The following is a 55491-nucleotide window of genomic DNA, read 5'->3' as shown; positions in this document are numbered from 1 at the left end:
GCGTCCGGCTGATGGCCATTTGCACCAGCGCCGCCGCCATGGGGGCGAGAAACATCATCAGGAGTGTGCCGATGAGCCCCATCCGCTCCCGCGATCCGCCGAAAAAGAGCGCGAAATTGGCCAGCATCGAAATCGCCCCGGCGAAGGTCGCAGTGACGGTCATGATCGCGGTGTCGTGGTTGCGGATATGTGCCAACTCGTGGGCGACTACTCCGGCCAGTTCCTCCCGCGACAGGCTGCGCACGAGGCCAGAGGTCACCGCGACAGCGGCATTTGCGGGATTGCGGCCGGTGGCAAAGGCATTGGGCTGCGGCGTGTCGATCAGATAGACCTTGGGCACGGGAAGGTTCGCATTCCGCGCAAGCTTGGCGGTCAAGGCGTGAAGGCCCATCCGGTCGCCGGGGGGCACCGGCTGGGCATTGTGCATGCGCAGGACCAGGCGGTCCGAGTTCCACCAGGTGAAGGCGTTCATTGCCGCCGCGACGGCAAGCGCAATCACCGCGCCGCCGGAGCCGCCGATCAGATAGCCCACGCCCGTGAAGAGCGCAGTCATCGCTGCCATCAGCATCGCTGTCTTCACATAGCCCATCCTAGCCTCCCAAACTGCACATCAGGGTACTGAGGGAAATATGGGGAGGCCGCGGAGCTGTGCAAGAATGCGGCGGCACGCGCACCGGTAAACCGGACATTCTGGAAGCCGTGACTGAACAGCGCTCAGGGCCGTTCATGCCGAATGGCCTAGACTGGCAAAATCACGTTCGAACGGCAGCAGAGAGCGAAGCGCGAAGGCTTCTAAGAAAAGCGGGGCCCTCCAGATGCTTGGTCCCAGCTGGTGGTTTCCAGAAGCTGCAACCGGAGCATGGCCTTGCACTGTGCCTGCCATGCTCAAAGCACGCTGGCCCACAATTCAGGCGTCCCGCTCCAGGATCCATTCGACCTCCGGTGCGGCGACGAAGCGCCATTTCCTCAGCGGCCCGGCCATCACGTTGAGGTAGTACATCTCAAATCCGTAAGGCGCGCCGCAAGGGTGGTGGCCGCGCGGCACCAGCACCACGTCGCCATCGGCCACTGCCATCGTCTCATCGAGCTGGCCGTCGTCGGTGTAGACCCGCTGGATGCCAAAGCCGTTCGCCGGGTTCAGGCGGTGGTAATAGGTCTCCTCCAAATAGGTGATCCGGGGGAAGTCGTCCTCGTCGTGGCGGTGGCTTGGGTAAGACGACCAGTGGCCCGCGGGGGTGAAGACCTCGGTCACCAGCAGGCTGTCGCAGTAGTCCTCCGCTTCCATCGCGATGTTGTTGATGTAGCGGGTGTTGCTGCCCTTGCCGCGCTCGGTGAGGGTGATGCCCTCCGGCCCGATCCGGCGCGCCGCGTGGCCGCCCTTGCCCGGGGCGGAGCAGACGGCGATGGTGCAATCGGTGGTGGCCTCTGCCTTCCACTCCGTGCCGTTCGGCAGATAGAGGCAATGCGGCGGGGTCTTCTCGAAGACGTTCATCCGCTCGCCCAGCTCGCCCCAGTCCCGGCCGGCGCCAGTAAACTTGGCCTTGCCTTCGACCATCACCAGGATCACCTCGCGGTCCCCGGTTGCCTCCGCCACCGTGTCGCCCGGCCGCAGGCGGTGCAGGGCAAAGCCCACGTAACGCCAGCCTGCGCTTTCAGGGGTGATGCGATGCACCTCGCCGTGGGTGCCGAAGGGTTTTCTCAGCAAGTCGCTCATGCCCTGCCTCCTGGTTCTCGCAACAGTTTCAAGCCTCTACCGCCAGCCCGTAGCGGCTGCACAGATCCCGGATGGTTTGGTAGCCCAGCTTCGAGGCTTCATAGGGCGAAACCTTGGCCGGGTCCTGTTCGGCCTCAACCACGATCCAGCCGGTGTAGTCCATCCCTTTCAGCTTTTCAGTCACCGCAGCAAAGTCGATCGAGCCCTCGGCATCGCCCGGAACCGTGAAGGCGCCCGCGATCACTGCATCGAGAAAGGACCAGTTCTCCGCCCGTGCCTGCGCCGCAATCTCCGCCCGCAAATCCTTGTAATGCACGTGGCGGATGCGGTCCCCCCATTTGTCGAGCGTCCCGAGGAGATCACCACCGCCAAACACCAGGTGTCCGGTGTCATAGAGCAGCGTCACCTCCGGGCTGCTGGCCTCCATCAGCCAGTCGATATCCTCCTGATCCTCGATGAAGGCGCCCATGTGGTGGTGGTAGGCCAAGGGCAGCCCCTTATCCGTCATCCACTTCGCCAGCTCCGAGAGTTTCAAGGCATAGCCATGGACCTCTTCGCGGCTCAGCTTGGGGCGGTTGTTCACGGGCGTCGCACGATCGCCCTGCACGGTGTTCGAACATTCCGCATAGACCAGGCAGGGTGCGCCGAGGGCGGCGAATTGTTCCACCTGTTCGCGGATCGCGGCCTTCTCGGCCTCCACGTCGTTCACCAGCAGGCTGCCGGAGCACCAGCCGCCGCAGAGAGAAATGCCGTATTCATTCAGATATTTCCGAAGGCCCTCGGTGTCCTGCGGCATGCGGCGGCCGCGTTCGACGCCAGTATAGCCGATCCCGCGCGCCTCGCTCAGTGCCTGCTCCATGGTGAAGGCTGCGGTCAGATCCGGCAGGTCGTCGTTCTGCCAGGCGATGGGGGAAATGCCGATCTTGACGCTCATTGGGGGTGTCTTTCTGCTGCGGCGCGTCTTGCGCCTGGTGTCACATACAAATGGGGCCCCGGGGCGCGGGAGAAGACACCCCGGGGGCGGGAACCGGGCTTTAATTCAGCGCCCGGGCCCTGATCTGCTTCTCGTACTCGGCGCGTTTGGCACGCACCTCCTCACGGGTGGAGACCTCGGGCACCGCCACGTCCCACCAATGGCCGCCATCGGGGGTGGAGGGGTACGGGTCGGTGCCGATCACCACCACAAAAGGCCCAGTGGCGGTCTTGGCCCGGCTCAGCGCCTCTTCCAGCTCCGCGATCGAGGAGACATGCACCGCCGCCGCGCCCATCGCAGCCGCATGGGCGGCAAAGTCGATGTTCGACGGATTCACGTGGAGCGCATGGTCGAGGAGATTGTTGAACTCCGCCCCGCCGGTGCCCATCTGCAGCCGGTTGATGCAGCCGTACCCGCGGTTGTCGGTGAGCACCACGGTGACGTCGACACCGAGCATCGCCGCCGTTGCCAGTTCGGAATTGGCCATCATGTAGCTGCCATCGCCGATCATGCAGACCACGTCGCGGCTGGGGTCGGCCATCTTGATGCCGATGGCGCCCGCGATTTCATAGCCCATGCAGGAATAGCCGTACTCCATGTGGTAAGCACCGGGGCGCGGGGCTTTCCACAGCTTGTGCAGCTCGCCAGGCATGGTGCCCGCGGCGCACATCACCACGGTACCGGGGCCGGACGCACGCTGCACCGCGCCGATCACCTGCTGGTCGGTGGGCAGCCGGTTGTCGTCCCGCGGGGCGTCGGTGAGCGGGTCGACAGCGGCAAACCAGACCTCTTTCAGGCTCGGCAGGGGCGGCTCGAAGACGTGACCGCCCAGCGCCTCGCCCAGCCTCTCCAGCCCGACCAGCGCGTCGCAGCACAAGGGCTCCGCCCCGTGTTTCATCGCGTCATAGGCCGCAACGTTGAGCGAGACCAGCTTGCGCGCGGGGTTCTGGAACAGCGCCCAAGAGCCGGTGGTAAAGTCCTGGAACCGTGTCCCTACGCCCAGCACCAGATCCGCATCGCGGCAAACCGTGTTGGCAGAGCCGGCGCCGGTCACTCCCACGGGGCCGAGGTTCAGCGGGTGGTCCCAAGCCAGAGCGGACTTCCCCGCCTGGCTTTCGACCACGGGGATCTGATGCGTCTCGGCAAAGCCCTGCAATGCGCCGCAAGCTCCGGCATAATGCACCCCGCCGCCGGCGACGATCACCGGGCGTTTGGCATCACGCAGCATGGCCGCGACCCGCTCCAGCTCCACCGGATCGGGATGCGGCCGGCGGATGCGCCAGGTCCTGGGCTCGAAGAAGGCTTCCGGCCAGTCGTACGCCTCTGCCTGCACGTCCTGGCAGAAGGCCAGCGTCACCGGGCCGCAATCCACGGGGTCGGTCATGGTTCGGAAGGCGCGCGGCAGCGCGGTCAAGAGTTGCTCGGGCCGGGTGATGCGGTCGAAATAGCGGCTGACCGGTTTGAAGCAGTCATTGACGCTGACGGTGCCGTCGCCGAAGTCCTCTATTTGCTGCAGCACGGGGTCTGGGCCGCGGCCTGCAAAGACATCGCCGGGGATTAGCAGCAGCGGCAGCCGGTTCACATGCGCGAGCGCTGCGGCCGTCACCATGTTGGTGGCACCCGGCCCGATGGAGGAGGTGACCGCCATCGCCCGCCTGCGCGCCGACTGCTTGGCATAAGCGATGGCGGCATGGGCCATGGTCTGCTCGTTGTGGCCCCGGTAGGTTTGGAAGCTCTCGCGCTCCGCATGAAGCGCCTCGCCAAGGCCCGCCACGTTGCCGTGGCCGAAGATCGCCCAGATGCCGGCGAGGAAAGGCTCGCCGTCCTCGTTCAGTTGCGCGGCGAGGTATTTCACCATCGCCTGCGCGGCGGTCAGACGGAGTGTCGTCATTCTGCAGCCTTTCCCACGCTTGCCCGCGCCTCGTCCCAGATGTGGCAAAGACGGGCGTAGTTGTCCTTCATCCGCGCCACGGCGCCCGCATCATCCAGGCGCCCGGCAAACCAGTCTCGCGCCGCCTGGCCGAAGATCGTGCGGCCCACCGCAAAGCCCTTCACCAGCGGGAAGCGGACGGCGAGCGCAAAGCTCTCGCGCAGCTCTGCCTCCGGCGCGTCGAGGCCAAGCACGACAATGCCACGGGTGCGCTTGTCATTGCGTTCGATCGCCTCGCAGCTTGCGGCCCAGGCGGCCTCGGTGCGGAAGGGTTCCAGCTTCCACCAGTCGGGGTAGATACCCGCATCGTAGATCCGCTGGATCACCGCCGGGGTGGTGGTCTCATCCACCGGACCCACCTTCGAGGGGATGACCTCCAGCAGGAACTCGAGCCCGTTGCGGCGGCAGGACTGGAACAGGCGGCGCAGGGTTGCGATCTGCTCTTCCCACATCGCCGCGTCATCCTGCGGGTGCGGGAAGCAGAGGCATTTGACCACGTGATCCGCCGGCCATTCCTTCAGCCCGCCGCAATCCTCGCCCACTTGCGGCTCCAGCCGCAGGGGGCGCGAGCCAGGCCATTCCACCGGGCGGCCGATCCACAGCCCCTGCCCCGCCGCCGCATAGAGCGCGCGTTTGCCGAGGCGGCCGTCGCAGAGAATGCCGTGACCGCCCTGCCCCGTGGCCTTTGCCGCCGCCGCTTGCAGGCAGAGGTCCTTGAATGCGCCGATCCGCTCCGGTGTTGCGCCCTCCATCTCCTCCATCTGGCTGCGGTGATCGAAAGCAAAGACGCGGATGTCGTTCCAATCGCCCTTGCGGGTGGTTGACCAGTGCAGCTGCTCCAGCTCCGGGTCCTTGCGCAGCGCCTTCTCACGCACCCCGCGGGAGAGAAAAAACTGCAGTTCCTCCCAGGTTGGATAGGCCGGCGTGCAGCCATGGCGGCTGACCGCGAAAGCACCGCAGGCATTGGCGTATTTCAGCGCTGTGGGCCAGTCTTCGCCATCAAGCCAGCCTTTCAGGAGGCCCGACATGAAGCCATCGCCCGCGCCCAGCACGTTGAAGACCTCGATGGGAAAGCCCTCGCCGGTTTCTCCGGTATCAAGACCGTCGGGAATTTCACCGGTGAAGGCCACCGCGCCAGCCGCGCCGCGTTTGCAGACCAGTGTGGCGCCGGAGACTTGACGCACCGCGCGCAACGCGGCCACCGTATCGGTGGTGCCGCCGGCGATGTGGAACTCCTCCTCGGTGCCGACGATCAGGTCGAAGAGGTGCAGCGTGGATTGCAGCTTGGCGGTCACCGCCTCGGAGGCGATGAAGCGGTTCTCGCCATCGCCATGCCCCGACAGCCCCCAGAGGTTCGGCCGGTAGTCGATGTCGAGCGCCGTCTGCGCGCCGTGTTTGCGGGCGAGCTCCAGCGCCTTCAGTACCGCGGCCTCGGTGCGGGGGTTGCTGAGGTGGGTGCCGGTGGCCACCACTGCCCGGGCACGGGCGATGAAACCCTCGTCCACGTCATCCGCGCTCAGGGCCATGTCGGCGCAGTTCTCGCGGTAGAAGATCAGCGGGAACTGCTCTTCGTCCCGGATGCCGAGCAGCACCAAAGCCGTCAGCCGCTCCGGGTCGGTGAGGACACCGGTGACATCAACCCCTTCCTTCACCAGCTCCTCGCGCAGGAAGCGGCCCATGTGCTCGTCGCCGACTTTGGTGAGCAGCGCCGAGCGCAGCCCCAGCCGGGCGGTGCCGGTGGCCATGTTGGTGGGTGAGCCGCCCACGTATTTCTCGAAACTGCGCATGTCTTCCAGGCGGCCGCCCACCTGCGCGCCGTAGAGGTCCACCGACGAACGCCCGATGGTGATGAGATCCAGATCCTTCGCCATCAGACAGTGCCCTCCAGCGAGCCTTCGAGCTGGGCCAATTCCTGCCCGCCCGCCATCAGGTCCTGCAGTTCCTCGGGGGTGATCTCGCCGCGCTTGGCAGTGCCCAGCGTCTTGCCGCGGTTAAGCACCGTGAAGCGGTCGCCCACGGCCAGGGCGTGGCGCACGTTGTGGCTGATGAAGACCACGCCGACGCCCTGCTTGCGCACCCGGTCGATGGTGGCAAGCACGTTGGAGGTCTGCCGCACCCCCAGCGCCGAGGTCGGCTCGTCCAGGATCAGCACCCGCGCACCGAAGTAGACCGCACGGGCAATCGCCACAGTCTGGCGCTCGCCCCCCGAAAGCGTGCCGACCGCCTGATCGGGGCCGCGCAGGTTGATGCCCATCTTGCGCATCTCTTCCACGGTGGTCGTGTTCATCATCTCGATGTCCATCCGGCGGAAGGGCTTGCGGCCCTTGACCGGCTCGCGCCCCATGAAGAAGTTGCGCGTCACGCTCATCAGAGGGATCATCGCAAGATCCTGGAACACGGTGGCAATCCCCGCTTCCATCGCGTCGCGGGGGCTGTCGAAGTTCATCGGCTGCCCGTCGATTGTGATGCTGCCCTTGGTGGGCTTGTGGACGCCCGACATGGTCTTGATGAAGGTCGACTTCCCCGCGCCATTGTCGCCCAGCAGGCAGTGGCATTCACCCGGTTTCACCTCGAAGCTGACACCGGCCAGCGCGATGATGTTGCCGAAGTGCTTTTCGATGTCTTTCATTTCGATGATCGGCTTGGTTTCGCCTTGCGGATCACCATGGTGGAACTTCGTGTCCTGGGTCATCTCAACGCTCCCCCGTCACGCGCTTGCGGATGTAGTTATTGAAGAGCACCGCGATCAGCAGCATGCCGCCCAGGAAGATCTGGAACCAGTCCTGGTCGAAATCGGTGTAGGTGAGGCCGATGGTCACCATGCCGAAGATGATGGCGCCGAAGAAGGCCCCGATGGCCGATCCGTAGCCGCCGGTCAGCAGGCAGCCGCCGATCACCGCGGCGATGATGGCCTCGAATTCCTTCATGAAGCCGCGGCGGGCATCGGTGGAGCCTGCGTCCATCACCGTGATGATTGCCACCAGCGCACCGCACATCGCCGTTACCATGAACAGCGAGACCTTGACCTTGCGCACCGGCACACCGGAGTTGGAGGCCGCGTCGCGGTCACCGCCGGAGGCAAAAATCCAGTTGCCCTGCGGGGTGCGCAGCAGCACGTAGGTTGCCACCAGCGCGAGCGCCACGAACCACAGGATCTCGACGGGGATGCCGCGCACCTTGGGGGCACCGCTCTTGAAGGTTTCGATCAGGCCGGCCTCGGCCAGCCAGGTAAAGACCACGCCGAAGGCATCGCCGGAGAACAAGGGCGCCAGCCAGTCGCCCTCGACCGCGTCGCGCACGCCGCGCAGCTGGGTGGAGCCGCCAGAGGCAAGCTTCAGCCCGACCAGCGAGGCACCGCGCAGGATGAACAGGAAGGCCAGCGTCACGATAAAGGACGGCAGCCCGGTCTTCAGCACGATCGTCCCGTTCAGCGCGCCCAGCCCGGCCGCCACCGCCATGGTCAGCGGAATGGCGAGGATCAAGGGCAGTCCGAGCGTCACCACGCAAGCGCCGAAGATGAGGCCCGCAAAGGCCACCATCGAGCCGATCGACAGGTCGAACTCGCCGCCGATCATCAGGAGCGCCGCGCCGATGGCGAGAATGCCGAGCTGCGCCGCGGGGGTCATGAAGTTCATGATGCCCGACAACGTGAACATGGCGCTGTCGGCGGTGGCGAGAAAGAAGGCCGTCACGAGGATCACACCGGCGATCGCGCCAAGCTCCGGGCGTTTCATCAGCCGGGCGCCGAGCCCTTCCTTCTTCAGACGTTCGTCCTGAACGATTTGGGCCGTGTCGGCCATGACGTGCTCCTCCTTGAGATACAGCGGGGCCGCGGCGCAGCGGTGCACGCCACGGCCCCCAATCGTGTTCAGCTTTTCGCTTCAGTGGCTTAGCGGATGCCCTGCGCGCTCAGCTCGACCACCTGGGACGCCTTGTCCTTGGTGATGAGGTTCGGGCCCGACGGCACGTTGCCGCCCGGGATCAGACCGAACTTGGCGTTGAGCGCGAGGAAGGCCACCGGCAGGTAGCCCTGCAAGAACTGCTGCTGGTCGATCGCGAAGGCCGCGTTGCCCGCCGCAACGCTTTCCAGGAAGCTTGCGGAGAGATCGAAGGTCGCCACGTTGACTTCGCCGGTGCGCCCAACAGCTTCCACCGCGCGCACGGACGGTTCGCCCACCAGCGACGCGCCGAGCCCCATGATTGTGTCGATGTCCGGGTTGGCTTCCAGAGCGGCCTTCACCTTGGCTTCCACCTCGGCCGGGTCGTTCTGGGTCGGGATAACCTCGACGGAGCCGCCGAACCCGTCGGCAAAGCCTTCGCAGCGCAGGTCGAGCGCCACATTGCCGACCTCCTGGTTGACGCAGATGCCGATCTCGCCGCCCATCTCCGCCAGCTTCTCGCCTGCGGCCTGGCCAGCGGTATATTCATCCTGGCCGACATGCAGCAGTGCGCCGAGGTCCTTGGAGACGTCGGAGCCGGAGTTCATCGAGATCACCGGGATGCCCGCATCCACCGCACGCTTGATCGAGGGCGCCAGCGCATCGGCGTCAGGAATGGAAACCACCAGCCCGTCGGGCTCCTGGTTCACGGCGGCATCGATCAGCTGGCTCATCTGCACCATGTCGAAGGTCTCCGGCGATCGGAAGTCGACGCTGGCACCGGTGTCCTCGGCCGCCTTTTCGACGCCGTTCTTCACCACCGACCAAAACGGGTCGTTCGCCTGGCCATGCGCCACCACGATGATCTCCTGCGCGAGCGCCGGGGCCGCGATGGCCATGCCTGCGGCGACTGCCGCCGTTTTAAAGAATGTGTTCAATGTTTCCTCCCTTGTGCAATGACCGGAAGCCCGGCCCCGGGCACCGCAGCCCTGTTTCAGCCAGCTGGCGGCACCCTATCCCTGTCCGGCCTCCCGCCGGTGGACGCGGCTCGGGGTCGAATCGCCCCCATGGAACATTTATTCCATTTCCCATTCAATCCGTCAAGGTTCGCAGCGCTGCGCGCCAGCCAGAACCGCCAGTGCGGTGGTGAGCGTAATGGAAGCGTTGAGCGACCGGAAACCGGCCACCTCATCCTCCCGCACGACCAGCACCTCAGCGGCAAATTCGAACAGCGGGCATTTTTCCGAATCCGTCAGGCCGAAGACCTTCACACCGCGCTCATGCGCCGCTTTGGCGAGCGCGATGGTCTCCTCCGAGAAAGGCGCGAAGGTCACTGCGAAGAGGGCGTCCTGCGGCGCCAGCAGCGGGGCGCTGTCCAGATGGCCCGCATCCGAATGCAGCACCGCGGGCACGTCCAGTTTGCCCAGCAAATAAGCCAGATTGCTGACCACCGCAAAGGCCCGCCGCATGCCCGCCAGGTGCACTATCCGGGCCCCAGCCAACCCATCAGCAACTCTCATAAGCCCTTCATTTGCAACGGAGTTCCCAATTCCTATCAGGGACTTATGGCCCGCTTCGGCAAACTCCGCCAGCAGCTGCCCGCTGTTGCGCGCGGCCTCCGGGCTGAGGCTTGCCAGGCGCTGCTCGTAGTCCGGGCGGAAGCTGGTGTACCGCTCCCTGAACAAGGCCTGCATTTCCGAATAGCCGGAAAAACCGATGGCCTGGCAGAACCGCATATAGACCGATGGCGCCACGCCGGAGGCCTTCGCCATGTCCGACACGGTCGAGACCGCGATCAGATGCAGGTGCCGCCGGGTGAACTCGGCGCATTGGTTCAGCCGCTTCGGCAGTGACCCGATCATCTCATCCAGCCGCTCGATCGCCGCAGTAACCGTCGCCGGCGCGGCTGGCTCTCCGCTGTTTCCGCTCATTCGAAACCCTCTTGCTTGACAGGTCCATCTTAATCCCTCATCACCAAATATGGAATGAAAATTCCACCAGGGAGGAAATCGTGATTCTACGTCTAGGTCTGATCGGCACAGGGTTCATGGGCAAGGCCCATGCGCTTGCTTACCGTTCCGCGGGCGCCGTCTTTGGCGGCCTGCCGGAGGTCCGGCTGTCGATGCTGTGCGACACCCCGGAGCCGGAGGCGCGGAAATACGCCGCCCAGTTCGGTTTCGAGACCGCTACCGCCGACTGGCGGGCGCTGGTGGCCTCGCGGGAAGTCGATATCGTCTCGGTCACCACGCCAAACGGGCTGCACAAGGAAATGGCGCTGGCCGCGATTGCGGCGGGCAAGCATGTGCATTGCGAAAAGCCCCTGGCGCTCACGCTGGAGGACGCGCAGGAGATGGAAGCCGCCGCGCGCGCCGCCGGGGTGCGGACGATGGCGGGCTACAATTACATCCACAACCCGGCAATCAGCCATGCCCGCGCGCTGATCGCTGAAGGCGTGATCGGCCGCGTGGTGCATTTCCGCGGCAAAGTGGACGAGGATTACCAGGCCGACCCGAACCTGCCCTGGACCTGGCGCGCCAAGCGCGCGGACGCAGGCCTCGGCGCGCTGGGGGATCTCGGCTGCCACCTGGTGTCCATGTCGCAGGTGCTGATGGGCGGCATCGAAAGCCTCATCGCGGACACCCAGATCATCCACGAAACCCGCCCCCTGCCGGACGGCGCCGGACGCGGCACGGTGGAGAACGAGGACACCGCTTCCGCCCTTGTCCGCTACAAGACCGGCGCGCAGGGCACGCTTTGCACCTCGCGTTCAGCCTGGGGGCGCAAGAACACGCTCGACTGGGAGGTGCATGGCACCAAGGGCATGATCACCTTCGCCCAGGAGCGGCTGAACGAGCTCAAGCTCTTCACAAACGACGGCCCTCGGGCGCAGCAGGGCTTCCGAACCATCCTGACCGGGCCGGAGCACGCGCCCTATAGCGCCTTCTGCCCCGCGCCCGGCCACCAGCTTGGCTTTGGCGACCTGAAGACGATCGAGGCCGCCGCCTTCCTGCGCGCGATTGCCGCCGGGCAGGACACGTTCCCCAATTTCACCGATGCGCTTGAGATCGAGCGCGTCATCCACGCTATCGACACTTCGGCCCGCGAAGGCCGCCGCGTCACTCTCTGATCATTCCGGGAAAGGAAAACGCTCATGAAAGTCGCACTTTTCGGCGCAGGCCGCATTGGCAAGGTCCATGCCGCCTCGATCAAGACGGACCCGCGCTCCCAGCTGGTGGCCGTCACCGACGTGATGCAGGACGCCGCCGAGGCGCTGGCCCGCGAACACGGCATCGCGGTCCGCTCGCCCGAGGAAATTCTCGCGGATGCCAGCATCGACGCCATCCTCATCGCCTCCTCCACCAACACCCACGCTGAGCTGATCGAGGCGGGTGTGAAGGCAGGCAAGGCGATCTTCTGCGAGAAACCCATCGACCTGTCGCTGGAGCGCGCGCTGCAGATCCGCAGAACCGCCGCCGGGCACGACAAGCCGATGATGATGGGTTTCAACCGCCGGTTCGACCCGAATTTCGCTGCGCTCAAGGCCGCGCTTGATGCCGGTGAAGTGGGCAAGGGCGAATTGCTTGCCATCACCTCTTATGACCCGGCGCCGCCTCCGGTAAGCTACATCAAGGTCTCCGGCGGGCTTTACCGGGACATGATGATCCATGATTTTGACATGTGCGCCTTCCTCTTTGGCATGCCGCAGTCAGTTATGGCGCATGGTTCCTGCCTGGTCGATCCCGAGATCGGCGCTGCGGGCGACATCGACACTGCCGTGGTGGTGCTGACCTACGCCGATGGGCGCATCGCCACCATCCGCAACTCCCGCCGCGCGCCCTATGGTTATGACCAGCGGGTGGAGGTTCTTGGATCGGAAGGGACCTTGGCGGCGGAGAACGAACTGGAAAACACCGTGGTGAAGTCCACCACCGCCGGTACGGTCTCGGCCAAGCCGGTCTATTTCTTCCTCGAACGCTACATGCGTGCATATGCGGTTGAATGGTCCGCCTTCGTCGATGCGGTTGCTGAAGGCAAGCCGGTTCCCGCCTCGATCCAGGACGGGGTAAATGCGCTGGCATTGGCCGAGGCCGCGAACCGCTCTTTGTCGGAGGGACGGCCAGTAGAGATCACCTCTGACCTCACGGGGGCGTGACAATGGGTTTCACCCTTGCCGCCTGCGCGGAGATGCTGTGGCGTGACAAGCCGATCGAGTGGCGCTGTGCACGGCTGAAGGAGATGGGGTTTCACGTCGGCCTGTGGAACTGGCCGGATCATGACTTGGCCAAGCTGGAGGCCTCCGGTGCCACCTTCTCAATCATGAACGGGTACCTTGAAGGGCGTCTGGCCGACGATGAGGGCGCGGCGATGCTGCTATCCTCGGCCCGGGAGACCGCGCTGGTGGGCAAGCGCCTCGGCGTCGCGCGGCTGAACCTGCACGGCACCGGCCTTGGCGATGGCGGCAGGCCAAAGAAGGCGGAAGCCACCACTCCGCTCAAATGGGTAAAGGCGCTGGACACGCTGAACCGGATCTGTGACCTGGCCGCGGAGCTGGATGTGGTCTTCACGCTGGAAAACCTCAACCTGCCGGTGGATCACGCGGGCGTGCCCTTTGCCCGCGCGGAAGAAACCCTCGCGCTGGTCTCCGCCATCGACCGGCCCGAGCTGAGGTTAAACTTGGATCTCTACCACGCGCAGATCGGCGAAGGGAATCTGATCGAACTATGCCGGGCCTGCTTGCCCTGGACCGGGGAAATCCAAGTCGCCGATGTGCCCGGCCGCTGTGAACCGGGCACGGGGGAGATCAACTATGCCGGTATCGCCCGCGCGCTTGCTGCTATGGGATACTCTGGCCCGGTTGGGATGGAGGCATTTGCTTCTGGCGATGAGGAAGCAGCGCTTCTTGCCTTCAAGACTGCATTCTCCGTTTGAATCCACCTTCGAACACCCAATTCGCTTCAGGCCGCAACAGATCGTGCTCTGGCCTGCAATGCTTGCAGCCAGGCCCGTTATTGAGACGGATGGGAGAAGGCTCCGTGGAAACAGAACGACCTGCAGTTATCGGAATTGCCCTGATGCGCCCTAAGCTGAGGAACCAAGAGCTGCTCTATATCCGACGGAAAACGGCCGGGCGCGCCGAATGGCAAGACCCCGGCGCCGCGCTTCCGGCGCGCCAGGTGCAATGACACTTCAGCAGTTTCCCGATGGACCAACCAGGATCTGCGCAAATACCCCCTTGTCGCTCCACCGCTTCCAACTGTTGTGCAGGGTCTTGTGCGGGCCGCATACCTTGGGGGAATCCTGCCACCGTAATCCACTGCGATTGATAAAAGTAGTTCCACTCAGGACACGCCGGTCACCGGCGCGGGGCTTGCCGTGGGAGTTCGGAAAATAGGGTTCAAGGCGCGCCATCTGCGCGTCGCACAGCCGGTAGAGGCCAGACGTGCCACCGCTCGATTTTGGAACGATGGTTCATGCCGGTCAGCGGAAATCAATGGGGCCCGACCCTAAGGCCTGACGGTTCATGAGAAGCGCCTTTGCAAGATCGCGTTCAGCCCTTCGGACAATAGTACCAGTCCGATGATTGCAAGCGTGACGGTTGCTGCCTTGTCGTACTGGAACGAGCGCACGTAGGTCTGAACGTACAGCCCGACGCCGCCGGCGCCAACGATGCCTAGGATCAGGCTTTCGCGGAGGTTCAGTTCAAACCGGAAGACGGTGTCGCGCAGCACTACCGGCGCCATCTGAGGCCAGATTCCCCACCGCAGCAGTTGCGCCCGGCTGGCGCCTGCGCTCTCCAGTGCAGCTAGCGGAGCGGCACCGACATTGTCGATTGCTTCGGCATAGAATTTCGCCAGCATGCCCGTGGCATGAAAAGTGATTGCAAGAATACCGGGCAGCGGGCCGAGCCCCACAGCCCCCACCATCAGCATCCCCACCAGGATTATAGGAATCGACCGGATCACCGCCAGCAGCGCCCGCACCGGACGCCAGATGGCTGCGGGCACCAGTGTCTCAGACGCAAGCACGGCAAGCCCCGCGGACAGCACGACCGCAAACAGCGTTCCCAGAATGGCGATCCTCAGTGTCTCTGCGAGGCCTGTCAGGACTTCCGGCCAGACCGAAAGATCCGGCGGCATCATCCGGCCCAGGAATTCCGCCAGCCGCAGCCCCGCGCCGGGCAGTTTGTCCAAACCGATATCAGCGTTTCCCGCGGCCCACAGCACCGCCAGCCCAAGTGCGCCCCAAACTAAGGCGCGGCTCATCAGCCAACCACCCGCAATCCGGCACCTGGCGCGGTGCCGTGGTACAATTTGCTGATGTCATCGTTCCCGACCATCGCGGAGGGTTTGTCAAACAGCACCGCCCCTGCCCGCAGTCCAACGATGCGGCCGGCAAAGCGCCGTGACAGATCTGGCTGATGCGAACTGAAGACAACGGCGATGCCGCGCTTTCGCGCCGCATCGGTGATCAGTTCCAGGATGCGCTCGGCATGCGCCGGATCGAGGTTGCTGACCGGTTCATCCGCCAGGATCAGTTCAGGCTCCTGCGCCAGGCAGCGGGCGATGGCCACCCTCTGGCGCTGCCCGCCCGAAAGCTGATCTGCGCGGCGCTGCGCCAGCTCAGTCAGGCCTGTGTCTTTCAGTGCAGTGGCCGTCTTGAGGTGATCCTGCGCACCGTAGCGCCCCCATAGCGAAGGCCAGATACGCATGCGCCCCAGCCGCCCGTTCATCACATTCTGGTAAACGCTCTGCCGGTCGACCAGCGCGAACTCCTGAAAGATAAAGCCGGTCTTCAAGCGGGTTTCACGCGCTGGTGACCGGTTATTCGGAAGCCGGTTGCCCAGCACCTCAGCCCGGCCGCGCCACCCGCGGACCCGCCCGTCCAGCAAGGCCAGCAAGGTCGACTTTCCGGCACCCGAAGCCCCCAGCAAGGCTACGCATTCCCCCGGCGCCACCTGCAACGATACGTCTTGCAGGGCCTGGGAGCCGTCGAAACAATGCGACACTGCATGGAGGGAAAGCGCCTGGGTCATTTCAAATAGCCATAGCGGCGCGCCATCTGCCGGACTCCGTCATAGGCCGTGGGATCAGCTGCCACATAACCGTCAGGGCCGTAGAGATAGGCCAGCAAATACCGGTTCTCAGCCTGGTTCAGGCGCAGCATGGCGTCCACGAAGCGGCCCTGCAGACCTGCATCGAGACCAGGCCGGGCAATGACGGCATGGCTGGGAATCTGTTCGCTTTCGCCCAGCACCTTGACCTCTGCCTGCTGTTCGGGCGTCAGGTAGAGATCGGCGAACTGGCTTGCACCCGCGGCATCCACCAGCCCATTGGCCATAGCTTGCATTGCCTGCTGATAGCCGCCTGCAAAGAACTTCTGGCCAAAAAACCGGTCCGCATCACCAGCATCGGCCACCAGCCCTTCCCGCACAAACAGGTCCAGCGGATAGAGGTAACCGGATTCCGACACTGGATCGGCAAAGGCAATGTCGCGGCCCTGCAGGTCTGCCAATGTCTCGATACCGCTGTCCTTGCGCACAAACACCCGGCCCGCATAGCTGGGCTGGCCGCGGTAGACCTCTGACAGGAGCGGCACGGCCCCGATCTGGTCTTCCGCCAGCACAAAGGGCAAGGCGCCCATGAACGAGATATCGGCATCGCCATTTCGCAGTGCCTCGATCGCCGCAGCGTGGTCAAAGGTAACAAAGCCGGTAACCGGAACCTCCAGCTGTTGAGACAGCCACGTGGTGATCGTCTCGACATCCCCCAGCAGCTTCTCCGGGTTTTCCTGCGGAATGAAGGCGAGTTTCAGTCCTTCGTCCGCGGCGGCCATTGCAGGCGCTGCGAGGACGGCAGCAGCGGCAGTCATAAAGTTACGGCGGGAAAGCATCAGAACATCCTCTCGTCAATCTCGGCCTGCATGGCTTTGAAAGTCTCCCACTGGTGGCCGGCCTCAGCCCAGTCACCCGCGGCGCTGGCATCGCCAACCGCCCGTAAAACTGCGGCAAACCGGTAGATGTCAGGCTTGGCGCCCTGATTGGTCATCACGCTGGCATCCGCCGCCAGGTCCGGCGCAACGGTGTCAATCAGCACGGCGATGTTCTCAGCATCCCGCATTGGGATCAGCGTATCCAGCGTCGAGGCAAACGTGGTGAGTTCCTCCCACGACAGGCGGAACACGCTGTCGCGGCCTTCAAAGCGCTGGTAGGGCTCTTCGCCGTCCCCCACTGCCTGCAGATAGGCGGTCAGATCGGCGCGCTGTTCGGCATCCAGGCCCAGATCCTTGGTCTCGTTGAACCAGTCCACTACGCTCGCCAATGTCGGCAATGAGCCGTCATGCATGTACGGCGCGGTAAAGTTGACATTGCGCAGGGTCGGGGTTTCGAACGCGGTTGCGGTGCCGCCCGGGAACGGCGGCTCAGCCAAGCCGATGTCATAGGTCTGCCCGTCCCGGAAGAACCGGTCCGGTGTGTGGCAGGAGGCGCAAGACCTGTCCCCAAGCCCGGCAAATCCCGTGTTGAACAGGGCTTCGCCGCGCCTCGCAGCCTCGGATGCCATGTCCGTCAGCCGCCCGGCTTGGTCGATCAGCGGGTTGGGCAGAAAGTCAAAGGCGCGCAAGTAGGCCACCATTGCGTCCAGCTGAAACGGCGTCGGTTCCGCCCCGGCAAATTCGGTCACGATCACATTGCGCACAAACTGCCGCAGGCTCGGCTCGCGCCCGTCACGCCCATAAGGCGCGGTAAAACGAATGCCGCGCATCGACGGCGTGTCCAGATGATCGTCCTCCCGGTCATTGAACAGCGGGTTGAAGAAGGAACTGTCCACATCGATCCCTCCGGCATGGCGCGACAGGCCTGGAATGAAGAGATCCCGGTTCACATCCGACCGGTTGTGGCAGGTGGAGCAGGCAATCCCCAGATCGCGCGCGGGGTAGCCAAAGATCTCGGGGCTGTCGAACAGCATGTCGCCATAGGCCACCAGCGGCAGGTTGGCCTCATCCTCGCCAGCCTCTTCGAACTGCAGCACCAGCCGCGGCAGCTCGCGCTGATCGGCGATATTGGAACCCGGCGGCAGAGTGGCCGGCAGCACCACCGGCGTGCCTGCGCGCACCGCTGTTTCCGGCACTGGAGTCAGCTTGCCGCGCTCTGCAAAGGCAGCGGGCAGATAGTTGGCCCCGATGTAGCCCGCGATGACAGCTTGTGCCTTGGCAAACCGCGCCGTGTCCGCAGCCTGCGCGCCAGTGCCCAGAACACCGGCACTCCCCAGCGAGGAGTTCAGTACAAGCCAGGCCCGGCCCAGATCGCGCGCTGCCTGCTTGTCCGCCGCCTGAATGCCGTCCTCAAACGCCCGGAACAGCGCCGCAGCCTGCGCAACCTCAAATCCTGCTTCAGGCTGGCCCAGGACGGCCTCGGCCGCTTTCAAATGCTGCAGCATGCCATTGGCCAATGCCGTTGTTGCGGCAGCGAACAGCGCCTGCCGGTCTTCCGCCTCCAGCGCCGCGCGGATACTCCGCGCGTCCTCTTCCGAGACTCGCGACAGCGCATTCGCCGCCAGCGCACTGCCAGGCGCCTGAGCGGTCCAGTTCTGTTCGATCTTGTCCCAGGGAACCGGCGTCAGGTTCGCCATGAACAGGCTCAGCCTGTAGGCGGCGGCCCGCGGCGCCCAGGGGGCTTCTTCAATAGCCGTGGCCGCCGCACTCAGCGGAAGCAGGCCTATCAGGGCGGATGCGATCAGGTGTTTCATGGTCCAGCCTACAAATATTAGCCTTGGCTAAATTCTGTAGGAACCTCTATGTTGTTGTCAAGCCCCTCGCTGCTGGTGCATACACGTTAGGGCGCGGAGTAAAGGGTTCCGCGCCCGCAGCAGCTACCGTGAGCAGAATGACCGACCAGAAACCGCATCTCTTCGGACGCAGCGCAGACGACCATGCCAGCGGCTTCGAGGCTGCCCGCGCCGCCCGTCAAAGCGAAGTTGTGGAGGACTATGTTGAACTGATCGCCGAACTGATCCACCAGAACGGCTCGGCAAGGCCTGTGGAGATTGCCGAATGCCTCGGGGTAACCCAGCCCACTGTTTCCAAGAACCTGAACCGGCTGAAACGCGAGGGATTAATCGAACAGGAGCCCTACCGCTCAATCCGCCTGACGGATGCCGGGCGCCAGTTGGCCGAAGCTTGCCGTAAGCGCCACCGGATCGTGGTGGAGTTCCTGATCGCCCTGGGCATTTCCAAAGACGTGGCCGAGCACGATGCAGAGGGCATCGAGCATCATGTGAGCGAAGAAACCTTGCGAGTCTTCAAGGCTTTTACCCGGAAATAAGCGCGCCCCCCTGTCCCGGTTTGATGCCGCTCCGGTTTCTCACTTATGCAGGCTGAGCTTCGACGGTGAAGGGACTTTTCCAGCCCGGGTCTGAGTGCCGCCGGCGCGGATTGTAGAAGCCGTTGATATATCCCTCGCGGCTCTTGGCGCGCTTCAGAGCAAAGCTGAGCTGCGGGACGTAAAAGCGCACGAATTTGTCCATCGGCAAACAGCGCGACCTCAGCCGTTATCTCTGCGTCAGCCGTGAACCGCGCTGAAGCTGGATTTGCCTGACCGCACAGGTCCAGCCGGTGTCATTCCATTAGGTTCAACGGGCAAGCGCGTGCATGTGATTTGGCCGAATGCGCGTGCCAATCGTGCATCGGCGCTATTATCCTTATGGTGACAACGGCAAGTTTGTATTTGGCCCGCCGCCCGCAATCTCCTTGCCGGACACGATGCCGAGGGTGCATTTTCATCATGAGCCAGGCTTTTCAACTCGAACTGAGCTTCTCGCAGGAGGCTGGCGAAAGCGTCCTGCGCCCCATTGGCATGCTCACGATCAGAACTGTTTCCCGGGCCAGCGGCTACCTCGGACAACTGGAGCCTCACCGTCGGCTGGTCGTCGACATGGCTGGGGTCGCCCGCATGGACACTGCGGGAGCCTGGGTCCTGTCCGGCCTTGAAAAGCGGCTGATGACCTCCGGTGGAACGACGGAATTCCGGAACATGAGCGCGGAAGCCGCGCTGCTGCTCGACAGTGTAAGGCACGCCATGCCCAGGAAGGAGGCAGCTGCACCGCGAGAAAAAGGCCTCATCGCCTTTCTGGAGTCCGCCGGAAAGACAGTGATGGCAGGGGTGGCATTCCTCCTCGAACTGACCGGCTACCTTGGTCTCTTCATCGCGAGGCTCGGCCGCGTCATACGTCATCCAAGTGAGTTTCGGCTGACCGCTCTTGTAGCCCATTCCGAGGATGTGGGGTTTCGCGCGGTGCCTATCGTTGCGCTGATGGCCTTCCTGATCGGAGTTGTTCTGGCATTCCAGGGTTCGGCCCAATTGCGGCAGTTCGGTGCGGAGGTCTTCGTTGTCGATCTGATCGCAATCTCAATCCTGCGCGAGCTCGGCATTCTCCTGACGGCGATCATTGTCGCGGGCCGCACCGCCTCGGCTTTCACCGCGGCCATCGGCTCGATGAAAATGCGCGAGGAAATTGACGCGATGCGTACGCTCGGGCTTGATCCGGCGACGGTCCTTTTCCTGCCGCGGATCCTGGCCCTTCTGCTGATGCTGCCGATCCTGGGTCTGATCGCGAATGTCATGGGGCTCTTCGGGGGCGCACTGATGGCCTGGATAGAACTCGGAATTTCTCCGTCGATGTTCCGCACCCGCCTGATCGAAGGAACCGAGGCGACCCACGTCTTCGTCGGGCTGGTCAAGGCGCCTGTCTTCGCGCTCATCATTGGCGTGGTCGGGTGTCATGCCGGGATGCAAGTGAAGGGCAACGCCGAGTCGCTCGGCCGGATGACGTCGAATGCGGTCGTCACCGCAATTTTCGCGGTGATCGTTGCCGACGCCTTGTTTTCGATCTTCTTCGCGCAGGTCGGTTTATGAAAGATGGCAAACAGCAGGAGGTGATCATCCGCGTCCGCGGGCTGAAGAACCAATTCGGATCGCACGTGGTGCATGAGGATCTCGACCTTGATGTCTACCGGGGCGAAATCCTCGGCGTCGTCGGAGGCTCCGGGACCGGCAAGTCGGTGCTGCTGCGGTCGATCACCGGTTTGCAGATACCGGCCGCAGGCTCGATCGAAGTCTTTGGCATCGACGTCCTCTCCGGCGAGGAGAGGGTGCGGGAGACACTGGACGAACGATGGGGCGTGATGTTCCAGGATGGCGCGCTTTTCTCCTCGCTCACCGTGCGCGAAAATGTCGAAGTTCCGATGCGGTCCGTACCGGGCCTCACCCCCGCGATCCGGCGCGAACTGGCCGATCTGAAGCTGTCGATGGTTGGCTTGCCCTACCTTGCCGGCGGCAATTATCCCGCGGAGCTATCCGGCGGAATGCGCAAACGCGCAGGCCTTGCCCGGGCCCTTGCGATGGACCCCGACATAGTCTTCCTCGACGAGCCGACGGCCGGACTCGACCCGATCGGCGCTGCCGCATTCGACACCTTGATCCGCAACCTCTGCCGGTCCCTGGGGCTTACTGTATTCCTTGTGACCCATGACCTAGATACCCTGTTCGCGATCTGTGACCGCGTCGCAGTCCTCGCCGAACGAAAGGTGCTCGCGACCGGCAGTATCGAGGATATGCTCAAGGTCAATCATCCGTGGATCCGTGAGTACTTCCATGGGCCGCGTGCCCGGGCGGCGTTAAACGCGCCGGCATCCGGCCAAGCCTCCAAAGGAAGGTGAGGATGGAGACCCGTGCCAACTATATCCTGATCGGCGCATTCGCCTTGGTGGGATTTCTGGGGATATTCGCCTTTTTTCTCTGGTTCGCCAACATCCAGCTGGATCGCCAATATGCCTATTACGACGTAGATTTCACGTCGGTATCGGGCCTTGGCGACGCATCGGACGTGCGATTTTCCGGCCTTCCGGTCGGGCAGGTCGTCGACGTGCGCCTTTCACCGGAACATGATGGGCGCGTGCGCGTCCGGGTGGAGATCGATGCGGCAACACCGGTGCGGAGGGACAGCGTCGCGACGATCGAGGCGCAAGGCGTTACCGGCGTCTCATACGTTGGAATCTCGGCCGGAACACCCGAGGCACCGCTACTGGCCGCCGCATCGCCCAAAGACGTCCCGATGATCGAAGCCGGGCAATCCGTACTGCAGTCCTTATCGCAGGATGCCCCCGAGGTCGTTGCCGAAACGCTGGAAGTGGTACGCGAATTGCGCCAGCTGCTTGGGGGAGAAAACCAGCAGCGGGTCGAAAACATCCTCAGGAACGTGGAACAATCCTCGGAAACCTTCGCCCAGGCATTGGAGGAGCTTTCCACGGTCAGCGCAAACGTTTCGAGTTTCGCGCGCGAGATCGGCCGTTTCAACACCATGCTGGACGATCTCACGAAAGATGCCTCGGGCGTGCTCGGCGCGGTCGAAACCACGCTCGCCGAGATCGGCGCCTTGTCAGCCGATGCACGGCGCGTTCTGGCAGAGGGATCTGATACCATTGCGGGAGCGGGCACAGCCATAGCGGCAGCTGACAACTACATCGCGGAGGTGCTTGGGCCAGCGACCACGCAACTTAAGAGCACGATGGCCGAGATCGAAAATCGCGTTGCCGCCTTGAGCGAGGAGATTACCGCCGTGATGACGACCTATTCCCAAACCGGGGAGACAGCCACCCGGCGCCTGACCGAAGCGAGGGAAACGCTCGCCGCAACGAATGCGCTGATCGCGCGTATTGGTGAAACGATGACCAGTGTGGACGCTGCGGCGGAACGGCTTGAAGGGTTGATCGGCAGCGGCGCCGAACCTCTAATTGCGGAGCTTCGCGCAGCCACGGCCGAGACGGCGTCTGTCATTAAACGGCTCGGCGATACGGCGGACACCGATCTGCCTGCGATCCTGGACGAGATCCGCGGCGCGGCCGAAACCGCCTCAAACGTCGTCGAGACGGTGGGCGCAGACCTCTCCTCGGCCTCGGGCAGGCTGGGCTCCCTTTCCCTGACCGCGAGCGAGACGCTCGAAGCTGCGCACACTACCTTCGCCAATGCCAACGAAACGCTGTCAGCGATCAACGCGGCGCTGGAAACCGGCGACCGTGCCCTGAAGGCGGCAGAGTCGGCCTTTCAGGGCGCGGACCGCGTGATAAACGAAGAGGCCGCGGGGATTGCCGAACGGCTGCGTGCAACCCTCACGGAACTCGAAGCGACGGTGGGCACGGTCGCTGAAGAGATCCCCGGCGTCGCGGAGGACTTGCGCGCCGCAAGCCGCTCGGCCGAGTCCGCCTTCGCCCAGATCGAAGGCTCGGTCGCCCGCAGCGCGCCCGCCCTTCGCGAATTCGCGGTGACAGCCCTGCCGCAATACGGCCGCCTGGCGGCCGAGACCCGCGCGCTGATCGGCAATCTCGACACTTTGATCGAGCAGATCCGCCGCAACCCAAGCCGCTTTTTCCTCTCCCCCCGCACGCCGGAGTTCAGACGATGACCGCGATGATACGCCTGCTGTTGATGCTTCTTGTGCTGCCTTTCGCGCCTGCGGGCTGCACTGCCCTCTCGGCGCTCGGGGAGGCATCGCAGCCGCTGGACGTCTATGAGCTTCGAACCCCGGAGGTGCCGCGGTCCGGCGCGCGCCGGAATGTCGAACTCATCGTTGAGGAGCCGATTGCGAGCGGCGCGCTTGCGGTTGAACGTATCATGATCCGGCCCTCGCCGCTGCAGGTGCAGTACCTTCCCGGCGCGCGGTGGGCAGACCCGGCTCCAATCATGCTGCAAACACTGATGGTGCGGAGCCTGACGCAGACCGGGGCGTTCAACTCGGTCGGGCGCGGCCCCATAGGAACCGTGGCCGACTACGCTGTGTTGAGCGAATTGACGGACTTCCAGGCCGAAACGGACGATGACGGTGAAACAGCGGTCATTCGAGTCCGGGCAGTTCTGCGTCTCATTCGCGAGAGCGATACGAAGGCGGTCGCGTCTCAAACCTTTTCAGTTACCGTCAACACTGGCCCCGCCGACACGGACGCCATCGTGGCGGCGTTCGATGCCGCGATTTCCCGCCTTATACCAGATGTTGTCTCATGGATTATCCGAAGCACATCCAGGTCCTGAGGTTGTTGCAACCGCCCAGAATTGCCCCCGGCAGTGCCGAGCAGGGAGTGGCCATCGACGGCTGTCCGGCTGGTAAGGTGCAGGCAGTGGACCGGTCTTCGTTGAAGGAGGGGCCGCACACCGGCATGCCGCCCTGGGCGGCAACCGGCTGCCGGCCGTCGATCCGCCGGCGCAGGATTGGCTCAAGAGAAGGCAAGCCGCGCGGCCCCCGGCTAGGCTCCGATGATGTTGCGATGGGAGCGGGCACTTGGCCATAGCAAGATCCACGGGCGAAATTCTTGCCGTCGCTGCCGTTCTGCTTACGGAGGCCGCGGCCTACCGTGCTCCACGCCTTGCCGGACCATGCCATCCCCGCAACCGTCACAGTCGTCTCGCCTGAGGCCAGTCACCCCCCAAAACAAGCAGAAGCGCTGTGCGAGCGCGAGCAGCTGGCGTTCCGCGTCCGCCCTCGCGTCCGTATCCCGCAGGCTCCGGTGGCGGAGCGGATCGAACGTGTAATGACCGGCCTGCGCGGCATTGCGGTGATGCAGCCGTATCGGGATAATTTCGGCAGGTTGAAAAATTTGGCGCCGCGCCGCAACCCCGATATGGCAGATGCCCGAAGGCCTCCGTCTCTGCAATCAGCCGCGCTCTCGTCATTTGCTGGATATGAGACCTAACCCCGATATACGGCTACTCGTTCTGTTCGGTTTTCCCGCGGCTGCGGTTGATACTTTTTCGCACTAGTGCAGTTTTCCGCTGCATTTGGAGAAGCCGCCCAGGGTCCCGCGCTGCCTCCTGCAACACAGCCTGAGAAACCGCTTGATTTCCGCCTGCAACGGCCACAGGTTTTGCTTGTCCCAGAGTTGTGGCAGCAACGACGATTGGCGCGCGACGGCACTCTGGGCGCAAGGAAACCCATGGATGGACCATACCCTTGCTGCAGATCCGGGCGCTCAGGAAAGCCAGGACCCTTTAGATGCCAACGCGGACCGCGCTGATCTGCAGAGGCCAGACCGCCCAGAGGCCCGTCGCCCCGCCGCATCCCTCCGAAACCGCCGGCCCCCCACAGCGAAGTTTCCGGCCGGGGAACGGGCCAAAGCTTTCCGCAAGCTCTTCTTCCCGCATGCCAGCACAGAAGACTGGAACGACTGGCGCTGGCAGATGCGCAACCGTATCCGCAGCCAGGAGGCACTGAGCCGTATCTTTGTACTGAGTGACGAGGAACAGGCGGCGCTGGCCCGGCAACAGGGCGGGCTGCCGGTCGGGATCACCCCTTATTATGCCAGCCTCATGGGGCTGGATGACCCGGATGAGCCGTTGCGGCGCACTCATATTCCCGTCGGGCAGGAGTATTTGAATCTGCCGGGCGAGGAAGGCGACCCGCTGAGCGAGGACCACGACACCCCGGTGCCAGGGCTGGTTCACCGCTACCCGGACCGGGTGCTGTTTCTGACCACCGGCACCTGCTCGACATACTGCCGCTATTGCACCCGGTCGCGGATGGTTGGGCAGGCGGGCGGCGAGTACCAGTTTTCGGTTTCCCAATGGGACCGCGCGCTGGAATATATCGCCGCCCATACCGAGGTCCGCGACGTGCTCCTGTCGGGCGGCGACCCGCTGACCATCGCCGACGACAAGCTGGACTACCTCTTGGGCCGCCTGCGCGCGATCCCGCATGTCGAGTTCATCCGGCTCGGCACCAAGATACCAATAGTTCTTCCGATGCGGGTGACCCGCGATCTGGTGCGTATGCTGAAACGGCACCACCCATTGTGGATGTCAATTCATGTCACCCACCCCAGCGAGTTGACCCCCGAGGCCAGCGAGGCCTGCAACCGGCTGGCGGACGCAGGTATCCCGCTTGGTTCGCAGACCGTGCTCCTGAAGGGGATCAACGACAGCGTTGATATCCTCAAGCCAATGTACCAGGCGCTGCTGATGCGGCGGGTCAGGCCCTATTACCTGTATCAGTGCGATCCGATCACCGGCTCCGCCCATTTCCGCACTCCGGTGTCCAAGGGCGTGGAGATCATCGAAGGCCTGCGCGGCCACACCACCGGCTACGCGGTGCCGCAGTTCGTGATCGACGCCCCCGGCGGCGGCGGCAAGATCCCGCTGCTGCCGGACTATGTGGCCGGGCGCGACGGCGGCGACCTGATCCTGCGCAACTTCGAAAACAATCTCTACCGTTATCCCGACCCGGGCGGCAGCCAGGGCGCTTCGAAGGGAAGGCGGCCATGCTGATCGGCCTTACTTACGACCTGCGCGATGACTACCGGGGCAGCGGCCTCAGCGATGAGGCGATGGCCGAGTTCGACAGCCCGGAGACCATCGCCGCCATCGAAACCGTTCTGCGCGGGCAGGGTCATCAGACTCACCGGATCGGCCATGTCCACAGCCTGGCGCAGCGCCTGGCTGCAGGGGACCGTTGGGATCTGGTCTTCAATATCGCCGAGGGCCTGCAGGGCCGCGCCCGCGAAGCGCAGGTTCCGGCGCTGCTGGAGGCGTTCGGCATTCCCTATACCTTCTCCGATCCGCTGACCCAGGCCTTGGGACTGGACAAGGCGATGGCAAAGCGGATCGTACGCGATGCCGGCATTCCCACCGCCCCGTTTGCGGTGCTGGAGACCCCGGCAGACGACCACAGGCTGAGGCTGCCGTTCCCGGTCTTCCTGAAGCCCCTGGCCGAAGGCACCGGCAAGGGCTGCGAACATGCTTCCAAGGTGAACGATGCGGATCAAGCTGCCGCCGCCGCCGGCTCCCTGCGCCAGCGGTTCCGCCAGCCGGTCCTGGCCGAGTGTTTCCTGCCGGGACGCGAATTCACCGCGGGCATCCTGGGCAACGGGGCAGAGGCCCTTGTGGTTGCGGTGATGGAAATCCTCCTGCGGGACACCGCAGAGGCGGAAATCTACAGCTTCCGGAACAAGGAGCAATGGGAAACCCGGGTCAGCTACCGCCTCGCTGATGACCCGGAGGCGCGCGCCGCGGGCGCTGCCGCACTGGCCGCCTACCACGCGCTCGGCTGCCGCGACGCGGCGCGGATCGACCTGCGCTCAGACGCTGCCGGCACACCGCATTTCCTGGAGGTGAACACCCTGCCTGGCCTGCACCCCAGCCATTCCGACCTGCCAATCCTGTCGGCCAAAGCGGGGCTGGACTACCACGGGCTGATCACCGGCATACTGGATGCCGCCATCCGCCGCTGCCGCCTTGCGGACAGAAAGGGCGCGCTCTGCGCAGCGCTATGAAACCACTCTCCATCACCGTCCTGCACGGGGCAAGTGGAGACGACCCTGACGAACGCGACACCCGCGACACCGCCATCGCCATCTGCACCTCGCTGAACCGGCAGGGCTTTGACGCCCGGCTCGCGCATGTCTCCGGCCGCCCCGTCGCCCTGCCTTGGGCGGATAACGACCGCCCCGGGCTTGTTTTCAATATGGTGGAAGCCATCGACCGCGACATGCAGCGCGCGGCCGAGGTGCTGCCGCTCTTGGAAGCGCGCGGCATACCCTACACCGGCTGCTCCGCCGCGGCGCAGCGGGCCACCCTTAGCAAGACCGCGCAGAAACAATTAATGGCACGGCACGGCCTTCCCACTCCGGCCTCGCCGCATTCCGGCCCGGAGCTTGCGCTGCTTGGCCGGGTGATCGTCAAATCCGTCACCGAACATTCCTCACTGGGCATGGACGCGCAGTCGGTCGTACCCGGCGCCAGCGCTGCGGCGGAAATTGCCCGCCGTGAGGCCCGCTTCGGCGGAGCCTTCTTTGCCGAGGAATACATCCGCGGGCGGGAGTTCAACCTGTCGCTGCTGGAAACGGCCGGAGGCGTGGACGTGCTGCCGCCCGCCGAAATCCAGTTCGATGGTTTTGCCCCCGATGCCCCGCGCATCGTCGATTACGCTGCCAAATGGGACGAAACCGCTCACAGCTACCATCACACGCCCCGGCGGTTCACCTTTCCGGACAGCGACGAACCCCTGCTCGCGCGGCTCACAGCACTGGCCCGGCGCGCCTGGCAGGTCTTTGGCCTCTCCGGCTATGCGCGAGTGGATTTCCGCGTTGATGAGGACGGCCAGCCATGGATCCTGGAAGTGAACACCAACCCCTGCCTGGCACCGGACGCAGGTTTCGCCGCCGCTGCCGCACACGCCGGGATGGGCTATGATGCCCTGATTGCGCATCTCGCGGCACTCCCCCTTGCCGCACCGGAAAAGGACCTGAGCCATGTTCCGCATCCGCAAGATTGCTGATGCCCACGCCCCCGCCAGCCAGGCCGCAATCGAGAAGGCCCTGGCGATCCTGCGCGCCCAGTTCCCGGGCAAGCGGTCCGCCGATATCGACGCGCTGCCGGAGCATCTGAGCAACCCGTTCGCCAAACGGTTCATCCCGTCGCTGTTCGTGGCGGAAAATGGCCGCGGGGACGTGCGCGGCACTGCCCTGCTGCTGTTCGACCCGGAACTGGATTTCGCCTTCCTCGACATTCTCGCAGCCACCCCGGCAGAGACCTCCGGCTCCGGCACCGGCGGCGCGCTGTATCAGAGGATACGGCAGGAGGCTGCGTCCCTGGGGGCTGCGGGCCTCTACTTCGAATGCTTGCCCGATGATCCGGAGAACGTCCAGGACAGCGCAGCACTGGCCCAGAACGCGGCCCGGCTCAAATTCTACGAACGCTACGGCGCACGCCCCATCACCGGCACCGGCTATGAGCTGCCCCTGTCTCCTGAGGACACGGATATGCCGCATCTTGTGTTCGATGGGCTCGGGCAATTCGCTCTGCCGCAGGCAGAGCGGCTGAAGGAGATCTTCCGCGCCATTCTGGAACGGAAATACGCGGACCTCTGTCCGCCGGAATACGTCCGGCAGGTGGTTGCGTCCGTTGTCCCCGGGCGCTACGGGCTGCGCCCGCCGCGCTATGCCGTCCGCACGGCCGGGATTCAGCCGCCGTCCGGGCTGCAGATCCCGATGATCATCAACGACCGTCACGACATTCACCACGTCCGCACCCGCGGCTACGTCGAGAGCCCGGTCCGGGTCGCCGCCATCGCCGACGCGCTGGAAGGCACCGGCCTGTTCACCCGCCGGCCGCCGCAGCACTTTCCGGACCGCTGGATCAAGGCGGTGCATGATCCGAAGCTGGTGGGCTACCTGCGCAGCGCCTGTGCCGAAGCACCAGAAAAAAGCGCTGTCTACCCCTATGTCTTCCCTGTCCGCAATCCGGCCCGCCAGCCGCGCGAACGCTCGGTGCTGGCGGGATACTGGTGCATCGACACCTTTACTCCGATCAACCGCAACGCCTGGCCTGCCGCCCGCCGCGCGGTGGACTGCACTCTCACTGCCGCGGACGAAATTCTGAATGGCACTCCAGCCGCCTATGCGCTGGTTCGCCCGCCTGGCCACCACGCCGAACACAAGACCTTCGGTGGTTTCTGCTATCTTTCGAACGCGGCTATCGCGGCAAATTTCCTGTCCCAGCACGGGCGGGTCGCGATGCTGGACATCGACTACCACCACGGCAACGGCCAGCAGGACATCTTCTATATCCGCGCCGATGTGCTAACCGTGTCCATTCATGGCGACCCCAGCTTTGCCTACCCGTATTTCACTGGCTTCCGGGATGAAACCGGACAAGGCACCGGCGCCGGGTACAACCTCAACCTCCCACTGGCCGAACACGCAACGCCGGAAGACTTCCACGCCGCTGTGGCGAAGGCGCTGGCGCGGATCGCCAGGCACGATCCCAGCTATCTGGTTCTTTGCCTCGGCTTCGACACCGGCCGCGGCGATCCAACCGGCACCTGGAAGCTCAGACCGCAGGATTTCCGTCAGACCGGCGTCAGCATCGGGCAGCAGCCGTTCCCCATCCTTGTCGTGCAGGAGGGCGGCTACCTCGTACGCACCCTCGGCGAAAACGCTGCAGCCTTTTTCACCGGACTGGCCGAAGGAATCGCGAAGCGCCGGAAACCGCAGGTTCCGTCCCGGCATGCCCCGGCCCCGAAACGCCGCTGGCGCAAGACCCTGCGGGCCGGAGACGCCGCCAGGATCACGCAGCTGGTAGCGGGAACCGGCAAGTTTTCCAATTCCGAAATCGAAATCTCCGGCGAACTGGCGCAGGAACGGCTAAGTACCGGAGCCGCATCCGGCTACCACTTCCTGCTCGCTGAATGCGGCGCGGAGCTGCAGGGCTACGCCTGCTACGGCCCGGTGCCGGGAAGCGATCACAGCTGGGATCTCTATTGGATTGTGGTCGCCCCGTCACATCAGGGCAGCGGGTTGGGCAGACTGCTGATGGCGCGGGCGGAGGCTGCAATCCGCAAGGCGCGGGGCCGAAAAGTCTACATCGATACCTCCAGCAGCGCACCCTATGCGGCAACCCGCCGGTTCTATGAAAAGGTGGGCTATGCTCAGCGCGCCGAGTTCCCGGATTTCTACCGCGACGGGGACGGCAAAGCGGTCTACGAAAAGACTCTCGGCCGCTGAGCCGCCGCTGTGGGGGCATTTTCCGGCGGCTCAGCCGCGGTACCGGCCGCCGCCATAGCGCCCGGGCACATCGCCATTCCCGGCCTCACCGCCCTCGCAGTCCGGCGGCACCCGCTGCTGCTGCCGCGCTGCTCCCTCCTGATGCAGCTTTCCACCAGCCTCCTTGTCACCAGTTTCTAAGCCGTCCTCCGGCACCGCTTCCGCGCGCGGCTTCGGAGTCTCCCCGGACCGCCGCGCCGCACCCGCGCCGCGCCACTTGAGCAAGCGCACCAGCGTCCGCCCGAGATCACGTGCCGCCTGTTTGGCGGCTGCCAGAGTGGTTGCGCGTGCCCAGCACATAAGCATTGCCTTAAGCTGCGCCACGCCAGGCGGGCGCGGTTTCAACCCGGTTCAGGATTGCCGGTGCCGGTGCGGCCTGACGCGCCAAGGTGCCCCGGCGACATACTCCCGCAGTTCGGAGGCCTCCTGCTCCGCGGTCAGCAGCCGGTAGCGGGTCACGTCCAGAATACTTATCAACGCAACCGGCACACCGTCCTCGGTCACCGGAATATGGCGCATATGGTGCTTCGACATCAGCCATTCCAGCCGCTGCACGGGCTCGCGTACGTCGCAGGAAATGACGGGATGCGTCATCACATTCCGCACCTGCAGATGGCCCGGCAGTTTGTGGTGGGCCTCAAGGTAGCGGACAATGTCGCTGCTGGTCAGAATGCCCGCCATCGAACGCTTGTCCGAAGACACCAGCAGCGCCGATGTGCCCTCCTGTGCCAGCAGAGTAATAGCGACCTCCATGGGCGAGACCGGAGCGATCCATTGGATACCCGTTTCCAGTTCCTCAAGCAGTCTGCGGATTGTCATGAAGATACCCTTTCATGAACAAGGGTTCAGCCGGAATGGGCTGCAGGCGCGCCCACGCGCCGGCCGCTACAAGTCTGTCACCGGGTCGTCCAGAAGCCCAGTTTCAACCGCATCCGCCATCTCCTCGTCATCGACGAAGCCGTCCGCATCTGCGTCGATTTCCGCGAACAATTCGATGGTTACACCGGAGTAGACGGCCTGCAGTTCCTCAAAAGACGCCTTGCCGTCGCCATCAGTATCAATCCCGGCGCTCATTGCGTTTGCCGGAACTGCCGCTAGGGCCGCGAGAAGAGCGCCTGCAGCCACTCTGCCCATGTGTTTCTCCATCAGAAACCTGGCAGCCCGACTTGCGCTGCCTGCCGCTGAATTGGGGGCGGTTCGCGGCAAAGGCAAGGCAGGAGATAGTAATTTTAGTGTAGATTGCTAAAATACTTGCACAATACCAGCAAACCCGCCCGCGTCTGCGCAACCTCAGCGCGGATGTCAGTCCAGGAGCGGCATCATCGCGCTCGCGAGGCAGGCAGGACAGGATGATCGTCGGTGAGCACGCGCGTGCATTTGGGCGCGACAGGGCGGTTTGCAACCCACTGCACCGCATCCCGGTGCTTGCGCGCCAGCCCGCTGGCACAGGAATGGTGCGCCATTCAAGGATTGGGAACCGCCGCCAGCGTTGCGGCATCCGGAAAAAGCTGGGCCGCATGCCAAACGGCGGCCGTCCGATGACCGGCATCCTGGGCGTGGCTCTCACCGAAGGGCTGGATGCCGCCGAAACGGCCGGCGCCGAAGCTTTGACGGAAGGCGCCCCCGCTGCGGTTGTTCTCAACATCCTGGCGCGCCGACGCGAACCGGCAAACCTCATGACCATAGCCCCACCGGCAACCCTGCGTTTGAGCCGCGAACCGGTTGCCAACTGCAGACGCTAGGGCAATCTCAAAAGCCCTGACCATGGAAAGGTGGCGGGTGCTGGACGCGATGGTGATCAGCCCCACTTGAGAAGTCTTCACTGTAAGGCGAATACAGGATCATGCACCGAGAATTCCGGGGGCGGTCAATCTGGTGGAAGCACCTCAAGCACTTCACTGTGTAGGATCTCGTCATGATGGGTAACTTTCAACTGCAAGTGCAGTGTGGCCCCGGGCTCCAAAGACACGCGAGACCGCAGGATCGCGCGGCCCCCTTGATCAGCTGGCACCGGTCCGGATTGCCGATTAATAGAGGTCCCACTAGGTCCAACCTTTACGGCTTCAAAAGAATAGTTGCCCGGCCCTGACGCAGGAGTCGGCCGGACCACCTCGACTTGCACAGCGCCATCAGAATACGAGATGTGGAACCATGACTCCTCCTCCGCGAGTGAGGCCCTGGATCCTAGACCAGTAAAAGCAAGAAAGATTATTAGCGATTTCATGGGGCACCCGATGAGATTTTCGGCGGGCCATCACGGGGTCGTGTGCGCTGCCTTGCCGTTCATGTTCATTTGAGAAATACACCATCGTCTTCGGCAATCAGCTCCCGTGGCCCGGTATGAAGTGCCACCCGAGGGGAAACCTGCCGGAATGCGGGAGCTTTTGCCGCGCCGAGCAGACCGTCGGCGCCGCCGCCGGGCCCATGGAAGCCTAACCTGAGGATATCGGGAAAATCGGCGAGCCCAATGGCAACGAAGAACTGAACCTCCAAACTGGCTGGCGGCCGTTACGGTGCACTGCCGGCCTGCTTAACGGATGTGTCCGCAAATAGAGGTTCGAGGCTGCTTTGCATATGCGCCACTCCGATGAAGAGCAGCGCGGCCGCCGCCACCCAAAGATCCATGTGCGTTAAAAGAAGCATTGTCATTCTCCCGTCTGCGTGATTTCCACACTCATCCCGCCAGTCTGGGTCACGATGACCGGCGGCGCTTCAAAACCGAACTGGCTGAGGGCGGCAAAATTCTCGTTTCCGTATTGCGCCAGCTCCATCAGATTGTGCTGGCCGTCCTGCTGCATGGTGGCGGCGTTGTCGTCGCCGCTCTGCAGCAGGGACATGCTGTTGCCGCTGCCAGTCTGGGATTGCACGGCGAAGTTGTTCAATCCGATCTGCGAAAGCTGGACGGCATTTCCAGTGGACCCCACCGCGGCAGAGCCGGACTGTCCGAGCTTGAAGAAGTTGGCGACGCCGGAAATGCTGATGCTGGCCCGATTGCCAAGACCGTATTGTGTCAGGGCGCCCTCGTTGCCTGCCCCGCTGAGCCGGACATTTGCCGCCTGTTCGTCCCCGCGCTGGATTAGCGTCAGCTGGCTCCCGCTGCCGCTGTCGGTCACATTGGCCGTGTTGAAGGACCCGATCTGCTCGATGCTGACAGAGCTTCCCGCGGGCGTGACTGGCAATGCGGCTGCGCTTCTGGCCGCCGGTTTCGCCGTGCTTTCCTGCGCCGAAGCCGCCAACGGCCCAAGAGCAAGAAAGGCGGTCGTCCAAATCATCAAACGGGTCATGTTTTGGCCTCCGAGTAATGCTGCCAGGCCTAAGCCAGACAGCATTGATGGTACCACACGTCAAAAGGTCCTACTGCATGACAGTCGACGTGTTCTGGACGCCCATCTGCGTTATGAACGACATGTTGCCGGACGAGGCCGTCTGCGTGACAGTTGCAGTATTGTCGATGGTAGAGCCCAGGAATGTTAAATCCGTCTGATGGATTTCACTCACCTGGCCGCTCAATTCCTGTGTCAGGTAGGCCTTGTTATCCAGCCCGTCCTGATTGATCAGGCTCTCGTGGCTGGCTCCGTCCTGCAGCACAGTCGCCATATGCCCGCCCACAGGAGCCTGATTGATGGTGCTCACGTGGAGATTGCCGGACTGGGTGACAATCGCTGATGTCAGAGCGGGAACTGCAGGCAGATCCCCGTGGTCTGAGGTCTGGTTCACGACGCTGAAGTTGCCGCTGCCATCCTGGTTGACGATTGCCGAATTGGCACCTGAAATGGGTATGCCACCGGATTGCACGATGGCGGATTCGTTGCTGTCCCCGAACTGAGTATTCAGGGCCGTGCCGGATTCCCCCCCCTGCTCAATGTTGGACATGTGGCTGAGACCGTCCTGCAGAATGGTTGCGGAGTTGTCATTGTCATTGGCGGAGATACCCAACCCCCCGGTGGCCGCAGTGCCCGTGCCCTGTATCACGCCGGCAGTGTTGAAGCTGCCGGACTGTGTGATGGACGCCTGATTATTGTCGCCGCCGTTGGAGCCCACAATCTGGTCGGTGGTGGCAGTGTTGCCGGTGCCCGCCTGAATGATCTCAGTACTGCTGTTTGTGATACTCGCGGGCGGGCCGGAGCTTGCAGCGCCCGGGCCCTGCTGCGCCGCTGCGGTGTTATCGGAACCAGTCTGTTCGATCTCCGCGCTGTTTCCGCCTTCGGTGGAATCCTGCAGGATCGTGGCCGTATTCACCGCGCCGCTCGTGCTGTTGGCCTGCGTGATCGACGCGGTTTGGATTCCGGAGCCGCCGAGCTGATCGATCTCCGCGATGTTGGTGCCGGAACCGCCGCCATCGGATTGTATGACGCTGGCGGAATCATCGTCGCCGGTCTGGTAAATGTCGGAACTGCCGCCCGTGCCGCCTGTTTGGGTGACGGTGGCGGTGTTTCCTGCGCCGATTTGTTCGACCATGCTGTCATTGGCCAGTAGCGGCGGCGCAGCGGCGGCGGACACAAGCGCCGCCGTCAGCAGTAGATGTCTCATCTTGCCTATCCTTCCTTGGAGCATGCCGGAAGGCGCCGCCCCAAGGCGGGGCGGCGCGCCGCGGACCGTCAGTTACTGACTGACATTGGCCGTGTTGAACGACCCGTCCTGGATAACCTCCGAATAGTTGTTGGAAGCCAACGTCTGGAGGACGTTGGCGGTGTTGTTGTCACCCGACTGGTCGATCCAGCTCTCGTTGAAATCCGTACTCTGCGTGACATTTGCAATTTGGATGTCGCCGGTTTGGGTGATTGTGCTCTCGTTGTCGATACCGGATTGCGTCAAATACGCCTCCGCGCCGGATCCGTCGGTCTGCGACACAGAGCTGCTTCCGTCGAAGCCAGACTGGTTAACACTGGCAATGGCGCCGGCATTGCTCTGGAGCACGGTGCTGAAGTTGTTAATGTTTGTCTGCGTGACAGTCGCAGTCATGCCTGATTCGTCTTGCTGCAAGATCGTCGAATTGTTGATCTCGCCGGTCTGGGATGAGGACGCGATATTAGTGCCATTGAGCTGGTCAATATCAGAGGTATTCCCCGCGCCTTCCTGAGTGATCGTAGCCTCCGAATCCGCCGCATTATTTTGGTTGATGTTCGCGGTATTCACCCCGCCCGAACCGTCATGGTCCTGAATGATGTCGGCCGTGGCGTCGCCGTCTTGAGTGATCACCGCGTCGTTGGACGGGTCAGAGCCGGTATCCAACTGCGTGACCTCGGCATCGTTGTTGTCATTGCTTTGGTCAATGTCCGATACGCCGAAGCTGCCGCCCGTCTGATCAACGGTTGCATCATTGTCATTGCCGATCTGCTCAACATAGCTGCTGTTGGCGAAAGCCTGGCTGGCAAATGTCAGGGCAAAGACGGAGGCGGTTGTAATAAAGTGCTTTTTCATGAGGCATACCTCTAGTATAAGCACCAAAGCATCTTTTGGTGCTGGGTTGACGGCTGCAGCGATGCAGCCCTTGATCCGGGCGCGGTGTCGGGAGGTGTCCAGCCACTAGGACGCCGCGCCCTCCGGTTAATCACCCTTGCGGGGTGATATCTCGCAATCTGCTCAGATTATTGTTTTATTTGCCGTTTCGGACGGTGCAGCCTTTGTTTCTCCGGGGGTGCGTCCGTCCTCAGTTTCTTGATCGCCTGCCGGGGGCGGCATCTTGCGGCCGTCCTCGATCAAGTAGTCATCCACCAGCACCTGGCCGGCAGCCGGGTGCTGAAAGCGCCAATAGTCCTGGTCTGCCATCTCAAGGATAAGTGCTGCCACCGCCTTTTCGATCGTACGGGTCAGCGCCACCAGCCCGGGCTCATTTGCGGTTTGCCCGATCTCGGCCTCAAGGACGGCATCCGTGTCGACATAGCGGAACACGCTGGCACTCAGACTTGTCGACAACAGAGATTTCTGAACGACCACAGACGCCAGTATTTCCCCCGTTTTGACGCTGACCGCACGCAGGCTCACGCTCAGAGTATCCTGGCGGTACTGGCCATGCGCGCCGATGCCAAGCAGGGCTGCGCCCGCGCCGCCTGTCCGAACATTCGAGTCGTACCCGACCACGCCGCCCTCGATGAGAATGCCCGCAAAGAGCATCGGCGGCAGCGCCTTCGGATTGACCTCCTTTTCCTGGAGATAGATCTGGCGCATCTCCTGAATTATGCGCCGCTCCTGCAGCAGATTGTTCAGCTGCGAGCGTTCCACGACACGGAACCACCTGCCGCCCCCGGCTTCCCGCAGGGCCTTGACCAGAACCGGCCCCCCCCCTTGCGACACGGCTTTGGACAGGGATTGATACTTTTCGGAGTCCTCGAACTGGCCGGTCAGATCTTCGAACTGATAAACCGCAACATCCACTCTCCGGTTTGGCGGCGGCAGGTCAAGCAGCTCGCTGCGCGTTTTCGTGACGGCTGGCAGCACCGGTTCCTGCGAGCGTTCGGGAACTGCCGCACATCCAGAAAGGACGGCTGAAACCACGCAAGCGGAGGTAAGTTTTGGAAAAAATCGTTTCATACCGGCGCCATCTTTGCCGTTGGGGAGAGGGGGGGCTCAGTCCTGCACAACAGGCAGGACAATTTCAGTGGTGGATCCATCCAGCAAATTAGTGATCAGCACGGTGATATCCTCCAGGGTTCTTTCGTAGAAAATCTGCTGGTCACCGATTGTAATCGTATCCGAATCGCCGGGTTCGGCTCCGGTTATGACTTCGGACAGCCCCGCAGACAAAGACGACAAAAGCCTGCTCTGCAATTGCCTGACAAATAGATCCGATTGGGAAGAACTGGAGCGGGCGCGGGCGCTGCCATCTTCCGCGTACACATTCTGAATCTCGGCAAGACCAAGCAGATGACTGGAGTTAAAGGGATTTCCACCGAAAGAGGGATTTGTGAAGGCGAAAGTTAATTGCTGCGATGAAGCGCAGCTCATTGTTGTCAGCCATACGCTCCCGCCGAGGACAGCCACTCGCAACAGCATTTCCCCTCCCCCAAACAAACTTCCGGCCAACGCGCATGCCGATGAGCGGAACACCAAAAAAAACACTCTCAAAGCACCGGGTTAGCGCCTTGATTTACCAAAACGAACACATGTATTAAAACTTAAAACACACGTATAAGTCTAGGAAAAAATTTTCGCTTCCAAAACACGGCATTGGTGCAAAAATGGCAAGGAGCTTACACCGCGGATCGGCTCTGATGGGCCGGAAGAGTAAGTGCGGCCAGCACCCATTAATTTAGGGTGCGCACCAGTATTCAGCGCTGGAAAGGCCAGCGGTAGTATATCTGATCATTTTTGACTGAGCATCGCCCGGATAGTGCGTCTCGATCCCTATCTCCCAAAATCCGGCGACCAGCTGCGCGCAGAAGATCGGCGTGTCTTGACTGGGATTATCGCTATTAAACGTAATGACTTACGATCCGAGCCGGGTTTGCCGGCGGCTGTTTCAGTCAATTGCGCGGCTCTCTCCTAGGTTTCCAGAGCTGCGCTGAAACTGGCCCCTGCATCTCCCGGCGGCATGTTCCTGATAGGCTCCGACAGGAGGCAGTGGTTGAACCAATCCCCCCGCTGCAGGGTTGCCCACTCCAGAGCACTGAAATTGTGCCACGGGCCTGGGCGGAGAATGAGGTCGGCATTGGGCAAGCCATTGATCGTCTCAGCCAGAGCGTTGTCGGAGCTACCTTCCACGTTTATGAAAGAGAGCTCTATACCGGCCTCGCTCAGCCGTTTGATGTAATTGTTCGGCAGGTATCGGCTGCCGTGGTCTATTGGCTGAGAAAAGACGAAACCCAACCCGGTCAGCAGGGGCAGAGAGTAGCTTAAATTACGCCGGAAACTGTCCTGATGTGATCCCCGAAAACGCCCCCGTTTTTGACTAGAGTTTTCCGCAGAGAATCCCTGGTTGGGAGAGGAGCGGAAACGCATGAAGGCATCGAAGTTCACGGACGCGCAGAAGGCGTTCATCATCAAGCAGGCGGAGGACGGCACCTCGGTGGCCGAGGTCTGCCGCAAGGCCGGGATCAGCACGGCGACATTTTTCAACTGGAAGAAAAAATATGCTGGCCTGATGCCATCCGAGGTGAAACGGCTCAGGGAACTCGAGCAGGAGAACGCGCGCCTGAAGAAGATCGTCGCGGATCTCGCGCTCGACAAGGAAATGCTGCAGGACGTCATTAAGCGAAAGCTTTGAGGCCTGCCCGGAAAAGGACGCTGGTCGACGGGATGCGGGCGGATTGGCAGGTGTCGATCCGCCGGGCCTGCGGGGTGATCCGGTTCGATCCGAGAACCTATCGCTACAAATCCCGCCGGCCTGGGCAGGCCGCTTTGGAACAGCGGATACGGGAGATTTGCCAGACGCGCGTGCGCTTCGGCTACAGGCGCGTGCTTGTGCTGCTGCGCCGGGAGGGCTGGGAGATCAACGCCAAGAAGACCTATCGCATTTACAAGGAGTTGGGCATGCAGCTTCGGAACAAGACACCCAAGCGCCGGGTGAAGGCCAAGCTGCGGGATGACCGCAAGGAGGCTGTCAGCCCCAATGACGTCTGGGCTATGCGTTGCCCGAAAGGCGATTGCGCAGGCGCAATCTGCCGGAAGGGACTTCGTTCATGATCAGCTAGCGACAGGCCGGAAAATTCGGGTTCTGACGGTCGTCGACACCTTCTCACGCTATGTCCCGGTGCTTGATGCTCGGTTCACATGTCGCGGGGAGGACGTGGTCGCGACGCTTGAGCAAGTATGCAAGCGCACCGGCTACCCAGCCACCATCCGTGTTGACCAGGGCAGCGAGTTCATCTCCAAGGATATGGACCTTTGGGCCTATGCCAACGACGTGACATTGGACTTCTCCCGTCCGGGCAAACCTACCGACAACGCCTTCATCGAGGCGTTCAATGGCCGGTTCCGGGCGGAGTGCCTGAACGCGCACTGGTTCATGAGCCTTGAAGATGCAGCCGAAAAGTTGGAGGCTTGGCGCAGAGACTACAATGAAGAACGCCCGCACGGGGCTATCGGGAACAAGGTCCCGGCAGACCTGATGAAATCAGTTCACGACACCAGCCCGTGAAACTGATGGAACCGCGGAAATTCTAACAACGGCCGAGGGCACGTTGGGTAGCACATCAGACCAACGATTGGGGACCACCTCATACGCGGACTCTAAGGGGAGCACGTCAGCGATGATCGGCCTGGCCCGAAACGCAAAAAGCCCTTCCGGAGAAGGGCTTGACGGGAACATGCTTGAGTGTTCGGTAAAAGTGGTTGCGGGAGCAGGATTTAGACACTGTTTGCTCCCAGCGGCAGCCCGGATGGTGCCATTTGCATTGTCGGCGCCGGACAAAATGTCCCTGAGGTCACAAACACACACGAAAAAATTCATCACTGACGGCCGCCGCCAGCGTTCTCCATTCAAAAACCCCGGGCAACGGGTGCCCGGGGCGGATTGCCCTTCTCAGCATTCAGGGCGGGGTTCTTATTTCTTGAGGTTGGTCCAGATCTGGTCATAGACCGCCTGCGTCTGCTGATTGCAAACCTCAATGAACACGCCTTCCCCCGCATCCGCGTGGGGGTTCTTTTCCGGCTGGGCAGCCAGGGCGGGGTCCAGGAATTCTGCTACCCCGATCACCCCGGCGTTGTATTGCGCGTAGTTGGTAACCGCGGCGATGTTTTCCGGCTTCAGCAGGAAGTCCATGAACTTCAGCGCATTTTCGCGGTTCGGCGCGTCCTTCAGCAGCACCACGTTGTCCATCCAGGCAACGTAGCCCTGCCTGGGATAGGCATATTCCACATTGGCGCCTTCCCCGCGGGCCTTGGCGGCAAAGCCGTCATAGATCTGCCCCACCGCTGCATCGCCCGATACCAGCACCTCCTTGGCGGTGTCGGAGTTGAAGGAGGCCCAGTGCTGCTTGGCGTCCTGCAGCATGGCGTTCAGCGCCTTCAGCTGCTCCCGGTCGGTGGAGCACTGCGGGATGCCCATGTGCAGCGAGGCCATGGCCATCACCTCTCCCTGGCTGTCCAGCATGTTGATCTTGCCCGACAGTTCGGCCGGCGGGTTGAACAGAATGTCAGTGGTCTGGATGCCGCCGCTGTATACGTCGCGGTTCACCGCAAAGGAGGTCGAGCCCCACTGATAGGGGATCGAGGACGCGCGGCCCGGGTCAAAGCTGGGATCGGCCCATTCCGGGGCGATGTTACCTTTATTCTTCAGCTCGCCCTCGGCAATGGTGTCCAGCAGGCCCTCGCCCGCCATGATGCTGACCATGTAGTCGCCCGGCACCGCCAGATCGTAGGCGCCCATGCCGCCGGCCTTCAGCGTGGCCAGCATGGCTTCATTGGAATCGTAGGTGTCCATGGTCACTTCAATGCCGGTCTCGGCAGTGAACTTGTCCAGCACCTCCTGCGGGATGTATTCGAACCAATGGAACAGCACTAGTTTTCCCTCGGCGGCGGCGGCATTTCCCGCGAAACTCAAAGCAAGCGCGGCGGCGCTGGATTTCAGCAGGTTTTTCATGGGTTTCCCTCCAGGTTGGATCATTTGTCGGTGTCGGATTTGCTGACGAAGTAGCTGATGGTGACCATCACGATTGAAACGCTCAGCAGCATGGTCGAGATCGCCATGATGTTGGGTTTGATGCCCTGCTTGACCGAGCCGAAGATCGCGGTGGGCAAGGTCTCGACGCCCGCGCCCTTGACGAAATTGGTGATGATGAAGTCATCGAGCGAGACGATGAAGGCCAAGAGGAAGCCGGAGATGATGCCCGGCGCCATCAGCGGCATCAGGATCTTGGTGAAAGCCTGCCGCCGGGTCGCGTAGAGGTCCATTGCCGCCTGTTCAAAGCTGTCCTCGATCCCCTGCATCCGGGCCGAGATCGGCAGGTAGGCAAAAGGGATGCAGAAGGCGATATGGGCGATCAGGATGGTCAGGTAGCCGCGGGTGAAGCCGATGGCGTTGAAGAAGATCAGGGTGGCCACCGCCGTCACGATCTCCGGCACCATCAGCGGCAGGCTGATCAGGCCGAATGACACGGTGCGCAGCTTGAACTGGCCGCCGCGCACCATCGCGGTGGCTGCCAGCGTGGCAATCATCGTGCTGGCGGTGGCCGCCATGATGGCGATGGTGAAGCTGTTGAAGGCTGCGGTCTTGAACTTGCCGCTTTCCGGGCCGGTGAACACATCGGCGTACCAGCGGAAGGAGACACCCTCCCAAGTGGTGATCGACTGAGAAGCGTTGAAGCTGTAGATGGTGACGATCACCAGCGGGGCATAAAGGACCACCAGGCACAAGAGGGTGATGGCGCGGAAGCCCTTGTAGGCTTTGATATTGTCCTTCACATGCGCCATGGCTCAGCTCCCTGCCTTGTCTGCTTTGGCCTGCTGGCGGGCCGAGAACATCAGGATGATCAGCACCATGGTCAGCAGGAGCATTGAGGCGGCTGCGCCGAACGGCCAGTTGCCCGCGTTGCCCTTGAACTGCTCCTCGATCAGCGAGCCGATCATAAAGTTCTTGGCCCCGCCCAGAAGGTCCGGCGCCAGGAAGGAGCCCATCGACGGCACGAACACCAGGATGCAGCCCGCCACCACGCCCGGTTTCACTGCGGGCAGCACAATCCGGCGCAGGGTGGTCCATTTGCTGGCGTAAAGATCCGCCGCTGCCTCGGAGAGCGAGAAGTTGTAGCGCTCCACCGCGGCGTAGACCGGCAGCACCATGAACGGCAGGTAGGAGTAGAACAGCCCCAGCTGCACTGCGAAATTGGTGTTGATAATATGGATCGGGCTGTCGATCAGCCCGGTGCTGATCAGGAAATCATTCAGCGGCCCCTGATCGCGCAGGAGGAACTTCATGCTGACGGTGCGGATCAGCAGGTTCACCCAATAGGGGATGGTGATCAGGAACACCCAGACGGGGCGCACATTTTCGGGCCGGGTGGCGATGAAATAGGCGGTGGGAAAGCCGATCAGAAGGCTCAGCAGCGTTGCTGCCCCAGCCTGCCAGATCGAGCGCCAGAAGATGCTGATATAGGTCCATTCGAGCTTCGGCGGCTCATCCCCGAACAGCCCGCGGTCAAAGAAGAACTGGTCATATGCCGCGAGACTGAACTCCCAGATCACACCGCCGCGGAATTCCTTGGTCAGGAAGGAATAGACCAGCATCATGCCGACGGGACCCAGCACAAAGATGCCGAGCACCGCCCAGGACGGCAGCAGCAGCCAGCCGCGGGCGTCCTTGTAGGTGTCTGCGCGGGCTGAGCCGCCGGTTGCTGCGCCTGCTGCCATCAGTCCATCAGGAGGCGTCCGGCCCCCAGCTCCATGTTGACGAAAATCTCGCTGCCCGGCTCAAAGATCCGCTTGTTGCCGCGGTCGGAATTGGAGGTCCGCACGATGAACTGCGGCCCCTCGGCCAGATCGACCAGCGTGCTGATGTCGGTGCCGACAAAGATGTTCTCGGCCACCCGGCCCTTGAGGCTCTCTGCCTCCACCGGCACATCGGACATGAACAGCCGCTCGGGGCGCACCGACATATGCACCTTGGCGCCTGCGCCGATGCCGTCCACCGAATTGCAGGTCAGCGCGTGGCCGCCGCCCAGGTAGCAGACCGCGCGGCCGTTCATCACCTTATCGACAGAGACCTCCAGCAAGTTGGTCTCGCCGATGAAATCCGCCACGAACATATTGCGCGGCTGTTCATAGATTTCGGTCGGGGTGTCCAGCTGCTGCAGCTCGCCCGCCGACATCACCGCGATGCGGTCGGACATGGTGAGCGCCTCTTCCTGGTCGTGGGTCACGAAGATGAAGGTGATCCCGGTTTCGCGCTGCAGGTGCTTGAGCTCCAGCTGCATCTGCTTGCGCAGCTTCAGGTCGAGCGCCGATAGCGGCTCATCCAAAAGCAGGACTTTAGGTTGTGGCGCCAGCGCACGCGCCAGCGCCACACGCTGCTGCTGACCGCCTGAGAGCTGGGACGGTTTGCGTGCAGCGAATTGCGACAGCTGGACCAGCTCCAGCATCTCCCCCGCGTGTTTGCGGGCGGCGGCTTTGGATTTGCCGCGCATCTCCAGGCCAAAGGCCACGTTGTCCAGAATCGTCATATGCGGGAACAGCGCATAGTTCTGGAACACCGTGTTCACCGGCCGCTTGTGCGGCGGCAGGCTTGCGATCTCGTCGCCGAACAGCAGAATCTCGCCCTCGGTCACATCCTCGAACCCGGCGATCATCCGCAATAGCGTGGTCTTGCCGCAGCCAGACGGGCCCAGCAGCGTGAAAAATTCATTGTCCTTGATAGTCAGCGAGATCCGCTTGAGGGCAGTGAAATCCCCGTAGCGTTTGACCGCATCGCGCACATCAATCGCGTCTGTCTTATTGCCGGGCACTTGCGCCTCTCCTCTGCCGCGTATCGTTTGATCCAGCATAGGAAGCGCAGGAGGCTGCTTTAAGAATTGACTCCCTCAGCAAACGTTAGCCTTTGCCTAATCTTTTAAAATCCAGCAAAAACAACACTCTAATTAACCCAAGGGCAAAGCCTGCCGCTGCTTTGCCTATCCCTAAGCGCTGCAACGGAAACCGCATCTTTGGCCTGTGCGCCGGTGCCGCTAAGCCGGTGGCGGCATTCCCAGCAAACGAACGGTGAGAACATGCACGGCACCCGCGCGGAACGAGACACAATCGGGCAGGTGGAGCTGCCCGCGGACACCCTGCACGGCATCCAGACGGAGCGGGCGCGGCAGAACTTCCCGATCACCGGCGTGCCGCTGTCGCATTTCCCGGCGCTGGTGAACGCGCTGGCGATGGTGAAATCCGCCGCCGCCCGCGCCAATGCAGGGACCGGCGGGCTGGCTCAGGTCAAGGCCGCAGTGATCACCGCGGTCTGTGCGGAGATCATCGCCGGGCAGCATCATGAGCATTTCAGCGTGGACATGATCCAGGGCGGGGCCGGCACCTCGACCAACATGAACGCCAATGAGGTGATCGCCAACCTGGCCCTAATTCGGCTGGGGCACCGCCCCGGCGACTACATGTATCTGCACCCGAATGACGACGTGAACCATGGCCAGTCCACCAATGACGTCTACCCCACCGCAATCCGGCTGGCGGTGCTGGCCAGCACCGCGCCGCTATGCGCGGCACTGCACGGGCTGCAGCAGGCCTTTGAAGAACGCGCCCGGGCTTTCGACGGTATTGCCAAGGTTGGCCGCACCCAGCTGCAGGACGCTGTGCCGATGTCCCTGGGGCTGGAGTTCGCCGCCTTCGCCGTTACTGTGGGAGAGGACATTGACCGGTTGCGCGATATCAGCCGTCTGCTGACCGAGGTGAACCTGGGCGGCACTGCCATCGGCACCGGCGTAAATGCAGAACCGGGCTATGCACACTTGGCGCTGCGCCACCTGTCAAAGCTGTCCGGGTTTAAGCTGGTGCAGGCCGGCAACCTGATAGAGGCCTCTTCCGACCTCGGCGCCTTCGTCGCCTATTCCGGCATATTGAAACGGGTGGCGGTAAAGCTCTCGAAAATCTGCAACGATCTGCGGTTGTTGTCCTCCGGCCCGCGGGCGGGGATCGGTGAGATCACCCTGCCCGCGGTACAGGCGGGGTCGTCGATCATGCCCGGCAAGGTCAATCCGGTGATTCCCGAAGTGGTCAACCAGGTCTGCTACCAGGTGATCGGCAATGACCTGACCATCACCATGGCGGCGGAAGCCGGACAGTTGCAGCTTAATGCGATGGAGCCGGTGGTGGCCTATAACCTGCTGGAATCCATCCGCATCCTGAAGAATGCCGTCGGGGTGCTGACAGAGAAATGCGTGAAAGGGATCACCGCCAACGAAGACCGCTGCGCCGCGCTTCTGGACAACAGCCTGGTGCTGGCCACCGCCCTGGCGCCGCATCTGGGCTATGATGCCGCCGCCGCCATTGCCAAGGAGGCCTTGGCCAGCGGCCGCAGCCTCCGCGCGGTGCTGGAGGAAAGCCGCCGTTTGCCCGCCGGCAAAGCCGATGAAATTCTTGGCAATGCCGCCTGCTGAAGGGGGTGCGGCGGCCCCGGTCTCAACCCGTCAGATCGTCCAGGATGCGGCCCATCATTGCGTCGCAACCGGCAAGCTGGCTCAGCTCCAGATATTCGTCCGACTTGTGCCCCTGCCCCGCCATAGACCCCGGGCCGCAGACCACGGTGGGCACGCCGAGCTGATCAAAGAACCCTGCTTCAGTGCCGAAGGCGACCTTTGTGGTGCCTTTGCTTTGGGCAAGCTTCCGGACAAAGGGGATGATGGGGCTGTCTGCAGGCACGTCGAGGCCCGGATAGGCGTTGTACTGTTCCACCTCGACGCGGGCTTGCGCCGGATAGCGCTTGCTGACCCGCTCGGCGGCGGCCTGAATGCGGACCAGAATGTCTTCGGCCCGGTCGGCAGCCAGATGACGGTACTCGAACGTCAGCTCGGCACGGTCCGGCACGATATTGAGCGCCGTGCCGCCGGACATCTTGCCTGCGTGTACAGTGGTAAAGGGCACATCATAGGCATCATCCTGCGCGCCATTGGCGGCAAAGTCTTCCTGCAGCGCGCGCAGCTCTGTTAAAAAGTCGCCGGCAAGATGCAGCGCATTGGTGAAGTTGGGGGCCAGGGCGGAATGGCCGCTTTGGCCGTGGCAAACCGCGCGCAAAGCGGCCTTGCCCTTGTGGCCGGTGGCGACCTCCATCTCTGTCGGCTCCCCCACGAAACAGGCGCGGGGCCGCCCGATTAGCGGCGCCAGGCGCTCCAGCATCTCCTGGATGCCGAGGCAGCCCACCTCCTCGTCATAAGACAGCACGATTTTCAGCGGTTCTTTCAGATCCGCCTTTGCCGCCCGGTCCGCCAGCGCCAGAACGCTGGCCACATAGCCCTTCATATCGGTGGTGCCGCGGCCGTAGACGCGGTCACCATCCAGGGTCAGCCGGAACGGGTCACGGGTCCAGTCCTGCCCGTCCACCGGCACAACGTCGGTGTGGGCGGACAGCAGAACCCCCTGCCCCGCCGGGCCTTTCTCGGCATAGATCCCGGTCTTGCTGCCGTCCGGCGAGGGCAGCCGCATGACTGCAAAGCCGCGTTCCATCAGGAACGTCTCGGCATAGGCGGCAAGCTCCAGATTGGAGTTGCGGCTGACTGTGTCGAACTCGATCAGCCGCTCCAGTATATCCAGCGTTGCTGTCATCGTCAGTCCACGGCCAGTTCGGTGATCTCGCGCCGGAAGGGCAGCGCGTCGCCGATGTCCGGGCCGTCCAGCTCGCGGGCATAACGGTGGCCGGCATAGGTCGCCCAGGCAATCGGCCCCGGCGCGCTGGCGTCGCCGATGATCTTGACCGACTTAATGCCGGCATCCGCCCATTCCGCCTCGCGGGCGCGCATGTCCTCGTTGATGCTGTCATTGCCGGTGCGCGAGGCGATCATCACCACTGCATCGGCCTCAATGTTCCAGGTGCGGTCGGTGTAGGTGCAGTTGCTGACCACATGGCCTGCGTGAATTTCGGTAATGCCCTGGTTGAGTACGATCTCCACCCCGGCCGCGACCAGGCGAGGGTGGATGGCCACCTGCTCCAGCGTGTTGTTGGTCCAGTCGCTGACATAGGCCGACGGCGTGACCAGCGTCACCTGCGCCCCCTTGGAGGCCAGCAACTCGGCCAGCACCCCGCCCATGTAGTAGTGGTCGTCGTCATAGACCACCACGCGGCCCTCGGGGATGGTGCCGTCCATCAGGTCGTCCGGGGTATAGACCTTGGCGCCTTCGGCAATCGGCATCGGCACCACGTGCTGGCGCGAAACCCCGTCGCGGCGCCAGGTGGAGCCGGTGGCGATGCAGACATTTTCGAACCCGAATTCCAGAATGCTTTCCGCGTCCAGCGGGCTTTCGCGATAGATCTCCACGTTCGGGCGCTGGCTCAGCTGGTAGTCGCGGTAATCCACCACCCGGCCCCAGGCATTGAGGCCCGGCAATTGGCGTTCACGGGTGACGCGCCCGCCGATCACGTCCTTGGCCTCGGCCACGGCCACGTCATAGCCGCGGCGGCACAGCGCCCAGGCGGCTTCCAGACCGGCGGGGCCGGAGCCAACCACCAGCACGTTGGAGCTGCCGCCCTTGGCGTTCATCTTCTCCGGATGCCAGCCCTTGCGCCATTCCTCCATGAAGGTCGGGTTCTGGGTGCAGCGGCTGATCGACATGGTCATGTCGCCGGTGATGCAGATGTTGCAGCCGATGCATTCACGGATGTCCTCGATGCGGCCTTCCTCGATCTTCTTGGGCAGGAACGGGTCGGCAATCGACGGCCGCGCGCAGCCGATGAAGTCCAGCGTGCCGGATTTCACCATCTTGGCCATCACGTCCGGGCTGGTGAACCGGCCGACACCGACGATGGGCTTGTCCGTCAATTCATGAATGCCGCGCACCAGCTGTTCCTGGGCGGCCTCCTCCTTGAAACGGCTGGGGCCGGAGCAATCCTCCCAGGTGCCCTGCGCCAGATCCCAAAGGTCCGGAAGGTCCTTGTTCATCTCGATGTAATCCCGCACCTCGGCGTTGGAAAACCCTAGCTCGCCGATGGTCTCATCCAGGGAAACCCGCAGGGTGATCGCCATGGTATCGCCCACCGCATCGCGCATGTCGGCGATGACTTCCTGGCTGAAGCGGGCGCGGTTCTCCAAACTCCCGCCGTATTCGTCCGAGCGCTGGTTGGTTGCCCGGCTCAGGAAGTGCTGGAAGATGCCGAACCCATGCGCGCCATAAAGGCAGATCAGGTCAAACCCGGCCTTCTTGGAGCGTTTGGCCGCGTTCACAAACCAGCGGCGCAGGTCCCTGATGTCCTGCTTGTCCAGCGCCCGCGCCTGCACCGGGTCATTGGTGAAGGTGCGGATCGGCAGGGCCGAAGGCGCCAGCGGCACCTCCTTGGTGTAAAGGTTCGGGCCGTTGATGCCGGAATAGGCCAGCTGGATACCCGCCAGCGCGCCGTGGGTCTTCATCCGCTCCGACATCTTGCGCAGTTGCGGGATGTCCTTGTCCTCCCACAGGCGCAGCTCGATGAACGGCGTGATTTCCGAGGTGTGATGCATCTCGCACTGTTCGGTGAAGATCACGCCCCAGCCGCCTTCGGCCTTTATGCCCCGCATCGCAGCCGCGGCCGAGGGGTCCCGGTAGCCGCCGCCGTTGCAGTGGGGTACCTGGTAAAAGCGGTTCTTGGCGGTGAGCGGGCCGATCTTCATCGGCTCGAACAGAATATCATAGCGGGGATCGCGCAATTTCCATCTCCTTCGGTGCAAGAGCCCCTGAAAGGTACAGGACTGGGCCAAAGGCAAAAGTTGCGCTTGCGGAAGCATTGATTAGCCGCCGCCTAAGCGGCCCCGCCACCGCCGCCCTCAATGCGGATACCAGGCACGGTGCCGCTGGTGATCTGCTCCCGGCAATAACCGATGAAGGTCTTGACCGTCAGCACGTTTTCAGCACCTTCCGCGGTCAGCAGCCCCATCCGCATCGGCCGCAGCTTGCCGCCGATCGGCACGAACTTCAGCTTGCGCCCGTCCGGCGCCATATCCGTCACCGGGCGTATATTGGCGATGGAATAGCCGAATCCGTTGGCCACCAGCCCGCGCATCACCGCCATGTCGCGGGTGCGCTCGGCAATTTGCGGGGTGACGCCCGCGTCCTCAAAGAAGGACAGGAAGTATTCGGCGCTCAGCGGCAGGTCCAGCAGCACCATCGGGTGCGCGGCCAGCTCTTCCACTGTGACGCTTTCCCGGTCCGCCAGCGGGTGGTCCTCGCAAAGCAGCGCATAGGGCGGCAGCTCTGCCAGTGCGTTGAATTTCAGATCGGCGGGAATGTTCAGATCATAGGTCAGCGCCACGTCGATCCGCGCCTGGCGGATCAGGTTAATAAGCCCGGCCTGGTCGCGCTCCATCTGGCTGATGGTCACAGCGGGATAGAGCGCCTCGAACTGGCGGCGCAACCCCGGCACAATCAGCTGCGCAAAGGTCAAGAGGCAGCCGACCGACAAGGGCCCTTGCACGAAACCAGAGATATTGTCGGCCAGACGGCTGAGCGCGCCGGCCTCATGCAGCACAGCGCGCGCCTGATCCATGAACTGATGCCCGGCCTGGGTCAGCGACAGGCCCTGCGCGTGCTTGCGCACGAACAGCTGCAGGCCGAACTCGTTTTCCAGCTGCGACACCGCCGCCGAGATCGACGGCGAGGACACATTCACCTTCTCCGAGGCCAGGGCTATGGACCCGGCCTCGCCGACGGCAACGAAATATTCCAGCTGGCGCAGGGTGAAACGCAAGGGCATGTTAGCGACTATGCCCGGCGCAGCCCAAGCCGATCAAGCCCGGTACTTGATCCAAGTGGTTTTCAAGGCCGTGTATTTTTCCAGGCTGTGCAGCGACAGGTCGCGCCCGAAGCCGGATTGCTTCATGCCGCCGAACGGCGTCTGCGCCGACAGCGCGTCCACCGTATTGACCGAGACCGTGCCTGCCTGCAGCCTGTCCGCCACCCGGCAGGCGCGGTTGAGGTTGTCCGTCCAGACCGAGGCCGCAAGGCCGTAGATTGAGTCATTGGCCATGGCGACAGCCTCCTCCTCGCTGTCAAAGGGGATCACCGACAGCACCGGGCCAAAGATCTCATCCCGCGCCAGGGGATCATCGTGGCGCACGTCGTCAAAGATCGTCGGCTGCACGAAACAGCCCTTGCCGTCCACGGTCACGCGTTCACCGCCCGCAACCAGATTGGCCGACTGCTTGCCCGCCTCGACAAAGCGCATGATGCCCTCGGTCTGCTTCTCATCCACGATGGCGCCCATTTTCGAGACCGGGTCCAGCGGGTCCCCCGGCTGGGTGGCCTCCGCCCGGGCGATCAGCTTCTCGACGAACTCCTGCTGGATGGAGCGCTCCACATACAGCCGCGAATTGGCCGAGCAGACCTCGCCCTGGTTGAAGAAGATCCCGAAGGCGGCCATGTCGGCGGCGGTGTCCAGATCCCCGCAATCGGCAAACACCAGATTGGGGCTCTTGCCGCCGGTTTCGGGCCAGACCTGCTTCAGGTTCGACTGGCCGGAATACTGCATGAACATCTTGCCGATGGCGGTGGAGCCGGTGAAGGCCAGGCAATCCAAATCCATATGCAGCCCCAGCGCCCTGCCCGCGGTGGCGCCATAGCCCGGCACAACGTTGAAAACCCCGTCCGGCACCCCGGCCTCTGCCGCCAGTTCGGCCAGCCGCAGCGCCGACAAAGGCGACTGCTCCGCCGGTTTCAGCACCACGGAATTGCCCGCCGCCAGCGCCGCCGCAGCCTTCCAGGTCGCCATGTCGAGCGGGAAGTTCCAGGGCGTCACCGCCCCCACAACGCCCAGGGGCACGCGGGAGACCAGCGCCAGATCGCCCGGCCCGGTGGGCGCCACCTCGTCATAGACCTTGTCGATGGCTTCGGCATACCACTGGAAGAAGTGGGCGGAACCGGGCACGTCCACAGTGACGGCATCCGTCACCAACTTGCCCATGTCCAGGGAATCCAGCAGCGCCATCTCCTCTAGGTTCTCCCGGATCAGGTCCGCCAGTTTCAGCATCACCGCCTTGCGGTCCCCCGGCGCCAGCCGCGACCAGCGCCCGTCCTCGAAAGCCCGGCGCCCGGCCGCCACGGCGCGGTTCACGTCCTCTGCATCACATTCGGCAACCTGCACCAGAACCTCTCCGGTCGCGGGGTTCACACTGGCGAACGTCTTGCCCGAGGCCGCATCGGTAAACTTGCCATCAATGAAGGCCTGCCCGCGGAAGCTCAGCGCCGCAGCGCGGCTCTTCCAGTCATCGTAAGTGTAGTCCAGCATGTCTTTCTCCCTGATGCGCCGCCGTCACTCGTCCCCGGGCACGCCGTAGGACGGCGCCTCGCGCGGGTCGAGCGCGCGCTGGACATAGGCGTCCAGCTGCGGCTTGTAGATTTCCCAGGCGGTGGCAACGGCCTCGATCGGGCAGTCCTCGGTCCAGTCGCAGCGCAGGTCGGCCACCGGCCAGCTCACCTTGTCGACCAGCTTCATGCCCGCCGAATGCACCGGCCCGGCCTCGCCGCCCGCCGCCAGCCCGGCGCGCATGGCCGCAATCAGCCGGTCGCCGAGATGGCCATCCGCCGCCTGAAACCCGTCCACGATGGCCTGGCACACCCCGGCATTGGCCAGCAGGTTGCCGCCCGAGGCCACATCCTGCCCTTCCGCCTGGGTCCAGATGCCCAGGGAGTTCGGCCCCGAGTGGATTGCAGTGCCGCCTGCCTTGTCCACCGCCAGCACCTGACGGTATTCGATGAACTTGCCCTGCGCCCGGACTTGCTCCATAGCCTCAGCCGCCGTCAGCCCCTGTTCCATCAGGTCCAGCGCCAGCGGCCCCAGGCTGGGGTCGGTCACGTTCTGGCTGGCCACCGCGCCAACGCCCGCGCGGGCAAAGGAACAGCGCGCCGCCACCGCGGGCGAAGACGACGAAATCGCCACCCCGAACATCCCGGTTTCCGCGCATCGCGCCACAAGCGAAAATGTCATCGTCTTTCCTCCTCACCAGCCAGTGGAGACGGATCCGTTCTTCATCCGGCTGAAAATATCCTAGGGGGTGAATTGAGCCGCAGGCTCCAGAGGGGGCAGACGACCCCCTCCACGCGTCCGGATCACTCCGGAATAACCGCAGTCCCATCGATTTCGACCAGCCACTCCGGCCGCGCCAGCGCCTGCACCACAAGGCCGGTGGAGACGGGATGCACCCCTTTGATGTATTCCCCCATGGTGCGGTAAACCGCCTCGCGGTGGCGCACATCGGTGATGTAGACCACCACTTTCACCAGATGCTCCATCGAGCCGCCCGCTTCCTCGATCAGCTGCTTGATGTTCTGCATCACCTTGCGAGTCTGCTCGACAGGGTCGTGGCTGTCGATGTTCCTGGCGTCATCCAGGCTCTGCGGGCACTGGCCGCGCAGATAGACGGTCTTGCCGCCTTCTGTCACCACCGCCTGGCACAGGTCGTTGTCCAAGTTTTGTTCGGGGTAAGTGTCCGATGTGTTGAACTTGCGGATACGGGTATGGGCCATTATGTCCTCCTGGCATGGCGGGATGGCGGGGGCGGGCCGGTGTTGCATTCCCCGGCGAAACTCTCATGCGCAGCGGGACAGCCAAATTACCTTCTGGCTTCCCCTTGCTTCGGCTGCGGCTAAGCCCGCATTCAAAGCGCGCCGGCGCGGCGCTCGCCGGGGCCGCGGTAGCCTTCGTAGTGGCGCTGTATGGCAATCTGGTCGGCCACATGCTTGGCATCATGCCAGACCCCCCAGATGAAGGTCGAGCCTCGGCGCGACTGCCAGGGCAGGCCCAGGAAATAGATCCCCGGTTCGCGCGACACGCCGCGCTGATGCTGCGGGCGGCCTTTTTCGTCGAAAGCATCCACCTTCATCCAGCCGAAATCCTGCCGGAAACCGGTAGCCCAGAGAATGGTGGCGATGCCTTCCTTCTCCAGGTCCAGCGCCCGGATCGGATTGGTCAGGCTGCCCGGATCGGGGTAGGCCTTGCGGGCTTCCGGCTCCTCCGGCAGGTCAATGCCGGTGCGTTCCACATATGCATCCGCCAGATCCAGCAACTTCAAATAGTTGGCATCGCCGGCCGCGATATTGTCCTGCAGATCGCCTGCAAAATTCATCGTCCCGTTTTCATAGGCCTCGGTCAGGCCAAGCAGCGTCACCCCCTCGCCCGCCAGACGGCGGAAATCCATGGTCCGGCCGCCATAGGCGCCGCTGACGGAGATCGTCACATGCTCCTTGCCCGGCTCCTGTGCAGCCTGGTCCCACAGGCCCAGCACCCCCAGCCACCAGACAAAATCCCGGCCCCGGTACATGCGCGGCGGGCGGTCGTGCGGGCCAACCGACAGATAGGTTTTGCGGCCCGCCCGGTTCAACTCATCGGCGATCTGAGCGCCCGAGGAGCCTGCACCCACCACCAGCACCGCGCCTTCGGGCAGCTGATCGGGGTTGCGGTAGTGGAAGGAATGGAGCTGGTTCACCGGTGCGGTTTCCGGCACCAGCGGCGGAATCACCGGATGCTGGAAGGCGCCGGTTGCCGCCACGATGCGCTGCGCCTCAATCACCCCGCCCGAGGTTTCGACCCGGAAGCCGCCGCTGCCGTTGATACGTTCGGCCTTGCTGACCTCGACGCCGGTGCGGATCGGCGCATTGAACCGTTCGGCGTATTCGACAAAATAATCCGCGATCCGGTCCTTGCCGGCAAACGCCTCCGGATCGGTATCCGTGAACTCCAGGTTCGGGAACCGGTCATGCCACGCCGGGCCATTGGCCACCAGCGAGTCCCAGCGCCCCGTCCGCCAGGCCTCTGCGATCCGGTTCTTTTCCAGCACCAGATGCGGCACGCCATGGCTGGTCAGATGCTCGCTCATGGCCACCCCGGCTTGCCCGGCCCCTACAACCAGCGTGTCTATCTTCTCAACCGCCATTTCCAAACCCTCTCCTGACACTCCGGCCCGGGCCGCTGCCCTGCCGGTCTTCCCCGCCAGAATGTTCACATCACCCAATTCGGAAAAAGAACTCTATGGCTCATCCCTGCTTCGCTTACAGCTAACCAGCTGCTGAATGCAGGGTGTCTGCGTTGATTTCCGCTTCTCCATTCGGCGGGTTCAAATCAAGCGTCATCGAGGAAGGTTCCGAGGCGGTAATCTTTGTCGTCCGCGGAGCCTCGCTTCTCTTCGGGATCGGCAAACGGGCCCTCCCATGATGGGATAAGAGGAACAAAGCGGCTCAATCTGAGAAACGTCCTGGCGGCATGGGAGCCGCCGGCACTGCGGAGATGGGTGATTGGCGGAATAGCCATTGATCGAATGGCGTAAGCCGCCTTCCCACCGGCCGGGTGGTTCCTTTTGAAGGGTTTATTGCGGCAGAGGCGAGATAGTAGCAACTTCAGGAAACGGTGCATTCCGGTTCGCATTGACGCTTCTTAAGAAAAGGCGGAGAACTCCCCGCCTTTCAAATTCATTTCTGCGATGCCACGAGACAGGTCATTTCGAGAAGCAGCGTAGCTCCGGCCAGTGCGGTGATTTCTGCATTGTCATAGGGCGGAGAGACCTCGACGACGTCGGCGCCGATCAGGTTCACGCCGCCAAGCTTGCGGATCAGCGATATCGCCTGCCATGTGGTAAGCCCCCCGCACACCGGTGTGCCAGTGCCGGGCGCAAAGGCAGGGTCCAGTGCGTCAATGTCAAAGGTCAGGTATGCCGGGCGGCCGCCGACGGCCTCTTTGATCCTTGCCACTGTTGCTGCAACGCCCTGCTCATGCACAAACTCGGCCGTCAGCGTGTTGAAGCCGTGCGATTTGGCGTTAAATGTCCGCAGCCCCACCTGAATTGAATGCTCTGCGTCCACGATGCCTTCTTGTGCGGCGTGATAGAACATCGACCCATGGTCAAACCGCTTAGGCTGCTCTTCCCATGTGTCGGAATGAGCATCGATCTGGATGAGGGAGACCGGCCCGTGCCGCTCAGCCTGTGCCCGCAAGATGGGGGCGGTGACCGAATGGTCGCCGCCCATCGTCAGCACGAACGCATTTGATTCCAGAATACCCTTAGCTTCCTGGTAAATCGTTTCAGGGATATCCACCGGGAAGCCTGGGTCAAACGTGCAATCGCCGTAATCAACCATCCGCAGCTTTTCAAAAGGATCAAAGTCCCAATGCCACGGCCCGCCATCCCAGGCGACATTGGTCGACGCGGTGCGAATGCCGCGCGGTCCAAACCGGCAGCCGGGCCGGTTAGTGACGCTCAGGTCGTAGGGCACCCCCCAGACGACAATGTCGGCCCCTTCGAGGTCACGCGAATATTGTCTTCGAAACAAGCTGTTTGCACCGCTATAGGTGGGCTCATATCCCATGCCGTACTGATGATTTCCTACAAAGGCGCGGTCGGTTGCACCTACCATGATTTCGTCTCCCAAATCAGAAGGCGACAGCGTTGAAGAATGAATTCCAAGCGTATCGGGTAGTCCGTTGCGGTTCAAAAATGCGCATCATGAGTGAGCTGGCGCAAATCGAAAGATTGAAACCCTTGATCAGGTAAGGCCTAATCGCAAGTCGCAGCATGGAATGCCCCATCTGAACTGGTCCACCGCTATAGTTAGGAAACGGAGGACAGATGACGGGCTCCCCGCAGAGTCCGCGGTTATTAGTCCGCTCCGTTCAGGGTTTGGTCCTCTCTTGACCGTTGGTGATACTCCCGCGGGGTGAGCCCGTCGAGGCTCGTATGTGGGCGATGGTGATTGTAATCGTCACGCCAGGCCGCGATCAGCTCTCGGGCGTGGCGCAGGTTGGCGAACAAGTGCCCGTTGAGGCACTCGTCCCGGAGGCGGCCGTTGAAGCTTTCGACAAAGCCGTTCTGCATGGGCTTGCCTGGCGCGATGT

At 63.1% G+C, this 55491-nt stretch carries 53 protein-coding genes and 3 pseudogenes (1 of these 56 only partly in view); 16 read left to right on the top strand and 40 right to left on the bottom strand.

The window, feature by feature from the left end; all coding sequences use genetic code 11:
• The 9 genes from htpX to ACOHWE_RS13805 form a co-directional block, all read right to left on the bottom strand.
• A protein-coding gene (gene htpX, locus ACOHWE_RS13845) for a zinc metalloprotease HtpX (RefSeq protein WP_420667196.1) crosses the window boundary here: on the bottom strand, positions 1 to 589 show its 5' portion. 335 nt of this gene lie to the left of the window's left edge; 589 of the gene's 924 nt are visible here — the first part of the coding sequence; the start codon lies at positions 587 to 589; its stop codon lies off the left edge, out of view.
• A gap of 318 nt (positions 590 to 907) precedes the next feature.
• A complete protein-coding gene (gene iolB, locus ACOHWE_RS13840) occupies positions 908 to 1714 on the bottom strand; it encodes a 5-deoxy-glucuronate isomerase (RefSeq protein ID WP_420667195.1) in 807 nt (268 codons plus the stop codon).
• 28 nt (positions 1715 to 1742) lie between these two features.
• Positions 1743 to 2648: a myo-inosose-2 dehydratase gene (gene iolE, locus ACOHWE_RS13835; protein ID WP_420667194.1), complete on the bottom strand. Its 906-nt coding sequence runs from the start codon at positions 2646 to 2648 to the stop codon at positions 1743 to 1745.
• 100 nt (positions 2649 to 2748) lie between these two features.
• Positions 2749 to 4578, bottom strand: a complete 1830-nt coding sequence (iolD, locus tag ACOHWE_RS13830) for a 3D-(3,5/4)-trihydroxycyclohexane-1,2-dione acylhydrolase (decyclizing) (RefSeq protein WP_420667192.1) — start codon at positions 4576 to 4578, stop codon at positions 2749 to 2751.
• Entirely contained in the window at positions 4575 to 6488 is a 1914-nt protein-coding gene (locus ACOHWE_RS13825; RefSeq protein ID WP_420667191.1) for a bifunctional 5-dehydro-2-deoxygluconokinase/5-dehydro-2-deoxyphosphogluconate aldolase, read from the bottom strand. Before ACOHWE_RS13825 ends, iolD begins: the two co-directional genes overlap by 4 nt.
• The gene (locus ACOHWE_RS13820; protein ID WP_420667189.1) at positions 6488 to 7309 is read right to left on the bottom strand and encodes an ATP-binding cassette domain-containing protein; all 822 of its coding nucleotides are present in this window, start codon (positions 7307 to 7309) and stop codon (positions 6488 to 6490) included. The genes ACOHWE_RS13825 and ACOHWE_RS13820 overlap by 1 nt, the downstream gene beginning before the upstream one ends.
• A gap of 1 nt (position 7310) precedes the next feature.
• Positions 7311 to 8417: an ABC transporter permease gene (locus ACOHWE_RS13815; RefSeq protein ID WP_420667187.1), complete on the bottom strand. Its 1107-nt coding sequence runs from the start codon at positions 8415 to 8417 to the stop codon at positions 7311 to 7313.
• An 89-nt stretch (positions 8418 to 8506) separates the two neighbouring features.
• Positions 8507 to 9433: a sugar ABC transporter substrate-binding protein gene (locus tag ACOHWE_RS13810; protein WP_420667185.1), complete on the bottom strand. Its 927-nt coding sequence runs from the start codon at positions 9431 to 9433 to the stop codon at positions 8507 to 8509.
• 162 nt (positions 9434 to 9595) lie between these two features.
• Positions 9596 to 10426 (bottom strand): MurR/RpiR family transcriptional regulator, encoded by an 831-nt coding sequence (locus ACOHWE_RS13805; RefSeq protein WP_420667184.1) that lies wholly within the window; start codon positions 10424 to 10426, stop codon positions 9596 to 9598.
• An 80-nt stretch (positions 10427 to 10506) separates the two neighbouring features.
• On the opposite strand from ACOHWE_RS13805, the gene ACOHWE_RS13800 reads away from it, so the two are divergent.
• Genes ACOHWE_RS13800 through ACOHWE_RS13790 form a run of 3 tightly spaced genes read left to right on the top strand, consistent with a single transcriptional unit; the run spans position 10507 to position 13424 of the window.
• Positions 10507 to 11622 (top strand): Gfo/Idh/MocA family protein, encoded by a 1116-nt coding sequence (locus ACOHWE_RS13800; protein WP_420667182.1) that lies wholly within the window; start codon positions 10507 to 10509, stop codon positions 11620 to 11622.
• A 24-nt stretch (positions 11623 to 11646) separates the two neighbouring features.
• Positions 11647 to 12648: an inositol 2-dehydrogenase gene (iolG, locus tag ACOHWE_RS13795; protein WP_420667181.1), complete on the top strand. Its 1002-nt coding sequence runs from the start codon at positions 11647 to 11649 to the stop codon at positions 12646 to 12648.
• A gap of 2 nt (positions 12649 to 12650) precedes the next feature.
• Positions 12651 to 13424: a TIM barrel protein gene (locus ACOHWE_RS13790; RefSeq protein WP_420667179.1), complete on the top strand. Its 774-nt coding sequence runs from the start codon at positions 12651 to 12653 to the stop codon at positions 13422 to 13424.
• A gap of 276 nt (positions 13425 to 13700) precedes the next feature.
• On the opposite strand, the pseudogene ACOHWE_RS13785 reads toward ACOHWE_RS13790, so the two are convergent.
• From ACOHWE_RS13785 to ACOHWE_RS13765, 5 genes and pseudogenes are all read right to left on the bottom strand, one after another.
• Positions 13701 to 13961, bottom strand: a pseudogene (locus tag ACOHWE_RS13785) (transposase); the annotation flags it as partial.
• Between the two features lie 53 nt (positions 13962 to 14014).
• Positions 14015 to 14758 (bottom strand): phosphonate ABC transporter, permease protein PhnE, encoded by a 744-nt coding sequence (gene phnE, locus ACOHWE_RS13780; RefSeq protein WP_420667178.1) that lies wholly within the window; start codon positions 14756 to 14758, stop codon positions 14015 to 14017.
• The gene (locus ACOHWE_RS13775; protein WP_420667177.1) at positions 14758 to 15528 is read right to left on the bottom strand and encodes a phosphonate ABC transporter ATP-binding protein; all 771 of its coding nucleotides are present in this window, start codon (positions 15526 to 15528) and stop codon (positions 14758 to 14760) included. The genes phnE and ACOHWE_RS13775 overlap by 1 nt, the downstream gene beginning before the upstream one ends.
• Complete coding sequence (locus tag ACOHWE_RS13770; RefSeq protein WP_420667175.1) at positions 15525 to 16385, bottom strand: phosphate/phosphite/phosphonate ABC transporter substrate-binding protein; 861 nt, start codon at positions 16383 to 16385, stop codon at positions 15525 to 15527. Before ACOHWE_RS13770 ends, ACOHWE_RS13775 begins: the two co-directional genes overlap by 4 nt.
• Positions 16385 to 18238 carry a cytochrome c peroxidase gene (locus ACOHWE_RS13765; protein WP_420667173.1) on the bottom strand — a complete coding sequence of 618 codons (1854 nt, stop codon included), beginning with the start codon at positions 18236 to 18238 and terminating at the stop codon, positions 16385 to 16387. The genes ACOHWE_RS13770 and ACOHWE_RS13765 overlap by 1 nt, the downstream gene beginning before the upstream one ends.
• Positions 18239 to 18375: 137 nt before the next feature.
• Between ACOHWE_RS13765 and mntR the strand changes: the two genes are divergently transcribed.
• A complete protein-coding gene (gene mntR, locus ACOHWE_RS13760) occupies positions 18376 to 18813 on the top strand; it encodes a manganese-binding transcriptional regulator MntR (protein WP_420667172.1) in 438 nt (145 codons plus the stop codon).
• 43 nt (positions 18814 to 18856) lie between these two features.
• Here the strand turns inward: mntR and ACOHWE_RS13755 are convergent, their stop codons facing one another.
• Positions 18857 to 19015 (bottom strand): hypothetical protein, encoded by a 159-nt coding sequence (locus tag ACOHWE_RS13755; protein ID WP_420667385.1) that lies wholly within the window; start codon positions 19013 to 19015, stop codon positions 18857 to 18859.
• A gap of 257 nt (positions 19016 to 19272) precedes the next feature.
• Here ACOHWE_RS13755 and ACOHWE_RS13750 point away from each other — a divergent pair, with 257 nt between their 5' ends.
• From ACOHWE_RS13750 to ACOHWE_RS13715, 8 genes are all read left to right on the top strand, one after another.
• Positions 19273 to 20403, top strand: coding sequence for an MlaE family lipid ABC transporter permease subunit (locus ACOHWE_RS13750; RefSeq protein ID WP_420667170.1), 1131 nt, complete (start codon positions 19273 to 19275; stop codon positions 20401 to 20403).
• Complete coding sequence (locus ACOHWE_RS13745) at positions 20400 to 21206, top strand: ABC transporter ATP-binding protein (RefSeq protein WP_420667168.1); 807 nt, start codon at positions 20400 to 20402, stop codon at positions 21204 to 21206. The genes ACOHWE_RS13750 and ACOHWE_RS13745 overlap by 4 nt, the downstream gene beginning before the upstream one ends.
• Before the next feature lie 2 nt (positions 21207 to 21208).
• The gene (locus tag ACOHWE_RS13740; protein WP_420667167.1) at positions 21209 to 22948 is read left to right on the top strand and encodes an MCE family protein; all 1740 of its coding nucleotides are present in this window, start codon (positions 21209 to 21211) and stop codon (positions 22946 to 22948) included.
• Complete coding sequence (locus ACOHWE_RS13735; protein WP_420667166.1) at positions 22945 to 23571, top strand: ABC-type transport auxiliary lipoprotein family protein; 627 nt, start codon at positions 22945 to 22947, stop codon at positions 23569 to 23571. Before ACOHWE_RS13740 ends, ACOHWE_RS13735 begins: the two co-directional genes overlap by 4 nt.
• A gap of 903 nt (positions 23572 to 24474) precedes the next feature.
• Positions 24475 to 25797: a KamA family radical SAM protein gene (locus tag ACOHWE_RS13730; protein ID WP_420667165.1), complete on the top strand. Its 1323-nt coding sequence runs from the start codon at positions 24475 to 24477 to the stop codon at positions 25795 to 25797.
• Positions 25791 to 26801: a D-alanine--D-alanine ligase family protein gene (locus ACOHWE_RS13725; RefSeq protein ID WP_420667164.1), complete on the top strand. Its 1011-nt coding sequence runs from the start codon at positions 25791 to 25793 to the stop codon at positions 26799 to 26801. Before ACOHWE_RS13730 ends, ACOHWE_RS13725 begins: the two co-directional genes overlap by 7 nt.
• Positions 26798 to 27805 carry a D-alanine--D-alanine ligase family protein gene (locus ACOHWE_RS13720; protein WP_420667163.1) on the top strand — a complete coding sequence of 336 codons (1008 nt, stop codon included), beginning with the start codon at positions 26798 to 26800 and terminating at the stop codon, positions 27803 to 27805. The genes ACOHWE_RS13725 and ACOHWE_RS13720 overlap by 4 nt, the downstream gene beginning before the upstream one ends.
• Positions 27780 to 30032: a GNAT family N-acetyltransferase gene (locus ACOHWE_RS13715; RefSeq protein ID WP_420667162.1), complete on the top strand. Its 2253-nt coding sequence runs from the start codon at positions 27780 to 27782 to the stop codon at positions 30030 to 30032. Before ACOHWE_RS13720 ends, ACOHWE_RS13715 begins: the two co-directional genes overlap by 26 nt.
• Positions 30033 to 30062: 30 nt before the next feature.
• On the opposite strand, the gene ACOHWE_RS13710 is transcribed toward ACOHWE_RS13715, so the two are convergent.
• The 3 genes from ACOHWE_RS13710 to ACOHWE_RS13700 form a co-directional block, all read right to left on the bottom strand.
• Positions 30063 to 30371: a hypothetical protein gene (locus ACOHWE_RS13710; protein WP_420667161.1), complete on the bottom strand. Its 309-nt coding sequence runs from the start codon at positions 30369 to 30371 to the stop codon at positions 30063 to 30065.
• Positions 30372 to 30422: 51 nt separating this feature from the next.
• Positions 30423 to 30890, bottom strand: coding sequence for a CBS domain-containing protein (locus ACOHWE_RS13705; RefSeq protein WP_420667159.1), 468 nt, complete (start codon positions 30888 to 30890; stop codon positions 30423 to 30425).
• A gap of 66 nt (positions 30891 to 30956) precedes the next feature.
• Positions 30957 to 31145, bottom strand: coding sequence for an EF-hand domain-containing protein (locus tag ACOHWE_RS13700; protein WP_420667157.1), 189 nt, complete (start codon positions 31143 to 31145; stop codon positions 30957 to 30959).
• A gap of 275 nt (positions 31146 to 31420) precedes the next feature.
• Between ACOHWE_RS13700 and ACOHWE_RS13695 the strand changes: the two genes are divergently transcribed.
• Positions 31421 to 31813 carry a hypothetical protein gene (locus tag ACOHWE_RS13695; RefSeq protein ID WP_420667155.1) on the top strand — a complete coding sequence of 131 codons (393 nt, stop codon included), beginning with the start codon at positions 31421 to 31423 and terminating at the stop codon, positions 31811 to 31813.
• Positions 31814 to 31938: 125 nt separating this feature from the next.
• Here the strand turns inward: ACOHWE_RS13695 and csgH are convergent, their stop codons facing one another.
• The 8 genes from csgH to ACOHWE_RS13655 all read right to left on the bottom strand — a co-directional run bounded on the left by csgH (position 31939) and on the right by ACOHWE_RS13655 (position 37130).
• Positions 31939 to 32295 (bottom strand): curli-like amyloid fiber formation chaperone CsgH, encoded by a 357-nt coding sequence (csgH, locus tag ACOHWE_RS13690; protein ID WP_420667153.1) that lies wholly within the window; start codon positions 32293 to 32295, stop codon positions 31939 to 31941.
• 65 nt (positions 32296 to 32360) lie between these two features.
• Positions 32361 to 32564, bottom strand: coding sequence for a hypothetical protein (locus ACOHWE_RS13685; RefSeq protein WP_420667151.1), 204 nt, complete (start codon positions 32562 to 32564; stop codon positions 32361 to 32363).
• A gap of 15 nt (positions 32565 to 32579) precedes the next feature.
• Positions 32580 to 32720: a hypothetical protein gene (locus ACOHWE_RS13680; RefSeq protein ID WP_420667150.1), complete on the bottom strand. Its 141-nt coding sequence runs from the start codon at positions 32718 to 32720 to the stop codon at positions 32580 to 32582.
• Complete coding sequence (locus ACOHWE_RS13675) at positions 32717 to 33355, bottom strand: hypothetical protein (RefSeq protein ID WP_420667148.1); 639 nt, start codon at positions 33353 to 33355, stop codon at positions 32717 to 32719. Before ACOHWE_RS13675 ends, ACOHWE_RS13680 begins: the two co-directional genes overlap by 4 nt.
• Before the next feature lie 70 nt (positions 33356 to 33425).
• Complete coding sequence (locus ACOHWE_RS13670; protein ID WP_420667146.1) at positions 33426 to 34601, bottom strand: hypothetical protein; 1176 nt, start codon at positions 34599 to 34601, stop codon at positions 33426 to 33428.
• Between the two features lie 72 nt (positions 34602 to 34673).
• Positions 34674 to 35492 carry a hypothetical protein gene (locus tag ACOHWE_RS13665; RefSeq protein WP_420667145.1) on the bottom strand — a complete coding sequence of 273 codons (819 nt, stop codon included), beginning with the start codon at positions 35490 to 35492 and terminating at the stop codon, positions 34674 to 34676.
• 162 nt (positions 35493 to 35654) lie between these two features.
• Positions 35655 to 36602, bottom strand: a complete 948-nt coding sequence (locus ACOHWE_RS13660; protein ID WP_420667143.1) for a CsgG/HfaB family protein — start codon at positions 36600 to 36602, stop codon at positions 35655 to 35657.
• A 36-nt stretch (positions 36603 to 36638) separates the two neighbouring features.
• A complete protein-coding gene (locus ACOHWE_RS13655; protein ID WP_420667142.1) occupies positions 36639 to 37130 on the bottom strand; it encodes a curli assembly protein CsgF in 492 nt (163 codons plus the stop codon).
• Positions 37131 to 37383: 253 nt separating this feature from the next.
• Between ACOHWE_RS13655 and ACOHWE_RS13650 the strand changes: the two are divergent.
• Positions 37384 to 37503: pseudogene (locus ACOHWE_RS13650) on the top strand (IS5/IS1182 family transposase); the annotation flags it as partial.
• A gap of 50 nt (positions 37504 to 37553) precedes the next feature.
• Here ACOHWE_RS13650 and ACOHWE_RS13645 read toward each other — a convergent pair.
• Positions 37554 to 38027, bottom strand: coding sequence for a hypothetical protein (locus tag ACOHWE_RS13645; RefSeq protein ID WP_420667141.1), 474 nt, complete (start codon positions 38025 to 38027; stop codon positions 37554 to 37556).
• Here ACOHWE_RS13645 and ACOHWE_RS13640 point away from each other — a divergent pair.
• A pseudogene (locus ACOHWE_RS13640) lies at positions 38008 to 39147 on the top strand (IS3 family transposase). The gene ACOHWE_RS13645 and the pseudogene ACOHWE_RS13640 sit on opposite strands and share 20 nt — an antisense overlap.
• Positions 39148 to 39552: 405 nt before the next feature.
• On the opposite strand, the gene ACOHWE_RS13635 reads toward ACOHWE_RS13640, so the two are convergent.
• From ACOHWE_RS13635 to ACOHWE_RS13620, 4 genes are read right to left on the bottom strand one after another with little or no spacing between them, the layout of a single operon-like run.
• Entirely contained in the window at positions 39553 to 40590 is a 1038-nt protein-coding gene (locus ACOHWE_RS13635; protein ID WP_420667140.1) for an extracellular solute-binding protein, read from the bottom strand.
• A gap of 20 nt (positions 40591 to 40610) precedes the next feature.
• Positions 40611 to 41420, bottom strand: coding sequence for an ABC transporter permease (locus tag ACOHWE_RS13630; protein ID WP_420667138.1), 810 nt, complete (start codon positions 41418 to 41420; stop codon positions 40611 to 40613).
• 3 nt (positions 41421 to 41423) lie between these two features.
• Positions 41424 to 42353, bottom strand: a complete 930-nt coding sequence (locus ACOHWE_RS13625) for an ABC transporter permease (RefSeq protein WP_420667137.1) — start codon at positions 42351 to 42353, stop codon at positions 41424 to 41426.
• The gene (locus ACOHWE_RS13620) at positions 42353 to 43483 is read right to left on the bottom strand and encodes an ABC transporter ATP-binding protein (protein ID WP_420667136.1); all 1131 of its coding nucleotides are present in this window, start codon (positions 43481 to 43483) and stop codon (positions 42353 to 42355) included. Before ACOHWE_RS13620 ends, ACOHWE_RS13625 begins: the two co-directional genes overlap by 1 nt.
• Before the next feature lie 222 nt (positions 43484 to 43705).
• Here ACOHWE_RS13620 and ACOHWE_RS13615 point away from each other — a divergent pair, with 222 nt between their 5' ends.
• Positions 43706 to 45088, top strand: coding sequence for an aspartate ammonia-lyase (locus tag ACOHWE_RS13615; protein WP_420667134.1), 1383 nt, complete (start codon positions 43706 to 43708; stop codon positions 45086 to 45088).
• Positions 45089 to 45110: 22 nt separating this feature from the next.
• Here ACOHWE_RS13615 and argE read toward each other — a convergent pair whose 3' ends face one another.
• From argE to ACOHWE_RS13570, 9 genes are all read right to left on the bottom strand, one after another.
• Positions 45111 to 46250, bottom strand: coding sequence for an acetylornithine deacetylase (argE, locus tag ACOHWE_RS13610; RefSeq protein WP_420667133.1), 1140 nt, complete (start codon positions 46248 to 46250; stop codon positions 45111 to 45113).
• Between the two features lie 2 nt (positions 46251 to 46252).
• Positions 46253 to 48322 carry an oxidoreductase gene (locus ACOHWE_RS13605; protein ID WP_420667131.1) on the bottom strand — a complete coding sequence of 690 codons (2070 nt, stop codon included), beginning with the start codon at positions 48320 to 48322 and terminating at the stop codon, positions 46253 to 46255.
• Positions 48323 to 48414: 92 nt separating this feature from the next.
• A complete protein-coding gene (locus tag ACOHWE_RS13600; RefSeq protein WP_420667129.1) occupies positions 48415 to 49365 on the bottom strand; it encodes a LysR family transcriptional regulator in 951 nt (316 codons plus the stop codon).
• Positions 49366 to 49398: 33 nt separating this feature from the next.
• Positions 49399 to 50895 carry an aldehyde dehydrogenase gene (locus ACOHWE_RS13595; RefSeq protein ID WP_420667127.1) on the bottom strand — a complete coding sequence of 499 codons (1497 nt, stop codon included), beginning with the start codon at positions 50893 to 50895 and terminating at the stop codon, positions 49399 to 49401.
• A gap of 24 nt (positions 50896 to 50919) precedes the next feature.
• Complete coding sequence (locus ACOHWE_RS13590) at positions 50920 to 51594, bottom strand: DUF1028 domain-containing protein (RefSeq protein WP_420667125.1); 675 nt, start codon at positions 51592 to 51594, stop codon at positions 50920 to 50922.
• 122 nt (positions 51595 to 51716) lie between these two features.
• Positions 51717 to 52133, bottom strand: coding sequence for a RidA family protein (locus tag ACOHWE_RS13585; protein WP_420667123.1), 417 nt, complete (start codon positions 52131 to 52133; stop codon positions 51717 to 51719).
• A 131-nt stretch (positions 52134 to 52264) separates the two neighbouring features.
• On the bottom strand, positions 52265 to 53539 hold the full coding sequence (locus ACOHWE_RS13580) for a flavin-containing monooxygenase (protein WP_420667122.1): 1275 nt from the start codon (positions 53537 to 53539) through the stop codon (positions 52265 to 52267).
• Positions 53540 to 54071: 532 nt separating this feature from the next.
• The gene (gene speB, locus ACOHWE_RS13575) at positions 54072 to 55013 is read right to left on the bottom strand and encodes an agmatinase (RefSeq protein WP_420667373.1); all 942 of its coding nucleotides are present in this window, start codon (positions 55011 to 55013) and stop codon (positions 54072 to 54074) included.
• Between the two features lie 242 nt (positions 55014 to 55255).
• A partial coding sequence (locus ACOHWE_RS13570) for an integrase core domain-containing protein (protein WP_420667120.1) occupies positions 55256 to 55491 on the bottom strand: 236 nt, incomplete at its 5' end.

Source organism: Cribrihabitans neustonicus (genome assembly GCF_048820895.1).
In the GTDB taxonomy this organism is placed as follows: domain Bacteria; phylum Pseudomonadota; class Alphaproteobacteria; order Rhodobacterales; family Rhodobacteraceae; genus Cribrihabitans_A; species Cribrihabitans_A neustonicus.
Note: the sequence above shows the minus strand (reverse complement) of the source record. Positions and strands in the feature narration are given on the sequence as shown.

Excerpts from the sequence above, each read along its gene's own strand:
- iolE (WP_420667194.1), bottom strand. The coding sequence starts at position 2,648 with ATGAGCGTCAAGATCGGCATTTCCCCCATCGCCTGGCAGAACGACGAC.
- ACOHWE_RS13700 (WP_420667157.1), bottom strand. The coding sequence starts at position 31,145 with ATGAGCGCCGGGATTGATACTGATGGCGACGGCAAGGCGTCTTTTGAG.
- ACOHWE_RS13775 (WP_420667177.1), bottom strand. The coding sequence starts at position 15,528 with ATGACCCAGGCGCTTTCCCTCCATGCAGTGTCGCATTGTTTCGACGGC.
- ACOHWE_RS13770 (WP_420667175.1), bottom strand. The coding sequence starts at position 16,385 with ATGCTTTCCCGCCGTAACTTTATGACTGCCGCTGCTGCCGTCCTCGCA.
- ACOHWE_RS13725 (WP_420667164.1), top strand. The coding sequence starts at position 25,791 with ATGCTGATCGGCCTTACTTACGACCTGCGCGATGACTACCGGGGCAGC.
- argE (WP_420667133.1), bottom strand. The coding sequence starts at position 46,250 with ATGACAGCAACGCTGGATATACTGGAGCGGCTGATCGAGTTCGACACA.
- ACOHWE_RS13755 (WP_420667385.1), bottom strand. The coding sequence starts at position 19,015 with ATGGACAAATTCGTGCGCTTTTACGTCCCGCAGCTCAGCTTTGCTCTG.
- ACOHWE_RS13765 (WP_420667173.1), bottom strand. The coding sequence starts at position 18,238 with ATGAAACACCTGATCGCATCCGCCCTGATAGGCCTGCTTCCGCTGAGT.
- ACOHWE_RS13790 (WP_420667179.1), top strand. The coding sequence starts at position 12,651 with ATGGGTTTCACCCTTGCCGCCTGCGCGGAGATGCTGTGGCGTGACAAG.
- ACOHWE_RS13745 (WP_420667168.1), top strand. The coding sequence starts at position 20,400 with ATGAAAGATGGCAAACAGCAGGAGGTGATCATCCGCGTCCGCGGGCTG.
- ACOHWE_RS13675 (WP_420667148.1), bottom strand. The coding sequence starts at position 33,355 with ATGACCCGTTTGATGATTTGGACGACCGCCTTTCTTGCTCTTGGGCCG.
- ACOHWE_RS13625 (WP_420667137.1), bottom strand. The coding sequence starts at position 42,353 with ATGGCAGCAGGCGCAGCAACCGGCGGCTCAGCCCGCGCAGACACCTAC.
- ACOHWE_RS13805 (WP_420667184.1), bottom strand. The coding sequence starts at position 10,426 with ATGAGCGGAAACAGCGGAGAGCCAGCCGCGCCGGCGACGGTTACTGCG.
- ACOHWE_RS13740 (WP_420667167.1), top strand. The coding sequence starts at position 21,209 with ATGGAGACCCGTGCCAACTATATCCTGATCGGCGCATTCGCCTTGGTG.
- ACOHWE_RS13630 (WP_420667138.1), bottom strand. The coding sequence starts at position 41,420 with ATGGCGCATGTGAAGGACAATATCAAAGCCTACAAGGGCTTCCGCGCC.
- ACOHWE_RS13635 (WP_420667140.1), bottom strand. The coding sequence starts at position 40,590 with ATGAAAAACCTGCTGAAATCCAGCGCCGCCGCGCTTGCTTTGAGTTTC.
- ACOHWE_RS13620 (WP_420667136.1), bottom strand. The coding sequence starts at position 43,483 with ATGCTGGATCAAACGATACGCGGCAGAGGAGAGGCGCAAGTGCCCGGC.
- ACOHWE_RS13750 (WP_420667170.1), top strand. The coding sequence starts at position 19,273 with ATGAGCCAGGCTTTTCAACTCGAACTGAGCTTCTCGCAGGAGGCTGGC.
- ACOHWE_RS13615 (WP_420667134.1), top strand. The coding sequence starts at position 43,706 with ATGCACGGCACCCGCGCGGAACGAGACACAATCGGGCAGGTGGAGCTG.
- ACOHWE_RS13730 (WP_420667165.1), top strand. The coding sequence starts at position 24,475 with ATGGACCATACCCTTGCTGCAGATCCGGGCGCTCAGGAAAGCCAGGAC.
- ACOHWE_RS13710 (WP_420667161.1), bottom strand. The coding sequence starts at position 30,371 with ATGTGCTGGGCACGCGCAACCACTCTGGCAGCCGCCAAACAGGCGGCA.
- iolD (WP_420667192.1), bottom strand. The coding sequence starts at position 4,578 with ATGACGACACTCCGTCTGACCGCCGCGCAGGCGATGGTGAAATACCTC.
- ACOHWE_RS13735 (WP_420667166.1), top strand. The coding sequence starts at position 22,945 with ATGACCGCGATGATACGCCTGCTGTTGATGCTTCTTGTGCTGCCTTTC.
- ACOHWE_RS13705 (WP_420667159.1), bottom strand. The coding sequence starts at position 30,890 with ATGACAATCCGCAGACTGCTTGAGGAACTGGAAACGGGTATCCAATGG.
- csgH (WP_420667153.1), bottom strand. The coding sequence starts at position 32,295 with ATGAAATCGCTAATAATCTTTCTTGCTTTTACTGGTCTAGGATCCAGG.
- ACOHWE_RS13600 (WP_420667129.1), bottom strand. The coding sequence starts at position 49,365 with ATGCCCTTGCGTTTCACCCTGCGCCAGCTGGAATATTTCGTTGCCGTC.
- iolB (WP_420667195.1), bottom strand. The coding sequence starts at position 1,714 with ATGAGCGACTTGCTGAGAAAACCCTTCGGCACCCACGGCGAGGTGCAT.
- speB (WP_420667373.1), bottom strand. The coding sequence starts at position 55,013 with ATGGTAGGTGCAACCGACCGCGCCTTTGTAGGAAATCATCAGTACGGC.
- ACOHWE_RS13815 (WP_420667187.1), bottom strand. The coding sequence starts at position 8,417 with ATGGCCGACACGGCCCAAATCGTTCAGGACGAACGTCTGAAGAAGGAA.
- ACOHWE_RS13580 (WP_420667122.1), bottom strand. The coding sequence starts at position 53,539 with ATGGCGGTTGAGAAGATAGACACGCTGGTTGTAGGGGCCGGGCAAGCC.
- phnE (WP_420667178.1), bottom strand. The coding sequence starts at position 14,758 with ATGAGCCGCGCCTTAGTTTGGGGCGCACTTGGGCTGGCGGTGCTGTGG.
- ACOHWE_RS13820 (WP_420667189.1), bottom strand. The coding sequence starts at position 7,309 with ATGACCCAGGACACGAAGTTCCACCATGGTGATCCGCAAGGCGAAACC.
- ACOHWE_RS13715 (WP_420667162.1), top strand. The coding sequence starts at position 27,780 with ATGTTCCGCATCCGCAAGATTGCTGATGCCCACGCCCCCGCCAGCCAG.
- ACOHWE_RS13695 (WP_420667155.1), top strand. The coding sequence starts at position 31,421 with ATGATCGTCGGTGAGCACGCGCGTGCATTTGGGCGCGACAGGGCGGTT.
- ACOHWE_RS13660 (WP_420667143.1), bottom strand. The coding sequence starts at position 36,602 with ATGAAACGATTTTTTCCAAAACTTACCTCCGCTTGCGTGGTTTCAGCC.
- ACOHWE_RS13670 (WP_420667146.1), bottom strand. The coding sequence starts at position 34,601 with ATGAGACATCTACTGCTGACGGCGGCGCTTGTGTCCGCCGCCGCTGCG.
- ACOHWE_RS13720 (WP_420667163.1), top strand. The coding sequence starts at position 26,798 with ATGAAACCACTCTCCATCACCGTCCTGCACGGGGCAAGTGGAGACGAC.
- mntR (WP_420667172.1), top strand. The coding sequence starts at position 18,376 with ATGACCGACCAGAAACCGCATCTCTTCGGACGCAGCGCAGACGACCAT.
- ACOHWE_RS13595 (WP_420667127.1), bottom strand. The coding sequence starts at position 50,895 with ATGCTGGACTACACTTACGATGACTGGAAGAGCCGCGCTGCGGCGCTG.
- iolG (WP_420667181.1), top strand. The coding sequence starts at position 11,647 with ATGAAAGTCGCACTTTTCGGCGCAGGCCGCATTGGCAAGGTCCATGCC.
- ACOHWE_RS13585 (WP_420667123.1), bottom strand. The coding sequence starts at position 52,133 with ATGGCCCATACCCGTATCCGCAAGTTCAACACATCGGACACTTACCCC.
- ACOHWE_RS13665 (WP_420667145.1), bottom strand. The coding sequence starts at position 35,492 with ATGAAAAAGCACTTTATTACAACCGCCTCCGTCTTTGCCCTGACATTT.
- ACOHWE_RS13590 (WP_420667125.1), bottom strand. The coding sequence starts at position 51,594 with ATGACATTTTCGCTTGTGGCGCGATGCGCGGAAACCGGGATGTTCGGG.
- ACOHWE_RS13680 (WP_420667150.1), bottom strand. The coding sequence starts at position 32,720 with ATGACAATGCTTCTTTTAACGCACATGGATCTTTGGGTGGCGGCGGCC.
- ACOHWE_RS13825 (WP_420667191.1), bottom strand. The coding sequence starts at position 6,488 with ATGGCGAAGGATCTGGATCTCATCACCATCGGGCGTTCGTCGGTGGAC.